This window comes from Flagellimonas abyssi (assembly GCF_019457905.1).
In the GTDB taxonomy this organism is placed as follows: Bacteria; Bacteroidota; Bacteroidia; order Flavobacteriales; family Flavobacteriaceae; genus Flagellimonas; species Flagellimonas abyssi.
The window spans coordinates 1-57,671 of sequence record NZ_JAHZSV010000017.1 but is presented as its reverse complement, the minus strand read 5'-3'; the positions used below and the strand labels follow the sequence as shown (position 1 = coordinate 57,671).

General features: G+C 41.4%; 52 protein-coding genes, 5 tRNA genes and 1 pseudogene (1 of these 58 running past the window's edge). 38 read left to right on the top strand and 20 right to left on the bottom strand.

The window, feature by feature from the left end; genetic code table 11:
* The 6 genes from K1F36_RS12825 to K1F36_RS12800 all read right to left on the bottom strand — a co-directional run.
* Nucleotides 1-1,671, bottom strand: partial view of a M14 family metallopeptidase gene (locus K1F36_RS12825; protein ID WP_220114176.1) — the 5' portion only. It extends 102 nt beyond the left edge of the window; 1,671 of the gene's 1,773 nt are visible here — the first part of the coding sequence; its start codon is at nucleotides 1,669-1,671; the stop codon falls past the left edge of the window.
* Between the two features lie 69 nt (nucleotides 1,672-1,740).
* Nucleotides 1,741-2,154, bottom strand: coding sequence for a response regulator (locus tag K1F36_RS12820; RefSeq protein WP_258539060.1), 414 nt, complete (start codon nucleotides 2,152-2,154; stop codon nucleotides 1,741-1,743).
* A complete protein-coding gene (locus K1F36_RS12815; protein ID WP_220114175.1) occupies nucleotides 2,141-3,799 on the bottom strand; it encodes a PAS domain-containing sensor histidine kinase in 1,659 nt (552 codons plus the stop codon). Before K1F36_RS12815 ends, K1F36_RS12820 begins: the two co-directional genes overlap by 14 nt.
* The gene (locus K1F36_RS12810; RefSeq protein WP_220114174.1) at nucleotides 3,756-3,968 is read right to left on the bottom strand and encodes a hypothetical protein; all 213 of its coding nucleotides are present in this window, start codon (nucleotides 3,966-3,968) and stop codon (nucleotides 3,756-3,758) included. Before K1F36_RS12810 ends, K1F36_RS12815 begins: the two co-directional genes overlap by 44 nt.
* A 197-nt stretch (nucleotides 3,969-4,165) precedes the next feature.
* The gene (gene coaD, locus K1F36_RS12805) at nucleotides 4,166-4,621 is read right to left on the bottom strand and encodes a pantetheine-phosphate adenylyltransferase (protein ID WP_207033423.1); all 456 of its coding nucleotides are present in this window, start codon (nucleotides 4,619-4,621) and stop codon (nucleotides 4,166-4,168) included.
* Between the two features lie 33 nt (nucleotides 4,622-4,654).
* Nucleotides 4,655-5,629, bottom strand: a complete 975-nt coding sequence (locus K1F36_RS12800) for a D-alanine--D-alanine ligase (protein WP_220114173.1) — start codon at nucleotides 5,627-5,629, stop codon at nucleotides 4,655-4,657.
* Between the two features lie 79 nt (nucleotides 5,630-5,708).
* On the opposite strand from K1F36_RS12800, the gene K1F36_RS12795 reads away from it, so the two are divergent.
* From K1F36_RS12795 to K1F36_RS12765, 7 genes are all read left to right on the top strand, one after another.
* Nucleotides 5,709-6,296: a PASTA domain-containing protein gene (locus K1F36_RS12795; protein WP_220114172.1), complete on the top strand. Its 588-nt coding sequence runs from the start codon at nucleotides 5,709-5,711 to the stop codon at nucleotides 6,294-6,296.
* A gap of 2 nt (nucleotides 6,297-6,298) precedes the next feature.
* The gene (locus K1F36_RS12790; RefSeq protein WP_220114171.1) at nucleotides 6,299-7,345 is read left to right on the top strand and encodes an RluA family pseudouridine synthase; all 1,047 of its coding nucleotides are present in this window, start codon (nucleotides 6,299-6,301) and stop codon (nucleotides 7,343-7,345) included.
* Nucleotides 7,346-7,433: 88 nt separating this feature from the next.
* Complete coding sequence (gene yaaA, locus K1F36_RS12785; RefSeq protein WP_220114170.1) at nucleotides 7,434-8,195, top strand: peroxide stress protein YaaA; 762 nt, start codon at nucleotides 7,434-7,436, stop codon at nucleotides 8,193-8,195.
* A gap of 173 nt (nucleotides 8,196-8,368) precedes the next feature.
* A complete protein-coding gene (locus K1F36_RS12780) occupies nucleotides 8,369-10,915 on the top strand; it encodes a phosphoenolpyruvate carboxylase (RefSeq protein WP_220114169.1) in 2,547 nt (848 codons plus the stop codon).
* Nucleotides 10,916-11,018: 103 nt separating this feature from the next.
* On the top strand, nucleotides 11,019-12,758 hold the full coding sequence (locus K1F36_RS12775; RefSeq protein ID WP_220114168.1) for a RagB/SusD family nutrient uptake outer membrane protein: 1,740 nt from the start codon (nucleotides 11,019-11,021) through the stop codon (nucleotides 12,756-12,758).
* 8 nt (nucleotides 12,759-12,766) lie between these two features.
* Nucleotides 12,767-13,456, top strand: a complete 690-nt coding sequence (locus tag K1F36_RS12770; protein ID WP_220114167.1) for a uracil-DNA glycosylase family protein — start codon at nucleotides 12,767-12,769, stop codon at nucleotides 13,454-13,456.
* An 84-nt stretch (nucleotides 13,457-13,540) separates the two neighbouring features.
* Entirely contained in the window at nucleotides 13,541-13,723 is a 183-nt protein-coding gene (locus tag K1F36_RS12765; RefSeq protein ID WP_220114166.1) for a hypothetical protein, read from the top strand.
* A gap of 56 nt (nucleotides 13,724-13,779) precedes the next feature.
* Here K1F36_RS12765 and K1F36_RS12760 read toward each other — a convergent pair whose 3' ends face one another.
* The 12 genes from K1F36_RS12760 to K1F36_RS12705 form a co-directional block, all read right to left on the bottom strand.
* The gene (locus K1F36_RS12760; RefSeq protein WP_220114165.1) at nucleotides 13,780-15,276 is read right to left on the bottom strand and encodes a M20/M25/M40 family metallo-hydrolase; all 1,497 of its coding nucleotides are present in this window, start codon (nucleotides 15,274-15,276) and stop codon (nucleotides 13,780-13,782) included.
* A 34-nt stretch (nucleotides 15,277-15,310) separates the two neighbouring features.
* Complete coding sequence (gene trpA, locus K1F36_RS12755) at nucleotides 15,311-16,093, bottom strand: tryptophan synthase subunit alpha (RefSeq protein WP_220114164.1); 783 nt, start codon at nucleotides 16,091-16,093, stop codon at nucleotides 15,311-15,313.
* Nucleotides 16,090-17,274 (bottom strand): tryptophan synthase subunit beta, encoded by a 1,185-nt coding sequence (trpB, locus tag K1F36_RS12750; RefSeq protein ID WP_220114163.1) that lies wholly within the window; start codon nucleotides 17,272-17,274, stop codon nucleotides 16,090-16,092. The genes trpA and trpB overlap by 4 nt, the downstream gene beginning before the upstream one ends.
* Nucleotides 17,275-17,288: 14 nt before the next feature.
* Complete coding sequence (locus K1F36_RS12745) at nucleotides 17,289-17,939, bottom strand: phosphoribosylanthranilate isomerase (RefSeq protein ID WP_220114162.1); 651 nt, start codon at nucleotides 17,937-17,939, stop codon at nucleotides 17,289-17,291.
* Nucleotides 17,936-18,721, bottom strand: coding sequence for an indole-3-glycerol phosphate synthase TrpC (gene trpC, locus K1F36_RS12740; protein WP_220114161.1), 786 nt, complete (start codon nucleotides 18,719-18,721; stop codon nucleotides 17,936-17,938). The genes K1F36_RS12745 and trpC overlap by 4 nt, the downstream gene beginning before the upstream one ends.
* 52 nt (nucleotides 18,722-18,773) lie before the next feature.
* Nucleotides 18,774-19,139, bottom strand: coding sequence for a four helix bundle protein (locus K1F36_RS12735; protein WP_220114160.1), 366 nt, complete (start codon nucleotides 19,137-19,139; stop codon nucleotides 18,774-18,776).
* A 57-nt stretch (nucleotides 19,140-19,196) separates the two neighbouring features.
* Complete coding sequence (gene trpD / locus K1F36_RS12730) at nucleotides 19,197-20,189, bottom strand: anthranilate phosphoribosyltransferase (RefSeq protein ID WP_220114159.1); 993 nt, start codon at nucleotides 20,187-20,189, stop codon at nucleotides 19,197-19,199.
* An 8-nt stretch (nucleotides 20,190-20,197) separates the two neighbouring features.
* Nucleotides 20,198-20,767, bottom strand: a complete 570-nt coding sequence (locus tag K1F36_RS12725) for an anthranilate synthase component II (RefSeq protein ID WP_220114158.1) — start codon at nucleotides 20,765-20,767, stop codon at nucleotides 20,198-20,200.
* Nucleotides 20,768-20,769: 2 nt separating this feature from the next.
* Nucleotides 20,770-22,167, bottom strand: coding sequence for an anthranilate synthase component I family protein (locus K1F36_RS12720; protein ID WP_220114157.1), 1,398 nt, complete (start codon nucleotides 22,165-22,167; stop codon nucleotides 20,770-20,772).
* 244 nt (nucleotides 22,168-22,411) lie between these two features.
* The gene (locus tag K1F36_RS12715; protein ID WP_207033391.1) at nucleotides 22,412-22,981 is read right to left on the bottom strand and encodes a YceI family protein; all 570 of its coding nucleotides are present in this window, start codon (nucleotides 22,979-22,981) and stop codon (nucleotides 22,412-22,414) included.
* Between the two features lie 40 nt (nucleotides 22,982-23,021).
* Nucleotides 23,022-23,654: an NAD(P)H-dependent oxidoreductase gene (locus K1F36_RS12710; RefSeq protein ID WP_220114156.1), complete on the bottom strand. Its 633-nt coding sequence runs from the start codon at nucleotides 23,652-23,654 to the stop codon at nucleotides 23,022-23,024.
* Between the two features lie 7 nt (nucleotides 23,655-23,661).
* Nucleotides 23,662-24,108, bottom strand: a complete 447-nt coding sequence (locus K1F36_RS12705; RefSeq protein ID WP_220114155.1) for a MarR family winged helix-turn-helix transcriptional regulator — start codon at nucleotides 24,106-24,108, stop codon at nucleotides 23,662-23,664.
* A gap of 134 nt (nucleotides 24,109-24,242) precedes the next feature.
* Between K1F36_RS12705 and K1F36_RS12700 the strand changes: the two genes are divergently transcribed.
* The 27 genes from K1F36_RS12700 to K1F36_RS12570 all read left to right on the top strand — a co-directional run bounded on the left by K1F36_RS12700 (nucleotide 24,243) and on the right by K1F36_RS12570 (nucleotide 47,808).
* On the top strand, nucleotides 24,243-24,797 hold the full coding sequence (locus K1F36_RS12700; protein ID WP_220114154.1) for a TlpA disulfide reductase family protein: 555 nt from the start codon (nucleotides 24,243-24,245) through the stop codon (nucleotides 24,795-24,797).
* 6 nt (nucleotides 24,798-24,803) lie between these two features.
* Entirely contained in the window at nucleotides 24,804-25,436 is a 633-nt protein-coding gene (locus K1F36_RS12695) for a thioredoxin family protein (RefSeq protein ID WP_220114153.1), read from the top strand.
* A gap of 84 nt (nucleotides 25,437-25,520) precedes the next feature.
* The gene (locus K1F36_RS12690) at nucleotides 25,521-25,832 is read left to right on the top strand and encodes a rhodanese-like domain-containing protein (protein ID WP_108247130.1); all 312 of its coding nucleotides are present in this window, start codon (nucleotides 25,521-25,523) and stop codon (nucleotides 25,830-25,832) included.
* A gap of 21 nt (nucleotides 25,833-25,853) precedes the next feature.
* The gene (locus K1F36_RS12685) at nucleotides 25,854-27,134 is read left to right on the top strand and encodes a DUF2851 family protein (protein WP_220114152.1); all 1,281 of its coding nucleotides are present in this window, start codon (nucleotides 25,854-25,856) and stop codon (nucleotides 27,132-27,134) included.
* 8 nt (nucleotides 27,135-27,142) lie between these two features.
* Nucleotides 27,143-27,370 carry a PspC domain-containing protein gene (locus K1F36_RS12680; protein WP_100817497.1) on the top strand — a complete coding sequence of 76 codons (228 nt, stop codon included), beginning with the start codon at nucleotides 27,143-27,145 and terminating at the stop codon, nucleotides 27,368-27,370.
* 2 nt (nucleotides 27,371-27,372) lie between these two features.
* Nucleotides 27,373-28,380: a potassium channel family protein gene (locus K1F36_RS12675; RefSeq protein WP_220114151.1), complete on the top strand. Its 1,008-nt coding sequence runs from the start codon at nucleotides 27,373-27,375 to the stop codon at nucleotides 28,378-28,380.
* Between the two features lie 85 nt (nucleotides 28,381-28,465).
* Complete coding sequence (locus K1F36_RS12670; protein WP_220114150.1) at nucleotides 28,466-30,529, top strand: amino acid carrier protein; 2,064 nt, start codon at nucleotides 28,466-28,468, stop codon at nucleotides 30,527-30,529.
* A gap of 15 nt (nucleotides 30,530-30,544) precedes the next feature.
* Nucleotides 30,545-31,399: a ComEA family DNA-binding protein gene (locus K1F36_RS12665; RefSeq protein WP_220114149.1), complete on the top strand. Its 855-nt coding sequence runs from the start codon at nucleotides 30,545-30,547 to the stop codon at nucleotides 31,397-31,399.
* Nucleotides 31,400-31,409: 10 nt separating this feature from the next.
* Nucleotides 31,410-32,576 carry an acyl-CoA dehydrogenase family protein gene (locus tag K1F36_RS12660; RefSeq protein ID WP_220114148.1) on the top strand — a complete coding sequence of 389 codons (1,167 nt, stop codon included), beginning with the start codon at nucleotides 31,410-31,412 and terminating at the stop codon, nucleotides 32,574-32,576.
* A gap of 95 nt (nucleotides 32,577-32,671) precedes the next feature.
* Nucleotides 32,672-32,866: a 30S ribosomal protein S21 gene (rpsU, locus tag K1F36_RS12655; protein WP_090299076.1), complete on the top strand. Its 195-nt coding sequence runs from the start codon at nucleotides 32,672-32,674 to the stop codon at nucleotides 32,864-32,866.
* 98 nt (nucleotides 32,867-32,964) lie between these two features.
* Complete coding sequence (locus K1F36_RS12650; RefSeq protein WP_220114147.1) at nucleotides 32,965-33,855, top strand: tyrosine-type recombinase/integrase; 891 nt, start codon at nucleotides 32,965-32,967, stop codon at nucleotides 33,853-33,855.
* A 53-nt stretch (nucleotides 33,856-33,908) separates the two neighbouring features.
* On the top strand, nucleotides 33,909-34,211 hold the full coding sequence (hpf, locus tag K1F36_RS12645; RefSeq protein ID WP_108247123.1) for a ribosome hibernation-promoting factor, HPF/YfiA family: 303 nt from the start codon (nucleotides 33,909-33,911) through the stop codon (nucleotides 34,209-34,211).
* A gap of 101 nt (nucleotides 34,212-34,312) precedes the next feature.
* Nucleotides 34,313-34,386, top strand: a tRNA-Thr gene (locus tag K1F36_RS12640).
* Between the two features lie 23 nt (nucleotides 34,387-34,409).
* Nucleotides 34,410-34,492 (top strand) — tRNA-Tyr (locus tag K1F36_RS12635).
* A gap of 80 nt (nucleotides 34,493-34,572) precedes the next feature.
* A tRNA-Gly gene (locus tag K1F36_RS12630) sits at nucleotides 34,573-34,648 on the top strand.
* Between the two features lie 94 nt (nucleotides 34,649-34,742).
* Nucleotides 34,743-34,814, top strand: a tRNA-Thr gene (locus K1F36_RS12625).
* 48 nt (nucleotides 34,815-34,862) lie between these two features.
* Nucleotides 34,863-36,050: an elongation factor Tu gene (tuf, locus tag K1F36_RS12620; RefSeq protein WP_108247122.1), complete on the top strand. Its 1,188-nt coding sequence runs from the start codon at nucleotides 34,863-34,865 to the stop codon at nucleotides 36,048-36,050.
* 71 nt (nucleotides 36,051-36,121) lie between these two features.
* Nucleotides 36,122-36,194, top strand: a tRNA-Trp gene (locus K1F36_RS12615).
* Between the two features lie 21 nt (nucleotides 36,195-36,215).
* On the top strand, nucleotides 36,216-36,404 hold the full coding sequence (gene secE / locus K1F36_RS12610; RefSeq protein WP_220114146.1) for a preprotein translocase subunit SecE: 189 nt from the start codon (nucleotides 36,216-36,218) through the stop codon (nucleotides 36,402-36,404).
* 12 nt (nucleotides 36,405-36,416) lie between these two features.
* Nucleotides 36,417-36,968, top strand: coding sequence for a transcription termination/antitermination protein NusG (gene nusG / locus K1F36_RS12605; protein ID WP_108247120.1), 552 nt, complete (start codon nucleotides 36,417-36,419; stop codon nucleotides 36,966-36,968).
* 67 nt (nucleotides 36,969-37,035) lie between these two features.
* On the top strand, nucleotides 37,036-37,473 hold the full coding sequence (gene rplK, locus K1F36_RS12600; protein ID WP_108247119.1) for a 50S ribosomal protein L11: 438 nt from the start codon (nucleotides 37,036-37,038) through the stop codon (nucleotides 37,471-37,473).
* A 20-nt stretch (nucleotides 37,474-37,493) separates the two neighbouring features.
* Nucleotides 37,494-38,186, top strand: a complete 693-nt coding sequence (rplA, locus tag K1F36_RS12595) for a 50S ribosomal protein L1 (RefSeq protein ID WP_207033368.1) — start codon at nucleotides 37,494-37,496, stop codon at nucleotides 38,184-38,186.
* Between the two features lie 24 nt (nucleotides 38,187-38,210).
* Nucleotides 38,211-38,729, top strand: a complete 519-nt coding sequence (rplJ, locus tag K1F36_RS12590; RefSeq protein WP_108247117.1) for a 50S ribosomal protein L10 — start codon at nucleotides 38,211-38,213, stop codon at nucleotides 38,727-38,729.
* Between the two features lie 55 nt (nucleotides 38,730-38,784).
* Nucleotides 38,785-39,165 (top strand): 50S ribosomal protein L7/L12, encoded by a 381-nt coding sequence (rplL, locus tag K1F36_RS12585; RefSeq protein WP_207033363.1) that lies wholly within the window; start codon nucleotides 38,785-38,787, stop codon nucleotides 39,163-39,165.
* Between the two features lie 127 nt (nucleotides 39,166-39,292).
* Entirely contained in the window at nucleotides 39,293-43,102 is a 3,810-nt protein-coding gene (rpoB, locus tag K1F36_RS12580; RefSeq protein ID WP_220114145.1) for a DNA-directed RNA polymerase subunit beta, read from the top strand.
* 40 nt (nucleotides 43,103-43,142) lie between these two features.
* Nucleotides 43,143-47,441 carry a DNA-directed RNA polymerase subunit beta' gene (gene rpoC / locus K1F36_RS12575; protein ID WP_220114144.1) on the top strand — a complete coding sequence of 1,433 codons (4,299 nt, stop codon included), beginning with the start codon at nucleotides 43,143-43,145 and terminating at the stop codon, nucleotides 47,439-47,441.
* Between the two features lie 55 nt (nucleotides 47,442-47,496).
* On the top strand, nucleotides 47,497-47,808 hold the full coding sequence (locus K1F36_RS12570) for a DUF3467 domain-containing protein (RefSeq protein WP_207033357.1): 312 nt from the start codon (nucleotides 47,497-47,499) through the stop codon (nucleotides 47,806-47,808).
* A gap of 32 nt (nucleotides 47,809-47,840) precedes the next feature.
* Here K1F36_RS12570 and K1F36_RS12565 read toward each other — a convergent pair whose 3' ends face one another.
* Nucleotides 47,841-48,272, bottom strand: a complete 432-nt coding sequence (locus tag K1F36_RS12565) for a hypothetical protein (RefSeq protein ID WP_220114143.1) — start codon at nucleotides 48,270-48,272, stop codon at nucleotides 47,841-47,843.
* Between the two features lie 104 nt (nucleotides 48,273-48,376).
* The gene (locus K1F36_RS12560; protein ID WP_108247111.1) at nucleotides 48,377-49,966 is read right to left on the bottom strand and encodes a peptide chain release factor 3; all 1,590 of its coding nucleotides are present in this window, start codon (nucleotides 49,964-49,966) and stop codon (nucleotides 48,377-48,379) included.
* Between the two features lie 399 nt (nucleotides 49,967-50,365).
* On the opposite strand from K1F36_RS12560, the gene K1F36_RS12555 reads away from it, so the two are divergent.
* The 4 genes and pseudogenes from K1F36_RS12555 to K1F36_RS20315 all read left to right on the top strand — a co-directional run.
* Nucleotides 50,366-53,587, top strand: a complete 3,222-nt coding sequence (locus K1F36_RS12555) for a T9SS type B sorting domain-containing protein (protein WP_220114142.1) — start codon at nucleotides 50,366-50,368, stop codon at nucleotides 53,585-53,587.
* 14 nt (nucleotides 53,588-53,601) lie between these two features.
* Entirely contained in the window at nucleotides 53,602-54,549 is a 948-nt protein-coding gene (locus tag K1F36_RS12550) for a PorP/SprF family type IX secretion system membrane protein (RefSeq protein ID WP_220114141.1), read from the top strand.
* 11 nt (nucleotides 54,550-54,560) lie between these two features.
* Nucleotides 54,561-56,510 carry an OmpA family protein gene (locus tag K1F36_RS12545; protein ID WP_220114140.1) on the top strand — a complete coding sequence of 650 codons (1,950 nt, stop codon included), beginning with the start codon at nucleotides 54,561-54,563 and terminating at the stop codon, nucleotides 56,508-56,510.
* A gap of 398 nt (nucleotides 56,511-56,908) precedes the next feature.
* Nucleotides 56,909-57,671 (top strand): annotated as a pseudogene (locus tag K1F36_RS20315) (hypothetical protein); the annotation flags it as partial.

Genomic DNA, 57,671 nt, shown 5'->3' with positions numbered 1-57,671 from the left:
ATTGAGCTGTGCATACCAGTTATTGGCAAAGTTGAGCTCGGCTTCTTTTTTTGTCTCGAATTCCTGTAGCAGCAAAGAATCCTGTTGAAGCATTTTAATGGCCACATCCTCAAAAACGTATGGGGAAAAACCTTCCTTGCGTTGTAAAACGGTATCAAAAAAGTTCCAATTAAAGAATGAATCGGCGCCTTGTGGCTCCAATGTTTCCATAAGGTATCTAATTCCTGGCTGACGGGTAGGTATCAATAGGTCACCTTCTCTAAAATGGACTTTTTTAGTGTGTTTTGTGACTTTGGTATTCGAATGGAGATAGTGTCCTTCGTATGGGGCATTTCGTGTATCGTAATCCTCAATGGTGTACCCTTCCACCAAAAGTGTGGTGTCTTTTTTGATGGCCGTATATTGAATTTTATTGGCATCCAATCGCTCTATCACTCGTTTCCAGCTTTTCTTGACAATATAGGCGGCAGGAACGGTAACCGTATCCACCGGATAAAAATAATCTTGATAGGTGGTCTCTTTGGTAAACGGTTTGTCCCTGTTGTATTTCAATCGCGGAAGTCCGGTTACTTCACTGGTAAGTTGTTCCACCTCAAATCCCTTAAAGTCAAGGGTGCTCGTTTTTGTGGTGTCCACTTGCCAGTTGAAATAATACTCGGAAAGTTCGAGATTCTTTTCCAAGGTCTCTTTTCGTAATGTTTTAATTTTGTCGTGCTCTTTCTCTACTACCTCTATCAAACTCTGCATTAGGGCATAGGTTCCCTCAACTCGCTGTTTATAGGGTTTCAGCATATGGGTTTCCACCATCAGTCCCAAGGTGCTCCAAAGGGTGGTATAGCCTGTGGAATATCTTGGATGATCCATAAATTGACTGAAGCCCATCTCGGGCGGCACATTGAAAACATTTACATAAGGCGTAATGTCCCATTCTTTTTCGGCCAAAGAATTTTCAAGATTTGGCATTAGGGTTCCGTGAAGATATTCCCCCATTTCACCACCTAGCTTGTTGTGCTGGGTGAAAAGGTGGGTCAAAGTATACTGATAATCGGCTCCATTGCTCACATGGTTGTCTATAAAGACATCTGGTTTTACCATATGGAATATTTGGGCGAAGGTCCGGGCATTTTCGGTATCCATTTTAATGAAATCCCTGTTAAGGTCGTAGTTACGTGCATTGCCCCTGAAACCATACTCCAAGGGGCCGTTTTGGTTTGCCCTGGTTGTGGAATTTCTGTTCAGCGCACCGCCGACGTTATATATGGGTATGGTTACCAGTACGGTGTTCTCTGGCATTTTTAGTTTGCCCGTCGCCAGATCACGGTATAGCATCATTGTTGCATCAATGCCATCGCTTTCACCGGGGTGTATGCCATTGTTTATTAAGATAATGGATTTTTCCTTGCGGATATTTTCATAATTAAAATCCCCATCCGGATTAAAGGTTACGGTATGCAGCGGGATTCCACTATCTGTTTTTCCTGTGGTGTGTATGTTTATCTGCGGAAATTCGCGTGCAAGGCCCATGTAATAATCAATGGTTTGCCTGTATGTTGCAGTTTCTAAGCCACCCGAAGCTTCGTAATGTGTTTGGTACGAGGATTTTTCTCCTTGTGTTTCGGACTCACAGGATATAAAAAGGAATACGGCCGCTAAAAAAAATAAATGTTTCAAAATACTTCGGGAACTTTAAGTTGCACTTAATGTTGTGCTTATCAGTGCCAAAAATACAGAATATTATAATTAGGAGGCCATATCCATTAATCCAAGATCGGTTGCCTCGATTTTGAAAATGGGTTTGTTCTTAAAATTGAGTATATACGGGCACCTGTCCTTAAAACTGCTCCATTTTTGATGGTCCAGTGGGTCTATGGAAGAAGTGATCATGTTAATGATGATATGCTCTTTTAAGTCTAAGATAATAAGTTCGTCCAAGAAGTCCCATCCATCCATAATGGGCATGTTGATGTCCAGAAATATAACATCGGGAATTGTTTTATTGGATTCATGCCTTTCTAACAGTGCGTCATAGGCTTCTTTACCATTCTGAAATATTTGGACATCATCACATTTGGTAACGGACTTTAGCATTTTTTTTATACCAAATACTGTTATGGGATCATCGTCCACTATAAAAATACAACTAACTTTCTTCATTAAAATACACATTAAATGTAGTGCCTCTATCAACATCACTTTGCACTGTTATACTTCCGCCCATGGCCTCTATTTGGTTTTTTACAAGATAAAGACCAAAGCCTTTGGAGTCTTCTTTGTTATGGAATGTCTTGTACATGCCAAAAATTTTGTCACCGTATTTTTCCAAATCAATCCCAAGACCATTGTCGGATATGCTCAGTAGTACACCTTCTTTTGATTTTACCGCATTGATTATGATCAATGGTTTTCGAATGGGACTCCTATATTTTACGGCATTGGAGATTAGGTTTAGAATAATACTGTCCAGATAGGCAGGTACACATTCTACTTTGATATCTTCGGCTACATGATTGATTATCTGCGAATCATATTTGTTCAAAAAGGCAGAAAAATTCTGTAAAACCTTCACAATGTTTTGTTTGAGGAACAATGGTTTTTTGGTTACAGATGTATTGGTGTTCACATCTACCACTTGATTAAGGTTTTCCAAGGTCTCCAATAAATTGTCTGATGCTTGCGAGAGCATTTTGGTGATTCGTTCTCTCTCTGTCGGGTCGTTTTCTGACTTTAAAAATTCCAAGAGCATGGAAAAGTTTGCGGAGTGCGATCGTAGGTTATGGGATACAATGTGAGCAAAATCTATTAATTTTTGATTCTGCATCGAGGTTATTTTGATAAGATCTCGTAATTCGCCTTCCTTCTTTTTGATGGAGGAAATATCCAAGCTCATACCAATAAGACCACACACTTTACCATCCAGATCAAAATAAGGTATTTTGGAGGTCAGAAAATGGGTTGTTTTGCCATTATGGGTAATAGCGGTCTCTTTGCCAATAATAGGAGTAAGGTGCTTCATGACCTGTATATCCTCTTCCCTTGATATTTTTGCCGTATCCTCATTATATATGTCGAAATCATTTTTGCCGATGATTTCCTCCTTACTCTTGTTGATATAATGGGACTCTCCTTTGTTGATCAGGATTTTTCTGGACTCAAGGTCTTTCACATAAACGTTCAATGGTAAGCTATCAACAAGTGTGCTGAGCAATTGTTGATGCTCCTTGACCTTGTTTTCGGCCATCACCTCGTCATGAATATCCCGTATTGTTCCAAAAACCTTAACGGTATTACCGTTTTCTACATAAGGTTTACCGGTAATCCGTACCCATCTTTCTTCACCGTTAAATGTTATGATCATCAAATTGGTGTCGTAGGATTGCTGGTTTTCAATCGCTTTGTGAAAGAGCATTGAAACCTTGTTTCTGCTATAACCCGGTTTAAAAAATTCAATGGCCTCGGCCGTGGTAGGCTCAAAACAATCGGGAACATGATGGATACGCTTGGTTTCTTTGCACCATGTGAGTTGTTCTGTCGCTATTTCAAATTCCCACCAACCTGTTTTGGATACTTCTACCTTGGTCTCCAAAATGTTCTGCAACCACTCGACTTGATGCTCTTTTTCCACTTCGGCCGTAATGTTGTCCGTTTGGATTATGGTCCCGATTACGTTTTCCTTCTCGTCGAACCAAGGGGCGAAATAACTCTTGAAATGGCCAGTGCCGTTATGGTTTGATATTTTGTGCCTAAGAGAGAAGGATTTATTTTCCTTTAATTTTTTTTTTGAGATCTGGGATGCCAGCATATAATGGAAACACTTTGGTATGGTGGTCGCTGTTCTGTGGAGGCAATCCAAAGATGTCTAGCCACGAAGAGGAGGCATCCACCAAAATACCTTTTTTGCACAGAAGTGCTGTTGCTTTGGGCAACTGTTTCAATAAGTAAAATTGGTCAACTCTTCTTACTGCTTTCAAAACTCGGGGTTGTTTAAAAAACGTTAGTGCTTACTCAGAAATTTCCGACTAAGCTATAATTATTTGGTCGATACAACGCATATTATGTTGCGAAAGCAATCATTAATGTTGTATCCAAAGGGTTGGCCATGGTTTCTATAAATATAGAAAGAAAGAATTTACCTACAAATTAAATTCGATGAACGGAAAGTAGATCGTTATTTTACTACAACGGTCTCTGGCACCAAGCCTGTATAGTCCCCTCCATTCCTTATTACATCTCGAACTATTGATGAGCTGATGTAAGATTTTCCAGAGGATGTCAATAGAAATACTGTTTCAATCTCCGATAACTTTCTATTGGTGTGTGCAATGGCTTTTTCAAATTCAAAATCGGCAGGGTTGCGCAACCCTCTAAGAATAAAAGTGGCATCTATTTTTTTGCAAAAATCCACGGTCATGCCCTTGTAGGTGGTCACTTTTATTTTTGGTTCGTCGGCAAATGCCTTTTGAATAAAACTTACACGTTCTTCCAATGAGAACATATAATTTTTGTCGGCATTTATCCCTATGGCAATCACCAATTCATCAAAAAGGGTCACACCTCTCTTAATAATGTCGTAATGCCCTAAAGTAAGCGGGTCAAAAGAACCAGGGAACAATGCACGTCTCATGTTGTGGAATAAAGTTTCCTAAAAATACAGTTTCTATCGCAAAGCTTCAACAATTGCAGTGTCAAATAACTCCTCCAAAGTGATTCCTGCCGTTTTAGCTTGTTGGGGCAATAGGCTTTCCTCCGTAAGTCCGGGGGTTGTGTTTATTTCGAGAAGATGTGGCTCATCTCCAATGAAAATAAATTCACTTCGGGTGTATCCTTTAAGTCCGAGCGTTTTATAAATAAATTCTGCCAGCTGCCTTACGTTGGATTCTTGCTTTTCCGAAATCCTTGCGGGTGTGATTTCTTGTGATTTACCTAGATATTTGGCCTCAAAATCAAAAAAATCGTTTTCTGAGATGATCTCGGTGGCGGGGAGGACGGTTACCTTATTATTGAATGTGATAACCCCGATCGATACTTCGGTACCATCCAAAAAGGATTCTATAATGATTTGTGAATCTTCCTTGAACGCACTTTCTATGGCATCTGCCAATGCTGCCTTATCGTAAACTTTTGATACCCCGTAGCTACTGCCCGCGCGGTTCGCTTTTACAAAACATGGTAGGCCCACTTTATCCACAATGGAGTCTTCATCAATACTTTGTCCCTTATTTAAAAAATACGAGGTTGCACACGGAACATTGTAAGGTTTTAGTGCACTCAATAGATCTCGCTTATTAAAGGTCAGTGCTGCCTCATAATGGTTGCAAGATGTTTGCGGTATTCCAAGAAGCTCAAAATAGGCCTGCATAAGCCCATCTTCACCTGGGGTGCCGTGAATCGCATTGAATACACAGTCAAATTGAATTTTTTTACCATGTATCTCAACACTGAAATCGGACCTTTCAATAGGATGCTCCTGCTCCAATTCATCCAAATAATACCATTTATTTTTAGTGATGACAATTCGGTAAGGATTATATTTTTCTCTGTCCAAATATTTGTGCACCACATTTCCACTCTTGATGGAAATATTGTACTCACTGGAATAGCCGCCCATAATGATGGCAATGTTCTTTTTCATTGTCTTGTAAAATAACGCGAAGCCAAAATAAAGAAAAAAGGGTTGGCTTTCCTATATTTGTTCCGATAAGGTGAACTACATGAAAAATTTTCTCAACTTTTTAAAAAGCAAGACTTTTTTGATCCAACTCGGATTGGCGGTCGTTGCTATTCTGGTGTTGGTCTTTATTTCTTTACAATGGCTTAAGAGCACCACAAACCACGGTGAGTTTGTTGAGGTACCCGACTTTTCCAAAATGTCGGTGTCGGAGATGCGCAAGGCAGTTGAGGATGCTGGACTTAGATATCAAGTGTTGGATTCTTCGGAATATAATCCCGACTATCCCCGTTTTTCCATACTGGACCAAAACCCTCCTGCAGGCAACAAGGTAAAATCCAACCGGAAAATATATTTTACCGTAAATCCCTCGGGTTATAAAAAGGTAAGTGTACCGGATATTATCCAAGTAACCCAACGTAATGCCGCCTCTATGTTGAGGGCAGTAGGTTTGGATGTGGAGCGTGTGACATATATCGATGAGCTTGGTAAGGACATGGTATACAATATGAAGTTCAAAGGAAAATATTTAAAGCCCGGAGATAAATTACCCAAGACTTCAAAAATTGAATTGATTTGTGGTAACGGTACCATTCCGGGCAGTGCAAGGGTACAGGCAGAATCCAACTAAAGATGGATATTTCGGATAATCAAGAAGATTTTTCCCAGGACGAGCTTTCGCAGGACGATCTCTATGAGCATCACAGTTTTGTGGCCTCAAAAGGTCAGGAACCACTGCGCGTGGATAAATTCTTGATGAACTTTATTGAGAACGCTACGCGGAACAAAATCCAGCAGGCTGCCAAAAAAGGCCATATATGGGTCAATGGTTCCATCGTTAAGCAAAATTATAAAGTAAAGGCAGGAGACGAGGTCAAGGTGATGTTCGAGCATCCACCCTATGAATTTTTATTGACACCGGAGAACATCCCCTTGGATATTGTTTACGAGGATGAGGTGCTTTTGGTGGTGAACAAACCCGCGGGCATGGTAGTGCATCCCGGACACGGAAATTATTCGGGAACATTGATCAATGCCTTGGTCTATCATTTCGAGAACCTTCCCAACAATAGTTCCGATAGGCCGGGACTTGTTCATCGCATCGATAAGGACACCTCTGGTCTATTGGTAATTGCCAAAACAGAGTCGGCCATGACACATTTGGCGCAACAGTTTTTTGAGAAAACCAGCGAACGGGAATATATTGCTCTGGTTTGGGGCAATGTAGAGGAAGACGAAGGCACAATTGAAGGCCATATCGCCCGCAATCCAAAAAATCGTTTACAGATGATGGTTTTTCCAGATGGAAGTGATGGCAAAGAAGCAGTTACCCATTACAAAGTAATAGAGCGTTTAGGGTACGTAACATTGGTCTCTTGCAAGTTGGAAACCGGTAGGACCCATCAAATTCGGGTACACATGAAATATATTGGACATACCCTGTTCAATGATGAGCGCTACGGTGGTGATAAAATTTTAAAGGGGACAACCTTTACCAAATACAAGCAGTTTGTTGATAATGCCTTTAAGGAACTGCCCAGACAGGCCTTACATGCCAAAACCCTAGGTTTTGAACATCCCGTTACCGGTGAGTTTATGCGATTTGATTCCGAACTTCCAGAGGATATGGTGAACGGAATCGAAAAATGGCGTGGCTATGCCAAACATCACGAATCATAGTTTTCTTCAATCTTAAGATTGAAAACACCATTGGAATCCTTTTCCAAAAAACTAAAATCATCGCTATTTTTACAAAAATTAGAAGAAGATGAAAATTGTGATATCTCCTGCAAAGTCGTTGGATTATGATACGGCATTGCCCACATCAAAATATACCCAGCCCCAATTTTTGGAGCAAGCGGAAAAACTTAATTCCGTACTCAAAAAGAAAAAGCCCAAGGCCTTGATGGATTTAATGTCCATTTCCGATAAGCTGGCGGACCTGAATTGGGAGCGCAATCAAAAATTTGATACACCTTTTACTACGGAAAATGCAAGACCATCGGTGTATGCTTTTAATGGAGATGTGTACCAGGGATTGGATGCATATACTATCCCCGAGGATAAGCTGGACCGATTGCAGGATACTTTACGAATTCTGTCCGGTCTGTATGGTGTTTTAAGGCCTTTGGATTTGATGCAGCCCTACCGCTTGGAAATGGGAACGCAATTAAAAGTAGGCCGTAAAAAGAACTTGTACGAATTCTGGAAGAAGGACATTGTAAACTTTCTGAACAGCGAGCTTAAGGATGATGAACTTTTTATAAATTTGGCCAGCAACGAATATTTTAGCGCTGTGGATTCCAAACAATTAAAAGTTCCTGTAATTGCCCCGGTCTTCAAGGATTGGAAAAACGATAAATTGAAAGTAATCAGTTTTTTTGCCAAAAAAGCCCGTGGTTCCATGGTGCGTTATATATTGGATACCGGAGCGGAGACCTTGGACGATATCAAGAATTTTGACTACGATGGATATCTCTACAGCGAAGAACACACGGTCAAGAAAAACGAACCCGTTTTCATTCGATAAAAACTTTGGTAAAATCCGAAGTATTCTTTAAGTTATAATCGATAAGGTATGTTGTTACGTTTGAAGTGCACATGCCTTAAATTGTGATACACTTAAATTTAACCCAGAGGTTACACTTTATTCACGACCTTTGAGTGTTTGACTATTTTTTAACACTAACATAAAACAGATACATGCAGCAAAGTAAACGGTTAGAAGAGTTTAAAAAATCGGTAACCAATAAGTTCAACATCTATAATAGCCTTTTCTTGAGCTTGCCATACAAGAATGTGGAAAACGTAGGGATTCTTATTCCACTTTTGTTGGATCAATGCGAAAAAGGATTAAAGGCTGGCAAAGATCCCCAAGAAATTTTGGAAGTGTTCTTCTCCAACTTTGTGGATATTCAGGACGAGAGGGAGCGTTTGGATTTTATGTTCAGGATCGTGCAGTACGTGGAGCGCCAAGTGGTGCTTTATGATAGTGTGGAGGATTCCGCATTTCCCAAACTACAGGAATATAGTAGTTCTTTGACCATACCCGATTATTTTGAGTTGGTGAACCGTACCAAAAACTGGGACAAGGTTTCCAAAAAACTTTCCACCTTTAGTGCACGCATTGTATTAACCGCCCACCCAACGCAATTTTATACACCAGCGGTTTTGGATATTATTGCCGAACTCCGCTCGTTGATAGATGAGGACAGGATACATGATATTGATGTAACTCTACAACAATTGGGCTTGACATCCTTGATTAATGCAAAAAAGCCAACACCTTTGGATGAGGCGAAAAACATTATTTATATTCTTCGTAACACCTATTACGATGCTGTCGGTGAACTGTATCAATATGTAAAAAGCAATATCCGTGATGAAAAGTTCGAGAACTATAATTTGATGAAACTTGGTTTTTGGCCAGGCGGGGATCGTGACGGAAACCCTTTTGTAACAGCCGATATCACCAAAGAGGTGGCCGATGAATTACGGTTGACCCTAATGAAGTGTTACTATAACGAATTGAAGAATCTTCGAAAAAAACTCACATTCAAGAGTATGCAAGAAGAGCTCAATGCATTGAGCACAAAACTTTATCATGCCATGTTCGATTCCAATGCACCAATTTCGTACGAAGGAATCATTGAGCATTTAAGTGCGGTTAGGAATCAATTGATAGATAACTATCATGGGCTGTATTTAGACGAATTAGATAGGTTTATTGATAAAGTACATATTTTCAAAACACATTTCGCCACTTTGGATATCCGTCAAGATCACAGCAAGCATACCTTGGTAGTGGAGTCCGTATTGAAAAAGAATGGAGTCATCAAAGAAAGCTTGGACGAGCTCAAGGAAAAGGAGTTGGTTAAGCTGTTGTTGGAGAAGGATTTTAAACTAAAGGCAGAGGATTTTGATGATGATATTGTGAAGGACACTATTGTTAATATCCAAAACCTGAAAGCGATCCAAGAGAAGAATGGTGAAGACGGTTGCAACCGATACATCATCAGTAACTCGGAGGATATTTTCTCCGTATTGTTCGTGTTCGGATTGTTCAGATGGTGCGGATGGAACGAGAAGGATATCACTTTCGATATTGTTCCGTTGTTCGAAACCATGAAAGGTATGGATGCTTCCGAAGAAGTGATGCAGACCCTGTTCGATATTCCAAAATACAGACAGCACCTAGAACGAAGAAGAGATATACATACCATAATGCTCGGCTTCTCCGACGGAACCAAGGACGGAGGTTACCTAAAGGCCAACTGGTCCATTTTAAAGACCAAGGAAACTTTGAGCAAGGTGTGCAAAAAAAACGGTATCGCAGCCATATTCTTTGATGGTAGGGGAGGACCACCCGCCCGTGGTGGAGGTAAAACCCATAGATTTTATGCGGCACAGACCAAGGATGTGGCCAATCACGAGATTCAGTTAACTATCCAAGGGCAGACCATTACCAGTACCTACGGTACCAAAGAGCAGTTTATGCACAACTCCGAGCAGTTATTGACAGCAGGATTGAGCAATAATCTATTTGGAAAGGAACTTACCATTTCCGCCTCGCAAAGGAAGTTGATAGAGGAGCTTTCCGAACTTAGTTTTGATAAATACGATGCCCTAAAACAGCATGATAAGTTTATCCCGTATTTGGAAAATAGAAGTACGTTAAAATATTATACCAAAGCCAACATAGGAAGTAGGCCCGGTAAACGCGGTAGCGCAAAACAGTTGACATTATCTGACCTACGGGCAATTTCTTTTGTGGGATCATGGAGCCAATTAAAGCAGAATGTACCTGGGTACTTCGGACTTGGGTCGGCCATACAAAAGTTGAAAGATGAAGGAAGGCTGAACGAGGTGAAGAAACTATACAAAGAGGTTCCTTTCTTTAAGGCATTGATGTTGAACAGTATGATGTCCTTGGCGAAGACCAATTTTGACTTGACCAGTTACATGAAAGATGATCCTGAATTCGGTGACTTCTGGAAGATACTTTTTGAAGAATATCAGTTGTCCAAGAAAATGCTTTTGCAGATTTCCGGACTTAAGATTTTGATGGAAGACGAAGCTGTATCGAGGGAATCCGTAAAAATCAGGGAAAAGATTGTATTGCCGTTATTGGTGATTCAACAAAATGCTTTGTACCACATCACGCAAAATTCAGAGTATAAGGAATTGTACGAGAAAATTGTGACCCGCTCTTTATACGGAAACATTAATGCGAGTAGGAATTCGGCTTAACCAAGTTGAATTCTAGTAGTTTAAGGTTTAATTGCAGAGATTCTTTATTTTGGAAACAATATAATCTCTACCAAAAGGGTATTCAACAACAAAACAACCTCTTATGGGAAGAATCTTTTGCTATTTGTCAATTGTATTTGTATTCATTTCATTTTCTTGTTCTGACAATCAAGGAGATGAATTTGAATCAGAGCAACTAGGTAGTTTGGAAGTAAAAGCAGTCTATGAAAGTGGCACCGCCATCCCCGATGTTACGGTTTTCACAGTTCCCAAAACCGTCGAGAAAATAACCAATGAGATGGGGAAAGTTGTTTTCAACGATATACCGGTTGGAAATTATGAGGTTAATTTAACCCCATCATTTTCAGATGTTGGTGTGACAATCCAAGTAACGGTGAAAGAAAATCAGGTTGAGGTAGTCGAGGCCATAATGGGACCTGACCCAATTTCAGAAACTCCTGTTGACTTTGATATTCTTTTGAAGAATATATATGACCAAATAAAAACAGAGTTTTTATTTGATGCCAATGGTTACTCCCACTATTGGGGAGATATAGGAACGAATATGGCCAGAATAAACCCCAATTCGATGGGCAGATTTGGTGATTTGGATCAGTATTATTTTCAACCAAGTGATTATGTAATAAATGAAGTTTGGTCTGAACATTACAGGGTGATTAGACTTACAAATATTGGTTTGGATGAAATAAAAGGGTTGGATCAGGCCTTGGAAGAGGAAGTCGGTGCCGTTAGATTTGAATCTGAGTTTCGTTTTTTACGCGCACTTTTATATTTCAACTTGGTTAAGCTTTACGGAAATCCTATTTTGGTGACGACAGCCGAGTTTAATTCGAATAATGCACCACCACATGTACAGGGTAGAGAAGATGTATTTGATCAAATTGTAGATGACCTAATATTTGCACAGCAGAATTTATCCTCTGGCTTGGCCAAAGAAAGGGCGTCAAAGGAAGCGGCAACAGCCTTGCTTGGAAAAGTGTATCTAACAATGGCTGGCTTTCCGATGTACCAAACAGATAAATATGCCCTTGCCTTAGAAGAATTGGAGAAGATTGTTGGAGGTTATACATTGGAAGAGAACTATGAAGATGTTTTTTCAATTGAGAATGAAAGCACAAACACCGAGGTTATTTTTAGTATCGCTTTTGATGGCTCCGGAAATTATAGTGTGCCTTGGGGACCGCAGGGCATTTCCTTTAATGACCGTTTGTTGCTGGTTCCTGGCTTTATAAACTCGTTTTTTGAGGAAGGTGACGAGCCCGTCGAACCTGTAATTTTCCCTTTGGAGACAGGTGATTCAAGGTTTTATCAAAATATTGCTACGTTTTCGTATGCAAATGGAAACATGATGGATGAAACCTTAGTGGAAAATTGGCGGCCATATAAATTTATCAAAGAAGTTGAGGAACCTAGTGTGATGAATCAAGAATCTTTTGATTATCCATATTTGAGAATGGCAGACGTGCATCTAATGATTGCTGAGGCCGAAAATATGTTGAATGGTCCTACAACTAAGGCATATAATGCTTTGAATTTGGTAAGAAGAAGGGCTTATGGCGATTTGAACCATGATGCTCAAAATGGATTGAGCCAAGAAGAGTTTTCAAATCTTATTTTAAATGAAAGGCGTTTGGAGTTTTGCTTTGAAGGACAGTTTAAGGACGACCTTATTAGAATGAATGCTCTGGAAGCAGAAATATTAAATTACAATCAAGATTATCCAGAGTTGGCAAGAGACTTTCAAAGCCATGAATATATATGGCCAATACCACAATCCGAAACAAATTTTAACCCGAATGTTGTTCAAAATGAAGGATATTAAATAGAATTTTGAGTTCAGCACTTTTCAAACATACACACCCCTATAAACCCTTTTTGTTGGAGGAGGCCACCAAGTTGATTGTGGGTACCCTGCCACCGCCCCGTTTTACCAAAGGAGAGTTAAAACCTCAGGATGTAGATTTCTGTTATGGCAGTTGCAATGGTCAGTTGTGGCCTATCTTAGATAGAATATTCAATTTGGGACTGGTTTATGAAACTACCCAAGAAGCAGTTGAACAACGTAAACAATTCCTCATCAAACATAAAATCGGTGTATGTGATATAGTGGAGAGTGCCGAGCGTGAAAAAATCGATGCCTCCGATTTGGGCATGCAGAATGTTGTCCTTCGGGATATGATAGGGTATTTACAGCAGTACCCAAATATTGGAACCCTCTTGTTCACTGGCGGAAACAGTAAAAATGGACCGGAGTTCTTTTTTCGGAGACAGTTAAAGGAAAACGGACTCAAGTTAAAAGTTATCTCCAATACGGTGCCCAGGATTCATCATTTAGAGCTACCGTTTAACTTTAATGGAGTTAAGAAGACAAGAACTGTCAGAACTGTTTCGCTCATCGCCCCATCTGGCGCAGCCAATCGTGCCGTAGGTGGTTTACAGGCCTATAAAGACCTCAAAAGTAAAAATCCCGAATTCAATACAGTAGACTTTAGGGTAATGCAATACAGCGAATTTTTCTAAAAATTCGTTGACCTGTCTCAACATTTACGTCCATTTTTACGTTTTACCCGTAGATATATGGTTCTATAAACTAAAAATTGAATTATGAAATCAATTAGTAAAATTGTAGGAGTTGTATTTGCCATCCTAATGTTTAGTTCTTGTTCCGCGCATAGAAGCGCAGGTCAAAGTGCCACGGCTCCAGGGCAAGTAAAAAAGATTACAGGTGCAAAAAGTGCAAAAGCCTATGCTCCTGGACAACAAAAGAAAAAAGGCAATAAGCACTGATTATTTCTCAGCATAACCCCAAAAAAAGCTCCGATTTTCGGGGCTTTTTTTATGTCTTATTCCATGGGAGTGGATAAAATACTGTAAAAGGATTTTATGCCATACGCCAATTGGCCAATTTTGATGTTCTCGTTAGGACTGTGTTGGTTATTGTCAGGATTGACAACAGGTACAATAAAGGCAGGAATTTTTAATTCATTGATGAAGGGAGCGATAGGAACCGTACCCCCCATGGTTCTAATTTGAATAACTTCCTCCCCAAAACTTTGGTTCAGGGTTTTTACAATAAATTCGCCATAGGGATTGTCCAAATTGGTACGGAAGGCATCTGTAACACTGCCCTCTCCAACAGTTATTATTTTATCGAATTGCATCCGCTCTTCTTTGGATGGAACATGGTCCAATACTTTGTATCCCTGTTTGGCGATATGATCTTTGACCAATTTTTTCAATCTGGAGCCGTCGCTTTCTACGACCAACCTCAAATCCAACTCGGCTGTGGCACTTTCGGGAACAATGGTTCGTGCTTTGTCACCAACCCAACCAGATTCCAAACCGCGAATATTCAAAGATGGATATTGAAGGGCCTCCTGATAATAACCGCCTACCTTTTCCGCAGTTTTAAATTGAAGCTTTTCTGCAATGGCAGAATCGTCATCGGGAACGCTCTTTAAAATTGAATCGGTTTTCCCATCTATAGAAATACCATCGTAATAACCGGGAATAATTACTCTTCCTTGGTCATCCTTCATAGTGGCCAATAACTTGGACAATTGAAAACCTGGATTTGGCGCATAATTGCCGTAATGGCCGCTGTGCTGAGGTTTTATGGGGCCATAGGTTGTCAATGTCAATGTAGTGATGCCACGACATCCATATACAACGGTTGGCTTTTCAGAAGCATGTACCGGCCCGTCCACAATCATTAAAAAGTCCGATTCCAGAAGTTCACGGTATTGTTTTACCGCGGCGGGTAATGGTTTGCTGCTTTTTTCTTCTTCACTGTCCAGGATTACCTTAATGTTGAACGGGATTTCAATACCATCATTTTTAAGAAGATCAACGGCATTGAGAAGCATTACAATAGGCGATTTATCATCCGAGGTCGACCTGCCGAACAAACGCCAGTCATAGTTGATGTCATCATCCAGCTCATCAAAAGAAATTGTTTCGAACCCACTGTCATTGGGTTTTTTGAGAACTACCTGATAAGGGTCCGGCTGATTCCATTTGCTAGGGTCTACGGATTGTCCGTCAAAATGCATATAAATGAGCACCGTTGGTTTATTGGCGTTCATGGGCATGGCCGCAAAGAATAAAGGCAATCCTTCCGTGTCCAGCACTGCGGTATTGAATCCTCTATCCCCGAATTTTCGCTTGAGCCACATAATGTTACGGTCAATATCGGCGGCATCCAGGGCATCGTTAGGAATAGCGATAAATTCGCGGACCTCGTTGATGGCATCGGCCACTTGCGATTTTACGGCCACATCATCTTGGGCAAAAAGAGAAAAAGTAAGCGACAGGAAAACTAAAGAAAATGTTTTTTTCATGAAAGTGCTCGTCTGGGTTTTTAAAAGCCGAAATTTAACGAATTTGCTTCACAAAGTCACCAATACCGGCGACCCCGTTTGCTGTTAAATGTTTGATGAAAGCTGAACCGATTATGGCTCCTTTTGCTTTTTTTGTCGCTTGTTCAAAAGTTTCCGCGTTGCTTATTCCAAACCCTACAATTTGAGGGTTGCTCAACTTCATATTGGCAATTCGGTCAAAATAGTCCAACTGCTCAGCGCCAAAACCTTGTTTGGCACCTGTAGTGCTTGCCGAACTTACCATGTAAATAAAACCTTCCGAAGCATCGTCAATGGCTTTGATGCGCTCATCGCTGGTTTGGGGAGTGATCAAGAAAATGTTGATCAGACCATGTTTTTTGAATATGGGTTCGTACTCTTCTTGGTACACATCCAAAGGCAGGTCGGGCAATATCAACCCATCAATTCCAATTTCTTCACATTTTGCGCAGAATGCTTCCACACCGTATTGGAGTACCGGATTGAAATAACCCATTAAGATCAACGGGATGGATACGGTTTTACGGATATCCTTGAGCTGTTCGAAGAGCAAGGCGGTGTTCATTCCGTTCTTGAGTGCTGCAGTGGAGCTTTCCTGAATGGTGGGGCCATCTGCCAACGGGTCGCTAAAGGGCAATCCTATCTCAATGAGGTCTACACCGCTTTTTTCGAGATCCTGTATGATTTTTACGGTGTCATCCAAGTTGGGATAACCTGCTGAAAAGTATATGGAAAGGATTTTTCCTGCTCGTCCGGCAGACGGGCTGTCCTCCTGTAGTTTTTGTTTGATTCTGTTCATAGTTTGAAATAATCAATATAGTTCTGTAAATCTTTATCGCCACGGCCTGATAGGTTCACGACCACGACATCATCGGGATTGAATTTTCTGTCCTCAAAAATGGCCAGGGCATGTGATGATTCAATTGCAGGGATTATCCCTTCCAGTTTGCATAGTTCCAATCCTGCTTTCATGGCGTCGTCATCTGTAATAGAAATAAATTCACCTCGGCCGGAAGCGAACAGGTGTGCATGCATGGGGCCAACACCCGGATAATCCAGACCTGCGGAAATGGAATAGGGCTCTGTTATTTGCCCGTCTTGGGTCTGCATCAACAATGTTTTGCTGCCATGAATGATTCCTATTTTGCCCAAGGCGGATGTAGCGGCACTTTCTCCGGAGTCAATGCCCTTTCCTGCAGCCTCTACTGCGATGATTCCGACTTCGGGAGTGTCCAAATAATGATAATAGGCACCTGCGGCATTACTACCGCCACCCACGCAGGCAACCACAAAATCTGGGTTTTTCCTACCTTCTTTTTCTTGGAGCTGATTTTTGATTTCTTCCGAAATCACTGACTGAAAACGCGCCACCATGTCCGGATAGGGGTGTGGGCCCACTACCGAACCAATAATGTAATGCGTGTCGACTGGATTATTGATCCAATCGCGAATAGCTTCGTTTGTGGCATCTTTTAAAGTTTTGCTTCCAGAAGTGGCGGGTCTCACCTCTGCTCCAAGCATTTTCATACGGGCAACGTTGGGAGCTTGTCGGGCAATATCAATTTCACCCATGTACACCACACATTGAATGCCCATCAAGGCACAAACAGTAGCTGTTGCCACGCCATGCTGTCCGGCCCCGGTTTCTGCAATGATTCTGTTCTTGCCCAATTTTTTGGCCATGAGTATTTGGCCTATGGTATTGTTGACTTTGTGTGCACCAGTATGGCATAGATCTTCTCTTTTTAGATAGATCTTGGTATTGTATTTTTCGGAAAGCCGCTTGGCAAAATAGAGAGGAGTTGGACGGCCTACGTAATCCTTCAATAATTGATGGAACTCATCCTTAAATGAAGGTTCTTCCATAATGTTGAGATAATTTTGGCGAAGTTCTTCACAATTGGGATAGAGCATCTCTGGGATAAAAGCCCCTCCAAACTCACCATAATACCCCCGTTCATCGGCATGATAGCTTTTCATTGGTGTTCAGTTTATTAGTTGCGAATGCTGTTGAGCGATTCGATAAATGTTTTTAAATCTTCTATACTCTTAAGCCCTGGCGCTGATTCGAATTTACTGTTCACATCAACGGCATAACAATTTTTTGAGGCCGGACTGCTTAAAAACTCCTGTAGATCTTGGATGGATTCCAATCCGATGCCACCACTTAAAAAGTAAGGCTTTTGGGACGGATACTTTTCAAGAACGGACCAATCAAATGTATAGCCATTGCCACCGGGCAGTTTCCCCTTGGTATCAAAAAGATAAAAATCACAGACTTCTTCGTAGTCCTTCAAAATGGAAAAATCAAAATCATCTTTAATGGAAAACACTTTGATGATGTCTAGATTTCTCGACGGCGCTCGAAATGACAGAAAGCTATTTTTTAATTGTTGACAGTACTTGGCACTTTCCTTTCCATGGAGCTGTATGGCATCCAATTGATGTTGGGACACTTTTTCCAAAACATATTCTTGGTCGGTATCGACGAATACACCTACTTTTTTAATTTGACTGGGAATCTTTGGCATGTCACCAGAAAAATAACGGGCCGATGGTTCCCAAAAAATAAACCCTAAATAATCAGGTCGCAATTGAGCGACTTTTGATGGATTATGGTTCATGCCGCAAACCTTTAGCTTCATTGTTCCAGTCTTTTTATGAATTCCGCTGCGTTTTTACCGGGGTCGTCCGTTTTCATAAAATTCTCGCCTATCAAAAATCCTTGATAGCTAAATTCCTTTAAATCCCTAATGGCCTCAACGGAACTTATACCGCTTTCTGAAACCTTTACAAAATCATCTGGGATTTGTTGTGATAATGTTCTGCTGATATCCAAGTCTACCTCGAAAGATTTTAGGTTACGGTTGTTCACGCCCAGCATATCCAAACTTGGCATCAACGATTTTTCGAGTTCTTCTTGATTGTGTACTTCCAAGAGCACGTCCAATCCCAGTCCCTTTGCCAGTTCGGATAGCGTTTTTATTTCGTCCCTTCTCAAAATTGCCGCAATCAATAAAATAACATCAGCTCCATAGGCCTTGGCCTCTACGATTTGATATTCATCTATGATGAATTCCTTACGCAAGATGGGCATATTGGTGGACGCTCTTGCCAACAGTAGATCATCAATGGAACCGCCAAAATATTTACCATCCGTTAGTACTGACATGCCACATGCGCCTGCCTCGGAATACCCCTTTGCTACGTCTTGTACACTCAAACTTTGATTGATAACGGATTTTGAAGGCGAACGTCTTTTATGTTCCGCGATTATGCCTGAGTTGCTTTTGCGCAATACTTCGGCAAGTGAAATGGATGTACGCTCCATCATCACCGAAGCTTCCAATTGGGCCTGTGTGATGAGCGATTTTTTTAAATCGACTTCTATGCGTTTGTTTGCTACTATTTTATCTAAAATGTTCATATTTTATTTTGAAGCCCGAAGTCGGTAGTCCGAAGTCGGTAACTTTTTATAATTATTTGATGTTTTTTTTAAAAGCGACCAACATGTTCATTGAATTGAAAGCTTCAATATAAAGCTCATCAAATCTTTCGCTTGAAATATAATTTTTTCTATTCGCTTTGTGTAAGCAGGTAACAACTTCACTTAAAGACCTAATTGCATAACCAACGAATTTTTTAAATTCAGGATTTGTCTGTCCTATAGAATCTTCTGAAATGTTTAATGCTATTGAATCCACAGCTCGTCTTATCTGTGAGCTGAGATTGTAAACCTCGTTTTTTGGGAAGAGTTTCGTTATGTTATTTATGGCTTCTCCAAAATCCATGGCACACTGCCAAACAATTATCTTTTCAAACTTGAATTTTGACTCTATTATCACTGTTGATTTATTTCTAGTCTCATTAAACTTCGGACCTCAGTCTTCCGACTCCTGACTTTAATTAGATAAAGATTGCAATTTTTTGAGTGATGCCAACCCTTTGCCGCCGAGTAATGACTCTTTAGCTTTTTCAAAACCTTCTTTTGGGGTGATGCCTTTTACCGTTGCAATGGCTATTCCTGCATTGGCACAGACCACGTTGTTTTGGGCCTCGGTACCTTTTCCTTGCAAAATATTCATAAATATTTGGGCGGATTCCGCAATGTCGCTACCTCCGATAATGTCCTCTTGCGAAACCTTTTCCACGCCAAAATCCGAAGGCGTTAGCATTGCCTCTGTATGATTTGATATGGTCTTGGTATCGCCTGTCAAGGAGATTTCATCATATCCGTCCAAAGCATTTAAAATGGTGAATTTCTTATCTGTATTCTGATACAGATACCCATACATCCTTGCCAATTCCAAATTATAGACCCCTACCATTTGGTTTTTGGGGAATGCTGGGTTTACCATTGGTCCTAACATATTAAAGAATGTTTTTACCGCTAATTCCCTTCTGATAGGTGCCACGTTTTTCATTGCGGGGTGAAACAGCGGGGCGTGCAACACGCAAATACCTGCTTCGTCGATGGTTTTTTTGAGGAAATCGGCATCGTTGCTGAATTTGATTCCCAAGAATTCCATAACATTGCTACTGCCACATTTGGAGGAAACCCCATAGTTTCCGTGTTTGGTCACGTGTATTCCGGCTCCGGCCGTCACAAAAGACGCCAGTGTGGAAATATTGAAGGTGTCCTTGCCATCTCCACCGGTCCCACAAAGGTCGATTGGATCATAATCGGCAAGATCTACTGCCAAACAGAGTTCCAAAAGGGCATCACGAAAGCCTTCCAATTCTTCAATAGTTACACTGCGCATCATGTACACTGTTAGGAATGCAGCAATTTGGGAGGTGTTATAATCTCCTTTGGCAATATTTACCAGAATCTGTTTTGCTTCTTCCTTTGGAAGAATTTCGTGATTGATAAGTTTATTTAAAGTCGCTTTCATTTTCAAATCTATTTACTTTCCAACCAATTTTTGAGCATTTGTTTTCCTTCCGGTGTCAACACTGATTCTGGATGGAACTGCACTGCGGTAACATCGTATTCTTTATGTCGGAGCGACATCACTTGTCCATTTTCATCTAGGGCAGTAGTTTCCAATACTTCTGGGAGATTGGGGTCCACCACCCAGGAATGATATCTGCCAACCTGAAGCGTTTTGGACATATTCTTATAAATCGGATCATCTTTAGTAACCGTGATAGTGGTATCAACGCCATGATATACTTGGTCAAGGTTCACTAGTGTTCCGCCGAATACCTCACCAATGGCCTGTAGCCCCAGACATACCCCAAAGATTTTTTTTGTTGGTGCATACTTTTTGATGATTTCCTTTAAAAGTCCTGCTTCATCAGGAATTCCGGGGCCTGGGGAAAGCACAATGTATTCAAATGGTTCAACTTCGTCCAAAGTGAGTTGGTCGTTCCGTTTTACGGTTACCTCGCAATCCAAATCTTCTAAATAGTGTACCAAATTGTAGGTGAAACTATCGTAATTGTCAATCATTAAAATCTTTCTTCCCATGGTTAGATTGTTTCGGCAATTTCCAGTGCTTTTTTCAACGCACCCAATTTATTGTAGGTTTCTTGTAGCTCATCATCCGGGTTGGAGGCGGCCACCAGACCAGCTCCTGCTTGATAGTACAATTCGTGGTTTTTGCTCAGGAACGTGCGGATCATGATGGCGTGGTTAAAATTACCTTCAAAATCCATGAACCCGATTGCTCCACCGTAATACGAGCGGCTCGTTTTTTCATATTTCTCGATCAACTGCATGGCCATATGTTTGGGCGCTCCGCTCAAGGTACCCGCGGGGAAGGTATCCGCTACTACCTTCATGGTGGTACTTTCCTTTTTCTTTTGTCCGGTTACTTTGGAGACCAAGTGAATTACGTGCGAGAAATATTGTACTTCTCGATAGGTTTCCACATTTACGGTGTTTCCGTTTCGGCTCAAATCGTTTCGGGCAAGATCCACGAGCATTACGTGTTCGCTGTTTTCCTTTTCGTCCTGTGCCAGTTTTTTGGCCAGTTCTGCATCTTTTTCATCGTTTCCGGTACGTTTGTAGGTTCCGGCTATAGGGTGTATTTCTGCCTTTCCTTCTTTTACAATAAGTTGCGCTTCTGGCGAGCTACCGAATATTTTAAAGTTTCCATAATCAAAATAGAAGAGGTAAGGGGAGGGGTTGATGGAACGTAGTGCCCTGTACACGTTGAATTCATCTCCCTTGAATTTTTGCTTAAACCTTCTTGAAAGTACCAATTGGAACACATCTCCCCGTTGACAGTGTTTTTTTGCCAGTTCTACCTGTTCTTTGTAATCCTCGTCCTTTAAATTGGATTCTGGTTCACCTTCTTTGTTGAAGTTGTAGGAAGAAAATGTGCGGACATTAAATAGTTGCTCTATTTCATCCACATTGCTTTCGGAATCATAACAGTGGGCGAACAAATAGGCCTCATTTTTAAAATGATTGATGGCAATGATATTTTGGTACACCGCATAGTAAATGTCCGGAATGTCCACGGAATCCTCCTTTTTCGAAATTTTCACATCTTCAAAATATCTAACGGCGTCGTAGGCCATATATCCGAATAGGCCGTTATAGATAAATTTAAAGCCGTTTTGGGTGGTCTTGAACTGCTTACTGAAATTATGGATAACCTGTGTTACATCGGTTTCGGCAGTAATATCTGTCACCTTTTTGGAGCCATCGGGAAAACTCTCCGTTATGATTTCGTTTGCTATCTTAATGGAGGCGATAGGGTTACAGCAGATATATGAGAAACTATTGTCGTTTGCATGGTAATCGCTACTTTCCAATAGAATGCTGTTCGGGAATTTGTCCCTGACCTTTAGGTAAACGCTCACGGGGGTAATGGTATCCGCGAGGATTTTTTTGTAATGTGTGGTTAGCGTGTAACTCATTTTGGTACTTATATAAATTAAAAAAGGCCTGTCGTGATGACAAGCCTCTTGTATGATTATAATGGGGACTTAGCTCACGAAGTTCGACGTAAGTTAATCCACCACCAATTATTTGATATTCTGTTAATCATTGCATCAAATATAGGAAGGAATTTTTAACGGCACAACAATGTTTTGTTTAAAATAAAAAATCCCGTCCTAGAAATATCTTGGACGGGATTTTCACACACTAAACAGGAGTTGATTACATCTGTAGGTCAACTACCAAATCAAACTCGTCGTAGATCAATTTGTCCTTGGCGGTACCAATGATTCCCGATCCGTATTTTACGTCGTATTTGGTTCTGTCAACCTTCAAGGAAGCGGTTGCTTTATCCCCATACACGGAAACTTCAAAAGTAACAGGCTCTGTAGTTCCTTTTATGGTAAGATCACCAGTTACGTCGTAAGAATTTTTTCCAGTAGACTTTACTTTAGTGAAAACCAATTTGGCGGTAGGGTGATTGGCAGTACCAAAAAAGTCATCGGATTTAAGGTGTCCGTCCAATTGACCTTTGTAATCACCTTCCAAATCGGTTGTGTTGATGCTGGTCATATCCACAACAAACTCTCCGCCTACCAACTTTTCACCATCAAATTCCAAAGCCCCGGATTTTAGGCTAATAGTACCTTCGTGCGAACCTCCTACTTTGTAGCCTTTCCAGGTTACTTGGCTTTCAGAAGTTTTTACTTCTTTGGTTTCTTTGATAGGGTTTGCATTTGCTGAGGTACCTAATACGGTTACCAACGTTAAGCTTAGAATTGTCTTTTTCATGATTGTTTTAATTTCTATTTAATTGTTAAGGGTTCAATAATTATATTAGAGTAAATAATTCTTCTGTTGATTTTCTAACCTTGGCGTAGTGTTGGGTTTCGTCCTCTTCGGAACGGTATCCTATGGCCAATACTACTGCAGCGTTGAGGTTTTTATCCTCAAGCCCCAAAATTTCATTGTATTTTTCGGATTCAAAACCTTCCATGGGACAGGTGTCAATTTTTAATTCCGCAGCGGCCTGCATCAAATTTCCGAAGGCAATGTAAGCCTGTTTGGCAGTCCAACTATCTTTGGTTTCAAGAGGCAGGTCTATCAACTTGGACTTCATAAATTCGGCATATCCCCTCAATCCTTCTTCGGGGATATTTCTGGTTTGGCTCACGTTGGCCACGTAATCATCTACCAATTCTTCGCCAAAGTCCGTTGCGTTTGCAAAAACGATGATATGCGATGCATCCGTAATTTGAGACTGATTCCAAGATGCCGGTTTTAACTGCTCTTTTGTTTCTTGGTTTGAAATTACCAATATATGATAGGGTTGCAGCCCGTAGGAAGAGGCGCTTAAGCGTGTAGCCTCTATCAGTGTTTCCAGGTCTTCCTCCGATACCTTTTTCGTGGCATCAAATTTCTTGGTGGCGTAGCGCCAAGTTCTATGTTCAATTACTGTACTCATACTTTCTTTAAAATTTATCTAGTAAGTCATTTAGTTTCTCTAAATCGTTCTGATTGAAATTCTTGTAGATCGTTTTGTGTGCTTCAAGTAGAGCTTCGTCCATCTGTTCCAAAGCCTTGAGGCCTTCATCCGTAATCAAAATCTCAACTTTTCTTCGATTGGATGGGCATACATAACGGTTTACAAACCCCTTGTTCAAAAGCTTATCCACTAATCTTGTTGTATTGCTCATTTTGGTGACCATTCTTTCATTCAATGTAGATAGATTGGCAGGTTTGCCCTGTTGTCCACGTAAAATGCGCAGCACATTGAATTGTTGCAGGGATACCTCAAAAGGTTTGAGCGCTGAATGCATAGTTTCAATAACCTTGTTATGAACAAGCTGCATATGAATCAGAGTTCTTGGTTCCAATGGAATCTTTTTTGAGGTTTTTATAATTTCTTCAACATTCATGTACAAACAATATTTGTATATACAAATGTATATTGATTTAGGCCTTCAATCCAAATTTATGATAGATAATTTTTTGTTAAAGACTGGAAAAATGGCATGTGTAGTGCGTATTTTTAAATTGTAAAATTCAGGTAATGAATAGGTTATTGTTGGTTTTGTTGGTGATGTCAATTTTTTTCGGGTGCGCTGAAAAGAAGAAAGCGGATAATGGCAAATCCGAGATTGTTGAGAATGAAATGGTTGTGAAGGATGGTGATGAGCAGAATGATATTCCCTTTCCCATATATGATTTTGATGGTTTTGAACCATTGCTACATAATAATGATGGCAAGACCTATGTTATAAATTTCTGGGCAACATGGTGCAAACCTTGTATAGAGGAGATGCCTCATTTTGAGCGAATCAATTCCGAATATGGTGAGAAAAATGTAGAGGTGGTTTTGGTGAGTTTGGATATGCCCAATATGTGGAAGAGCCGTTTGGAACCCTATGTGGAGAAAAATAAAATACAATCCCAAGTGGTGATACTGGACGACCCCAAACAAAATGATTGGATACCCAAAGTCTCCGAGGAGTGGGGCGGAGGTATTCCAGCTACCTTGATATATAATAAGGAAAAACGAACTTTTTACGAGCGTGGTTTCACGTACGAGGAACTTAATAATGAGTTGAAAACATTCATAAACTGATGAGCTATGAAAAAAATCAGAATTTTAGGATGGTCCGCATTACTATTGATCTTTGTGGCATCTTTTGCCGTAGGGTTCAAAGTGGCGGCCGAACATAATTTGAATGATGGGTACGAAATCGGTGATCTGGCCGACGACTTCTCATTGAAAAATGTGGATGGGAACATGGTATCGCTGTCGGATTATGGTAGTGCCAAAGGTTTTTTGGTGATCTTTACCTGTAATACTTGCCCCTATGCCCAGGCCTATGAGGATAGAATAATTGCCTTGGATGCCAAATACAAACCTCAAGGTGTGCCCGTTATTGCCATTAATCCGAACGATCCAAGCGTTAAATCAGGCGATAGTTTTGCCAAAATGAAAGAGCGTGCCGATAAAAAAGGTTTCACTTTTCCGTACCTCTTGGACGAGGGCCAAAAAGTCTACCCGCAATATGGAGCTACGCGTACCCCACATGTTTTTCTTTTGGAGAAAACGACAATAGGGAATGTGGTTAGGTATATAGGGACTATCGACGACAATTATCAGGATGCATCACAAGTGGAGGAACCCTTTGTGGAAAATGCCGTGAACGCAATGTTGGCAGGAAATGAAATCAATCCAAAAACAACAAAAGCCATTGGATGTGGGATAAAATAGACCCTGTTCAAAATAAAGAATTTGTAAATCCGGAGTAATAATGCTTCGGATTTTTATTTTTGTATCAATCTAAATAGAAAAATAATGTCAGATCTATCACAAGAAGAATGGGCGGAACAATTGGAAAATGATAACAACGCCTTTATTTTGGATGTACGCACCCCGGAAGAAGTTGAAGAAGGGTATATCCCAGGTTCAACGAACATCGATATATATTTAGGACAAGAATTTGTCGATGAACTGGAAAAATTGGACAAGTCCAAAAACTATTACGTTTACTGCAGGTCTGGAAACCGTAGCGGTCAGGCCTGTGCCATAATGAACAGTCTCGGGTTCGAAAATGCCTATAATCTGGAGGGCGGTTTTATGAACTGGGACGGCGATGTAGAAGAGTAGACCTCCATTTATCCCAAATCAATGCGAGAAGACCTACTTTATTTTATTTGGAAGCACAACAAGCTTCCAACGGAAAACCTGCGTACGGGTAACGGTGAACCTATTCTGGTCAAGGCTCTGGGGACCCAAAACAGTTTGGCCGGCCCGGATTTTTTCAATGCCAAGGTCGAAATCGACGGGCAGCTCTGGGCCGGGAATGTGGAAATGCACATCAAATCCTCCGATTGGTATGTGCACCATCACGAAACAGATGAAAATTACAACAATGTCATTCTCCATGTGGTATGGGAGGATGACATTGCTGTTTTTAGGAAAGATGGTTCTCAAATTCCCACCTTGGAAGTAAAGCGCTACGTGTCCGGCAAGTTGTTGGAGGGTTATCGGAACTTAATGGACAATTCCCGGATTAACTTTATCAACTGTGAGAGGGACCTGAAAGATGTTGACCCTTTTTTGATTGACAACTGGTTGCATCGTTTGTACATTGAGCGACTGGAGCATAAATCCCAATTGATAATTGAACTTTTACAGACATCCAAGAATGATTGGGAAGCAGTGTTGTTTATACTCTTGGCCAAGAATTTTGGCTCCAAGGTAAATGGGCAATATTTTTTAGACCGTGCGCGACAACTGGATTTTTCAATCGTTAGGAAAACCATCAACGAGCCCTTGCAGTTGGAAGCGTTGCTCTTTGGACATTTTGGTCTTTTGAGGATGGAGGAATGTTCGGACTCCTATTATGTGCAGCTTCAAAAGGAGTATGATTACCTGCTTCGTAAATTTGATATGGAAGAGTCACAATCAAAACCAGAATTTTTTGGATTGCGGCCGATGAATTTTCCAACTGTTCGAATTTCGCAATTGGTCAACCTGTGTTTGAAAAACCACAACCTTTTTTCCAGATTGATGGAGTCGAATTCCTTGGAATCTATTTATCAAGTGTTTGAAATTGGTGCTGGAAAATATTGGCAAGACCATTATACCTTTGGTAAGGCTTCTAAAAAGAGTACAAAAAAACTGTCCAAAAAGTTTATCGACCTTGTTGTCATCAATACGTTGGTGCCCATCAAATTCTGTTATGCCAAACATACTGGGAGGGATTGGAACGATGAGTTGATTTCATTAATGTCCGAATTGGGGAGAGAGGACAATTCCATCATCAAAAATTTTGACAAAATGGGACCGAAAACCCAAAATGCATTGGAGAGTCAAGCAAAATTAGAATTATATACAAATTACTGCGTTAAAAATAAATGTATGCAATGCGTGATCGGTACACAATTATTAAATAGAAATACATAATTTTGGCTATGTCTTTGTTCTATAACACCCTTTATTACTTTCAAAAAAGAGGATTCGAGGTTTGTGGCCGGATTGCTGAGCGTTTGGGCATACGGGCCCGCGTGGTGCGTACCAGTTTTATTTATTTAACTTTTGTTACCCTGGGCTTTGGATTTGCGCTATACCTGTTCATAGCTTTTTGGCTTAGAATCAAAGACTTGATCTATACCAAAAGAACATCTGTATTTGACCTGTAGACATGATTAGACTGATGCGCTCCAAAATAGTATTGGCCCTATCCTTAATGGTAGTGGTGTTGCTGTTCGGGGTTATCGGTTACAAAATGCTGTCCGATTTTACTTGGATAGAGGCCATTTATATGACCATTATCACCGTGACCACCGTTGGATTTTCGGAGGTACGGCCATTGGACGCCAATGCAAAGATTTTTACCGTATTTTTAATTGTTACCAGTGTATTTATTTTCGGTTTCGCCATATCGGTGGTTACCGAGTACATTTTGGGAAGAAACTCATTGGAACTGCTAAAAAAGAAAAGAGTGAAGAAACAGATAGATGATCTAACGAACCATGTTGTGGTCTGTGGCTTCGGCAGGAACGGCATGCAAGCAGCAGAAAAATTGATAGCCTACAACAAGCCTTTTGTTGTTATAGAAAAGGACAAAGAAATTATCGAGCGACATGAGGAAGAGATTTTGTTCGTGGAAGGCGATGCCAATGAGGATGATGTACTGCTTCAGGCGGGAATAGACAGGGCGCAGTATTTGATTACGGCAGTTCCGGACGATGCGGCCAACCTGTTTATTGTGCTTTCTGCTCGCCAACTCAATAAGAACCTTTTTATTATAAGTAGGGCTTCGCAAATCACTTCCGTGAAAAAATTGGAATTTGCGGGGGCCAATAAGGTCATTATGCCCGATAAAATAGGAGGGGACCATATGGCCTCCTTGGTGGTAATGCCCGATTTGATCACATTTCTAGATCAGCTTTCCATAGAAGGGGAGCATACTACAAACCTGGAAGAGGTGAGTATAGAGGATTTTACCAATCAAATGGACTGTCATTCCCTTCGCGATTTAGATCTTAGAAGAAAGACAGGCTGTACCATTATAGGTTACATAGATCCCAATGGAACTTATGTTATCAACCCAGAGGCGGACTTGGTGTTGCAACCAAAAAGTAAGGTGATAGTGTTGGGGAGACCTGAGCAAATAAGGAAATTAAATCAAATGTTTCAGATCGGTTAGTTAAAAAAACTTAAAATTTGATAGCGTTGATTTTTTTTTGGATATTGTTGCCTTTATCATACCAAAAACTAACTAATCTCAATATATGAAGTATTTTCTTTTTCTATTGTCTTTTTGTGCATTGACCACTGGTTTTTCACAGGAATTGACTGTAGTAGGTAAGACCTACAATGTTTCCAATAATATTAATGATGGAGCCATAGAGCTTGAAGTTGATGGAGGAACGGAGCCCTACACCTACAAGTGGAGCAATCAGGAAACACCACTTACATCCAAATCTGCAAAGGGATTGGTGGAAGGTATACCTTATAGCGTAACGGTAACCGATGCAGCAGGTAATTCCGTTACCAAAGAATTTAAGGTAGAGACAGAATCGATAACAGAAGTTTTTAATGGAACCATGACCCCGGCAGTAAGCGCATTGGGGTCTGTTCTTTTTTGGGACCCTTTTGCCGCCATCGGAATCTATGATCCAGTTGCCTATGCCGATGTAAAGTTGATAGGAATACCCGATTGGAGCAACGAGACCCAAGATAAGTTCATCTTAAAACAGTGGCTCAAGGGCGATAAGGCCAGTGTTACGGCTGGTGAAGACATCGCTGTCATTACCAGTGATAAGCGCGGGGATATTACAATTAAATCTTCTGCGAAAGGTAAATTACAACATAAGGTCAAAGAAGGAAACGTAATCTATAACTCTGAAAACCAAGAACACGTAATCGAACAAGGAGCTCATTATTTTGCTGAGGTGGAATATGATGAGCCTATTGCAATGATTCATCCCAATGGTGACCCTATAATAAAAGGTATTCCTTTTATTGTAATCTGGTTGGTATTGGGCGCACTGTTCTTTACGATTAGAATGGGCTTCATCAACATTCGTGGGTTTAGACATTCCATCGATTTGGCCAAAGGAAAATATGATGACCCGGATGCGCCAGGGCAAGTTACCCACTTTCAAGCATTGGCCACTGCAGTTTCCGGTACTGTTGGTCTCGGAAATATAGCAGGTGTTGCCGTAGCAGTATCGTTAGGAGGCGCAGGTGCAACTTTCTGGATGATAGTTTGTGGTCTTTTGGGTATGTCTTCAAAATTTGTAGAATGTACCCTCGGTGTAAAATATCGTGATATCCTTCCTGATGGCCGTGTGTTTGGGGGCCCTATGAATTACCTTCGTTATGGTCTTGAAAAAAGAAACCTGAAAGGGTTTGGTAAAGTATTGGCCGGTGTATTTGCCGTACTTGCCGTTGGAGCCTCATTTGGCGGTGGAAATATGTTCCAAGCAAACCAGTCCTTTGAACAATTGGCAGGACAGTTTCCAGTATTGGCCGGTAACGGATTCTGGTTTGGAGTGGTTACAGCAATCTTGGTAGGTGTTGTTATCATTGGAGGTATAAGCAGTATTGCCAAGGTAACAGGTAAAATCGTACCTATTATGGCATCTATATATATAGTAGCTGCCTTGGCTGTCATTATAATGAACATACAGAATATTGGCCCGGCATTCTCTGCTATTGTTGATGGAGCATTTAGCCCTTCAGCACTTAAAGGAGGTATACTCGGAGTTCTGGTCATTGGTTTCCAGCGTGCGGCCTTCTCCAATGAGGCTGGTGTAGGTTCTGCAGCTATTGCGCACAGTGCCGCAAAAACCAACCACCCACCATCCGAAGGTTTTGTTGCCTTGCTTGAGCCATTTATTGATACCGTAGTGGTATGTACCCTTACCGCTTTGGTGTTGATTTTTACAGGAATGCACGAAGTGGAAGGAATGGCTGGTGCCCAGTTGACTTCTGATGCTTTTGGTAGCCAAATCTCTTGGTTCCCATACATACTGGCTTTGGCCGTGTTCCTTTTTGCATTCTCAACCATGATTTCGTGGTCTTACTATGGAATGAGAGCTTGGACGTATCTTTTTGGAAAGAGCAAGCGTTCCGAAATGATTTATAAAATGTTGTTCTTGGTATTCGTAGTGGTAGGTGCTTCCGTTAGTTTGGGAGCTGTACTGGACTTTTCGGATATGATGATCTTGGCCATGTCCTTCCCGAACATCATTGGACTATATATAATGTCTGGTGAGGTGCGTAAAGATTTGGATGGATACTTGGCAAAATTGAAAGCAGGACAGCTATTTAAAAAATTGAAGAGCTAAAAGCATCTTTATAATATGAAAAAGCAATCCCACTTCAGGTTCAATAAACAGGAACGAAGTGGGATTTTCTTTTTGTTGTTGATCGTGGTCGTGCTTCAATGCGGGTATTATTATGTGAAGGCAAATCCAACTAATTTAAAAAGTGATTTTGCCCTCAATGCTGTCGAGCAAACCAAGATAGACAGTCTTAAAAAGGAGCGATTTGATAAATCCCAAAAAATATATCCCTTCAATCCAAATTATTTAGCCGATTATAAGGGCTACGCTCTGGGATTGTCTCCATCTGAATTGGATAGGTTGTTCGCTTTTAGGGATAAAGGAAAATTTGTGAATTCGGACAAGGAGTTCCAAATAGTTACCCAGATATCCGATTCACTTTTAAGTAAAATCTCGCCCTATTTCAAATTTCCAGAATGGGCAGGAAAAAATCAAACGGTAAAGAAGGCAACTTCAAAGCCTGCGACCAAAACCAATATCAAAGACTTGAATGCAGCGACGGCTGAAGAATTGAGACAAGTCTACGGTATCGGGGAAACATTATCCAAACGAATTATAAAATTCAGGGATAGGTTGGGTGGTTTTTTGGTTAGTGAACAATTATATGATGTTTACGGGCTTGAATCAGAGGTCGTGGAGAAAGCCTTGCTCAAGTTTCAAGTGTTTGAAAAACCTGAGGTAGGCAAAATCAATGTGAACAAGGCCAATGCAAAAGAATTATCCCGATTGGTCTATATAAATGGTTCATTGGCATCCAACATTGTGGAATATAGAGATAAAAATGGTTTATTTGCATCTTTACAGGAATTGAGTCAAGTAGACGGATTCCCTACAGAAAAGCTAGATAGAATAGCTTTATATTTGTCTTTATAAAATAGGTGCTATGAACGAAATGTACTTCACGGAAGAGCATAACTTATTCCGCGAAAGTTTGAAGGATTTTTTACAGAAAGAAGTTGTTCCCCATATAGAGGAATGGGAGGAATCCGGAAAAATTGATAAATCTATATGGCCCAAGTTCGGTGAAATGGGCTTTTTTGGATTGATGACTCCAGAAGCCTATTCGGGATTGAACCTAGACCTTTTTTATACCGTTATTTTTCTGGAAGAATTACAAAAAATCAATTCGGGAGGTTTTGCTGCCGCCATGTGGGCGCACCAGTATCTCGCGATGACCTATTTGAACAAATTGGCCAATGATGGGCAGAAAAAAGCTTATCTGGAACCCAGTGTGCTTGGCAGTAAGATTGGCTGTTTAGGAGTGTCCGAGCCCTTTGGGGGGAGTGATGTCGCCGCTATGCGAACCACTGCCGAAAAGAAAGGAGACGTATATATTGTAAATGGGTCCAAGACATTTATTACCAATGGTGTTTACGGGGACTATATTATACTCGCGGCAAAAACTGATAAGGATGCCGGCCATAAAGGTATCAGTATGTTTGTGATGGATAGGCATGCGAAAGGCGTGTCGGCGAGTAAGTTGAACAAATTGGGCTGGCGTGCATCCGATACCGCTGAGCTGGCCTTTGACAATGTTGAGGTTCCTGCTTCAAATTTGTTGGGTACCGAAAACGAAGGCTTTGGTTATATTATGGAAGCCTTTGCTTTGGAGCGATTGGTGATGGGGGTCAATGCGCATGCGCGTGCAGAGTTTGCTCTTGATTATGCCCTGCAATACATGTCCGAACGTGAGGCGTTCGGTAGAAGTATAGACCAATTCCAGGCATTGCGCCACCGATTGGTGGATCTGTATTCGGATATGTTGGTGTGCAAGCAGTTCAATTATGCCACCGTAGCGCAAATGGAAAAAGGTGTCTATGTGGTGAAGGAAGCGACTATATCCAAATTGAAATCGACAAAAATGGCCGATGAGGTCATTTATAACTGTCTACAGTTTTTGGGCGGTTACGGATATATAGAAGATTATCCTATGGCACGTTTGATGCGTGATAGTAGATTGGGGCCAATTGGCGGGGGTACATCGGAGATTTTAAAGGAAATTTTGGCGAAGATTATTGTGGATAAAAAGGAATACAAAAAGCGTTCATAATAGCCTTTCTTCAAAAAAATAAAATATTTCTTTACCCATTGAATATCATTTGTATATTTGCAGACCAAAATTTTAAAGAAAGGAGGTTGTAGCCCATGTTAATTATACCAGTTAAAGAAGGAGAAAACATCGATAGAGCTTTAAAGCGTTTCAAACGTAAGTTTGACAGAACAGGTACCATGCGTCAGTTAAGATCAAGACAGCAGTTTACCAAGCCTTCTGTAGAGCGTAGAGCGCAAATTCAAAAAGCACAGTACATTCAAGGTCTTAGGGATCAAGAAGAAGTATAGGGCTATCGCTTTTACAAAATATATGAATCCCGCTCCAATATTGGAGCGGGATTTTTCGTTTTATATCCATGGGCAGTCTAAATTGCTACCTTTGATATATGTCCGTAACCGCTTTTATATCTTATTTAAGGTTGGAGAAGAATTACTCCGATCATACCGTAAGGGCATATCAAAAGGATATTGAAACCTTTGCTCAATTCTGCTCGGAGAACCATGGGGAGGAAGATATTGTGAAGATTTCCTATCCATTAATCAGGAACTGGATAGTAGAGCTATCCGACCATGGCATATCCAATAGGTCCATCAACAGAAAAATATCTTCTCTACAGGCTTATTACAAATTTTTATTGAAGATCGGTGATATTGCCGTTTCACCTTTAGTAAAGCATAGGGCTCTCAAAACAAGTAAAAAAGTAGAGGTGCCTTTTTCCGAGAACGAAATGGAAACGATTCTATCTGAAATACCTTTTGCAGATGATTTTGAGGGCGTACGGGATAAACTGATCATAGAATTATTGTACACCACAGGAATACGTAGAGCGGAATTGGTAAACTTGAAAATCAACGATGTGGATTTTTTGTCCCAGGTCATCAAAGTGCTGGGCAAGCGCAACAAGGAGCGTATCATTCCCATGCTACCATCAACCATAGAACGAATTAAAAGCTATTTAATCAAGCGTTCGGAGCTTGAAAATGTGACGGATTCGTCTTTCTTGATTTTAACAAAAGAAGGTCTTAAAATTTATGAAACACTTGTTTATCGAACCATAAATAAGTATTTTAGTTTAGTGTCCCCTAAGGTGAAAAAGAGCCCTCATATATTAAGGCACACCTTTGCAACACACTTGCTGAATAGGGGGGCGGATTTAAATTCCGTAAAGGAATTACTGGGCCATTCAAGTTTGGCATCAACACAGGTGTATACGCACAATAGTATTGCCGAACTTAAAAAAGTGCATCAAAAGGCCCACCCAAGAAACAAGAAATAAAATTCTTGTATTGTTTAACTTCACTGTCTTTGACAGTACTAAAACTTCGTCTTATGAAAGTAAACGCACAATCGGTAAATTTTACAGCTGATGGTAAACTCATCGACTTTGTCCAAAAGCGAATGGACAAGTTGGAATTGTTTTATGACAAGGTCATCGAATCGGATGTTTATTTAAAAGTGGAAAACACAAGTGCAAAGGAGAATAAGATCGTGGAAATCATGGTGTTCGTCCCCCGCGACAAAATCATGGTGAAAAAGCAATGTAAGTCTTTTGAAGAGGCCGTGGATTCGGCCTGTAGTTCCTTGGAAAGACAGTTGGTGAAGAAGAAGGAGAAGTTAAGGGCGAATGCTTGATGAAAATTTTTCAAATTTTATTTTGAATTAAAATATAAATATATACATTTGCAGTCCGTTAGAAATAGCGGGCTTTTTTAGTGAGAAAAAAGCGGTGAAATGCCGATATAGCTCAGCTGGCTAGAGCAGCTGATTTGTAATCAGCAGGTCGTGGGTTCGAGTCCCTCTATCGGCTCGTAAGTTACTGAAAATAAGGCGGGGGGGATACTCAAGCGGCCAACGAGGACAGACTGTAAATCTGTTGGTTTTTACCTTCGCAGGTTCGAATCCTGCTCCCCCCACAAAGATTGTTCGTCGGAACAATCGGGATAGAAGGTTTTTTGAAATATTGGAATCTTTGGATGAAAATCCAGAAAAAAATGCGGGAGTAGCTCAGTTGGTAGAGCGTCAGCCTTCCAAGCTGAATGTCGCCGGTTCGAACCCGGTCTCCCGCTCCATATAAACTTGAATCTTTTAGATGCAAGTGTAAAAAGGTTGAAGTTTTGACGAGCTAAGCTTGTAACTTTAAACTCTAAACCTGATAACCCATAGGCCGGTGTAGCTCAGGGGTAGAGCGTTTCCTTGGTAAGGAAGAGGTCACGGGTTCAATTCCCGTCATTGGCTCAAAACGATTTGTACACTAATATAAACTAAGATTAAAATTATTTTAAAATGGCAAAGGAAACTTTTGATCGTTCCAAACCCCACTTAAATATTGGTACCATTGGACACGTGGATCACGGTAAAACAACATTGACTGCTGCTATTACCACTGTATTGGCGAACGCTGGTTTGTCCGAGCTTAGAAGCTTTGACTCCATCGATAACGCGCCAGAAGAAAAAGAAAGAGGTATTACTATCAACACTTCACACGTTGAGTACCAAACTGCTAACCGTCACTACGCTCACGTTGACTGTCCTGGTCACGCGGATTACGTAAAGAACATGGTTACTGGTGCTGCTCAGATGGACGGTGCTATTTTGGTGGTTGCTGCAACTGATGGTCCTATGCCACAGACTCGTGAGCACATCCTTTTGGGTCGTCAGGTAGGTATTCCACGTATCGTTGTTTTCTTGAACAAAGTTGACATGGTGGATGATGAGGAGCTATTGGAGCTTGTTGAAATGGAAGTAAGGGAATTGCTTTCTTTCTATGAATATGATGGTGACAACGGACCTGTAATCTCTGGTTCTGCACTAGGTGCTTTGAACGGTGAGCAAAAATGGGTTGACACTGTAATGGAATTGATGGAAGCTGTTGATAGCTGGATCGAGGAGCCAACTCGTGAGGTGGATAAAGACTTCCTTATGCCAATCGAAGATGTATTCACTATTACTGGTCGTGGTACTGTTGCTACCGGTCGTATCGAAACAGGTGTTGCCAACACTGGTGACGCTGTAGATATCATTGGTATGGGTGCTGAGAAATTGTCTTCTACCATTACTGGTGTTGAGATGTTCCGTAAGATTTTGGATAGAGGTGAAGCTGGAGATAACGTTGGTCTTCTTTTGAGAGGTATCGAGAAATCTGATATCAAAAGAGGTATGGTAATCTGTAAGCCAGGTTCTGTTAAGCCGCACGCTAAATTCAAAGCTGAGGTTTATATCTTGAAAAAAGAAGAAGGTGGACGTCACACTCCATTCCACAACAACTACCGTCCACAGTTCTACGTTCGTACAACTGACGTAACAGGTAACATTAACCTTCCTGATGGTGTTGAGATGGTAATGCCAGGTGATAACTTGACAATTACTGTGGATTTGATTCAGCCAATCGCATTGAGCGTTGGTCTACGTTTCGCTATCCGTGAGGGTGGTAGAACAGTAGGTGCCGGTCAGGTTACTGAGATTCTAGATTAAATTCATTTTAATATAAAATTGCACTCAAGGGTGTTCCGATTTACTCGGGATACCTTTCAGTGTAATTATAAACGGGTGTAGCTCAGTTGGTAGAGCACTGGTCTCCAAAACCAGGTGTCGGGAGTTCGAGTCTCTCCTCCCGTGCAAGCAAAATATTTTAAAATTATGGTCACTTACATAAAGGAATCATTAGAAGAGCTTAAGAACAATGTTACTTGGTTGGAAAGAAGTAAAGCTTCCAATTTGATGGTTATTGTAGCGGTTTTTTCCATTTTATTTGCTTTGGCGACTTGGGGAGTGGATTCCTTGTTCAGTAAGCTGATCACATTGTATTTTGAAAAATTAATAGGGTAAAGATCGTTCGATATGTCTGAGGTTCTGGAGAAAAAATGGTATGTAGTAAGAGCGGTCAGTGGTCAAGAGAACAAGATCAAGGGCTATATAGAGAGCGAGGTCGAGCGCGCTGGATTTGGTGACTACCTCGAAGAAGTTCTTGTGCCTACCGAAAAAGTTGTTCAGATACGTAATGGAAAGAAAATCAATAAAGAAAGAGTTTACTTTCCAGGATATATTATGATAAAGGCCAATCTTGGAGGAGAAATGGTTCACATCATCCGATCCATAACCAATGTGATTGGTTTCTTGGGCGAGGTGAAAGGTGGTGATCCAGTACCGTTGAGAAAGTCAGAAGTCAACCGTATGCTTGGTAAGGTAGATGAGTTGGCTGTGAATACGGATAACGTTTCTATTCCATTTGTATTGGGTGAAACAGTAAAGGTTATTGATGGACCTTTTAATGGTTTTAACGGAACTGTTGAAAAAATCAATGAAGAAAAGCGTAAGCTGGAGGTTATGGTGAAGATTTTTGGTAGAAAAACTCCACTGGAACTTAGCTATATGCAAGTAGAAAAAGTATAACAAGAGCTGTTACATATATAAAGCTGTGTTGCTTCCAATTGACACACTTTGAATTTAATTAGAAACAATGGCAAAAGAAGTAGATAAGGTAGTTAAATTACAAGTTAGGGGAGGTGCTGCGAACCCATCGCCACCGGTTGGACCCGCCTTAGGTGCTGCTGGTGTTAACATCATGGAGTTCTGTAAGCAGTTTAATGCTCGTACGCAGGACAAACAAGGTAAAGTATTACCTGTTGTTATCACCGTTTACAAAGACAAATCTTTCGAGTTTGTTGTAAAAACACCACCTGCGGCAGTTCAATTGATGGAAGTGGCTAAGATTAAAAAAGGATCTGGCGAACCTAACAGGGTTAAGAATGGTTCAGTAACCTGGGATCAAGTAAAAGCGATCGCCGAAGATAAAATGGTGGATTTAAACGCTTTTACCGTGGAATCTGCAATGAGTATGGTTGCGGGTACTGCAAGATCTATGGGTCTGAAAATAGCAGGACAAAGACCTTTTTAAAATCTGAAAGCAAGTAAGAAATGGCAAGATTGACTAAAAAGCAAAAAGAGGCTCAAGCCAAGATAGACAAGAACAAGCTCTATACTTTGGAAGAAGCATCAGCTTTAGTAAAAGAAATAACCAATGTAAAATTTGATGCTTCCATTGATTTGGCAGTTCGTTTGGGCGTAGATCCAAGAAAAGCCAATCAAATGGTGCGTGGCGTTGTAACCCTTCCTCACGGAACAGGTAAAGACGTTAAAGTTTTGGCATTGGTGACTCCAGACAAAGAAGCAGAAGCTAAAGAAGCAGGTGCGGACTTTGTTGGGTTGGACGAATATTTGGATAAAATCAAAAACGGTTGGACAGATGTTGATGTTATCATCACTATGCCAAGCGTTATGGGTAAACTAGGTCCATTGGGACGAGTGTTGGGACCGAGAGGTTTAATGCCCAATCCAAAGACCGGAACAGTAACTATGGATGTGGCAAAAGCGGTATCCGATGTTAAAGCCGGTAAGATTGACTTTAAAGTGGACAAAACAGGTATCGTGCACGCTGCTATCGGGAAAGCATCTTTCTCTGCAGATAAAATTGCAGGAAATGCTAGGGAATTGATCGATACATTGATCAAGTTGAAGCCCTCCGCAGCAAAAGGTGTGTACATGAAGAGTATTTACTTGTCAAGTACCATGAGTCCTAGTGTTCAATTAGATCCAAAAGCAGTTCAATAAACTGGTAGTTCAATTTTTATAACTATGACAAGAGAAGAAAAAGCAACGGTAATAAAAGACTTGACTGCACAGTTGGCTGATAATCCAAACATTTATTTGGCGGATATATCAGGATTGAACGCCGTGGACACCTCTAACTTAAGAAGAGCGTGTTTCAAGGCTAACATTAAGCTTGCGGTCGTAAAGAACACATTGCTCGCAAAAGCAATGGAAGCTTCTGATAAGGAATTCGGTGAACTTCCCGAAGTTTTGAAAGGAAATACATCTTTGATGTTGTCCGAAACAGGGAACGCACCTGCGAAACTTATCAAGAACTTTAGAAAAAAATCAGATAAACCATTGTTGAAAGGTGCCTTTATCGAAGAGGCTGTTTACATTGGCGATAACAACCTTGATGCACTTGTAAACATCAAGTCCAAAGAGGAAGTTATCGGGGATATCATTGGATTGTTACAATCTCCGGCCAAAAACGTTATTTCTGGACTTAAGTCTGGTGGCGGTAAATTGGCAGGTATCCTTAAGACTTTGTCTGAGAAAGAATAATTCGCGCACAATAAACTAAGTATATTTTTAAACATTTTTATTAAACGATAGAAAAATGGCAGATTTAAAAGATTTTGCAGAACAGTTGGTAAACCTTACAGTAAAAGAGGTAAATGAGTTGGCCGACATTTTAAAAGAAGAATACGGTATCGAGCCTGCTGCTGCTGCAGTAGCTGTTGCCGCTGGTGGTGGAGCCGCAGAAGGTGGTGAGGCTGCCGAAGAAAAATCAGAATTTGATGTAATCCTTACTGCTGCTGGTGGATCTAAATTGGCAGTTGTTAAATTGGTGAAAGAATTGACAGGTCTTGGTCTTAAAGAGGCTAAAGATATCGTTGATAGCGCACCAAAAGCTGTTAAAGAAGGTATTTCTAAAGACGAAGCAGAAGGTATCAAAAAATCATTGGAAGAAGCTGGAGCAGAAGTTGAGCTTAAATAATCGCTTTTCCCATTAGAACTTGGTTAAGGTCTTTCCATTTTTGGTTAGACCTTAGCCTATTTATATAAGGAGTGTATAAAGCCGTACACCAACCCACTTAGTAATCACGATCAAAATTTGTCCATAGATGTTCACAAACACTATTGAAAGAGTTAATTTCGCATCCGCTAAGAACATACCGGAATACCCGGATTTCTTGGACATTCAGATAAAATCGTTCCAAGACTTTTTCCAGCTTGAAACTAAATCTGACGAAAGAGGAAACGAAGGTCTCTACAACACCTTCATGGAGAATTTTCCAATCACCGATACCAGAAATCAGTTTGTACTTGAGTTTTTGGATTACTTCATTGATCCGCCAAGATACTCCATCCAAGAATGTATCGAGCGGGGACTTACCTATAGCGTACCGTTAAAGGCACGTCTAAAACTATACTGTACCGATCCAGAGCACGAAGATTTTGAAACCATTGTACAGGATGTGTATTTGGGAACTATCCCATACATGACTCCAAGTGGAACTTTTGTGATCAACGGAGCGGAACGTGTTGTAGTATCTCAGTTGCACAGGTCTCCAGGGGTTTTCTTTGGACAATCTTTTCACGCAAACGGGACAAAATTGTATTCGGCAAGGGTAATTCCTTTCAAAGGTTCCTGGATCGAATTCGCCACCGATATCAACTCGGTGATGTATGCCTATATCGATAGGAAGAAAAAATTACCGGTAACCACTTTGTTTCGTGCCATTGGCTTCGAGAGGGACAAGGATATTTTGGAAATCTTCGACCTTTCGGAAGAAGTTAAGGTTTCCAAATCCGGACTTAAAAAAGTATTGGGCCGTAAATTGGCCGCTAGGGTGTTGAACACATGGCATGAGGATTTCGTGGACGAGGATACAGGAGAAGTGGTTTCCATCGAAAGAAACGAAATTGTATTAGATCGTGATACCATTTTGGAAAAAGAGCATATCGATGAGATCATTGATGCCGATGTGAAGACTATATTGCTTCACAAGGAAAACAATGCGCAATCCGATTACGCCATTATCCATAACACCTTGCAAAAGGATCCTACCAACTCCGAAAAAGAAGCGGTAGAACATATCTACAGACAATTGCGTAATGCCGAGCCGCCAGATGAAGAGACGGCGCGTGGTATTATCGATAAATTGTTCTTCTCCGACCAACGTTACAACTTAGGTGAAGTAGGTCGTTACAGAATGAACAAAAAATTGGGATTGGATATCGGAATGGACAAACAGGTTTTGACCAAGGAAGATATCATCACCATCATTAAATATTTGATCGAGTTGATCAACTCCAAGGCGGAGATCGATGATATCGATCACTTGTCCAACCGTCGTGTTAGAACCGTTGGGGAACAATTGTCCCAGCAGTTCGGCGTAGGTTTGGCACGTATGGCACGTACCATCCGTGAGCGTATGAACGTTCGTGACAACGAAGTGTTTACCCCGATAGATTTGATCAACGCCAAGACATTGTCTTCCGTGATCAACTCGTTCTTCGGAACCAACCAGTTGTCCCAGTTCATGGACCAGACCAACCCGTTGGCCGAGATTACACACAAAAGAAGATTGTCCGCATTGGGGCCAGGTGGTCTTTCCCGTGAAAGAGCAGGTTTCGAGGTGCGTGACGTTCACTATACACACTACGGAAGATTGTGTCCGATCGAGACACCTGAAGGTCCGAACATTGGTTTGATCTCTTCATTGTCCGTATTCGCCAAAGTGAACAATATGGGCTTCTTGGAAACTCCTTACCGTAAAGTAGAGAATGGTAAGGTGGATACCAAAAACCACATTTACCTAAGTGCAGAGGAAGAAGAAGGAATGAAGATTGCACAAGCCAACATTCCATTGGCAGATGATGGTACCATTGAAAGAGAAAAGGTAATTGCACGTGAAGAAGGAGATTTCCCGGTCGTGGATCCAACAGAGGTAAAATATACCGACGTTGCGCCGAACCAGATCGCTTCCATTTCCGCATCGTTGATTCCATTCTTGGAGCACGATGATGCGAACCGTGCTTTGATGGGGTCCAACATGATGCGCCAAGCAGTTCCATTGTTGCGACCAGATTCTCCAATCGTGGGTACAGGTTTGGAAAGACAGGTGGCCACGGATTCCCGAGTATTGATCAATGCCGAGGGAGATGGTGTAGTGGAATATGTGGATGCACAGAAAATTACCATTAGGTACGATAGAACTGATGAAGAGCGATTGGTAAGCTTTGATGAAGATTCTAAAACGTACCAATTGGTGAAGTTTAGAAAAACAAACCAAGGAACCAGTATCAACTTGAAGCCCATCGTGAGAAAAGGCGACAAGGTGAAAAAAGGTCAGGTGCTTTGTGAGGGTTATGCTACAGAAAAAGGTGAATTGGCCTTGGGTAGAAACATGAAGGTAGCCTTTATGCCTTGGAAAGGATATAACTTTGAGGATGCGATCGTAATCTCTGAAAAAGTGGTGCGCGAGGATATTTTTACCTCCATACACGTTGATGAGTATTCGTTGGAAGTAAGGGACACCAAATTGGGAGCAGAGGAATTGACAAACGATATTCCGAACGTATCCGAAGAGGCAACCAAGGATTTGGACGAATACGGTATGATCCGTATCGGTGCAGAAGTGAAGCCCGGTGATATTTTGATCGGTAAGATTACTCCTAAAGGAGAATCCGACCCAACGCCAGAGGAAAAATTGTTGCGTGCCATCTTTGGTGATAAGGCTGGTGACGTTAAGGATGCTTCATTAAAGGCATCACCATCTTTGAGAGGTGTTGTGATCGATAAGAAATTGTTCTCACGTTCCATCAAGGACAAGAGAAAGCGTTCTGAAGATAAAGAGGCCATTTCAAGATTGGAGATGGACTACGAAGTGAAGTTCCAACAACTAAAGGATGAATTGATCGAGAAGTTGTTCGGATTGATCAGTGGAAAAACATCGCAAGGCGTAATCAACGATTTGGGTGAAGAAGTACTTCCAAAAGGAAAGAAATACACTATCAAAATGTTGAACGCTGTTGACGATTTCGCTCACTTGGTAGGTGGTAGCTGGACAACCGACGATGATACCAATGCATTGGTGGCCGATTTGCTGCACAACTATAAAATCAAGTTGAACGATATTCAAGGTAACCTAAGAAGGGACAAGTTCACCATTTCCGTAGGAGATGAACTTCCTGCAGGTATCATGAAGTTGGCCAAAGTTTACATCGCCAAAAAGCGGAAGCTCAAAGTAGGTGATAAAATGGCAGGTCGTCACGGTAACAAAGGTATCGTGGCCCGTATCGTTCGTCAAGAAGATATGCCGTTCTTGGAAGACGGAACCCCGGTGGACATCGTATTGAACCCACTTGGTGTGCCTTCAAGGATGAACATTGGTCAGATCTACGAAACCGTATTGGGATGGGCCGGATTAAAGTTGGGTCAAAAATATGCGACTCCGATTTTCGACGGTGCCTCATTGGATGAAATCAATAAGATTACCGATGAAGCAGGTGTACCAAGATTTGGGCACACCTACCTATATGATGGTGGAACAGGTCAACGTTTTGATCAACGTGCAACCGTAGGAGTGATCTACATGTTGAAACTAGGTCACATGGTAGACGATAAGATGCACGCAAGATCTATTGGACCATACTCCTTGATCACGCAGCAACCATTGGGCGGTAAAGCTCAGTTTGGTGGTCAGCGTTTTGGAGAGATGGAAGTATGGGCATTGGAAGCCTACGGCGCATCATCTACCCTTAGGGAGATATTGACCGTTAAGTCCGATGATGTGATCGGAAGGGCCAAGACCTATGAGACCATCGTAAAAGGTGAGACCATGCCAGAACCTGGGTTGCCAGAATCTTTCAACGTATTGATGCACGAACTTAAAGGTTTGGGCTTGGATATCCGTTTGGAAGAGTAGAATACTATATTATATTTAATTATATCATCACCATATTGTTATGGCTAGAATAAAAGATAATAACGCACAAAAAAGGTTCAACAAGATTTCTATCGGATTGGCCTCTCCAGAGTCGATTTTGGCAGAGTCCCGAGGAGAAGTTTTGAAACCTGAAACCATTAACTATAGAACGCACAAACCAGAACGTGATGGATTGTTCTGCGAGCGTATTTTTGGTCCTGTAAAGGATTATGAGTGTGCCTGTGGTAAATACAAGAGAATCCGTTACCGTGGAATCGTTTGTGACCGTTGTGGTGTTGAAGTAACGGAGAAGAAGGTACGTAGGGACCGCGTAGGACACATTAACCTTGTGGTTCCTGTAGCGCATATCTGGTACTTCCGTTCGTTGCCGAACAAAATAGGATACCTTTTGGGATTGCCTTCCAAAAAGTTGGATATGATCATTTACTACGAAAGGTATGTGGTTATCCAGCCAGGTATTGCCAAAGGTCCAGAAGGTGAAGAGATCCACAAAATGGATTTCTTGACCGAGGAGGAGTACTTGAACATTTTGGAATCCATTCCTACCGAGAACCAATACTTGGAGGATACCGATCCCAACAAGTTCATTGCCAAAATGGGTGCGGAGTGTTTGATCGACATCTTGTCCAGAATCGATTTGGAACAATTGTCTTACGAGCTTCGTCACAAGGCAAATACAGAGACTTCAAAACAACGTAAGACCGAAGCCTTGAAGCGTCTTCAAGTAGTTGAGGCGTTGCGTGAGTCTCAAGGAAACAGGGAAAACAACCCTGAGTGGATGATCATGAAGGTGATTCCTGTAATTCCACCAGAATTGCGTCCTTTGGTGCCGTTGGACGGTGGTCGTTTTGCGACTTCTGACTTGAACGACCTGTATCGTAGGGTAATTATCCGTAACAACCGTTTGAAGCGTTTGATGGAAATCAAGGCACCAGAAGTGATCTTGAGGAACGAAAAACGTATGCTTCAGGAAGCGGTGGATTCCCTTTTCGATAACACAAGAAAAGCATCTGCGGTAAAAACAGAATCAAACAGACCATTGAAGTCCCTTTCAGATTCATTGAAAGGTAAACAAGGTCGTTTCCGTCAAAACCTTTTGGGTAAACGTGTGGATTACTCCGCTCGTTCCGTAATCGTCGTTGGACCGGAATTGAAATTGTACGAATGTGGTCTTCCCAAAGATATGGCGGCCGAGCTATACAAGCCTTTCATCATCCGTAAGTTGATTGAAAGAGGTATTGTAAAGACCGTTAAATCTGCGAAAAAGATTATAGACAAGAAGGAGCCCGTAGTATGGGACATTCTTGAAAACGTCCTTAAAGGACACCCGGTATTATTGAACCGTGCCCCTACATTGCACAGATTGGGTATCCAAGCGTTCCAGCCTAAACTTATTGAAGGAAAGGCGATTCGTTTGCACCCATTGGCATGTACCGCATTTAACGCGGATTTTGATGGGGATCAGATGGCAGTTCACTTGCCATTGGGGCCAGAGGCCATTTTGGAAGCGCAATTATTGATGTTGGCTTCACAGAACATCCTTAACCCAGCCAACGGTTCTCCGATTACCGTACCATCTCAGGATATGGTCTTGGGATTGTACTATATGACGAAGCATAAAAAATCTACTCCAGAGGAACCTGTAATGGGTGAAGGTTTGACCTTCTATTCTTCTGAAGAGGTAGAGATTGCTTTCAACGAGAAAAAAGTTTCGCTTAATGCCGGAATCAAGGTAAGGGCCAAAGACTTTAACGAAGAAGGTGAATTGGTCAATCAAATTATTGAAACCACGGTAGGTCGTGTATTGTTCAACACGGAAGTGCCAGAGCAAGCAGGATTCATCAACCAAGTATTGAACAAGAAGGCCCTTAGAAATATTATCGGGGACATTCTTGCGGTAACCGATGTGCCTACAACGGCTGACTTCTTGGATAAAATCAAGGCCATGGGATACGATTTCGCTTTTAAAGGTGGATTGTCCTTTAGTTTGGGTGATATTATCATCCCTGCAGAAAAGCAGGATATGATCGGCGAAGCCAACGAGCAGGTCGATGGTATTATGATGAACTATAACATGGGTCTTATCACCAACAACGAACGTTACAACCAAGTAATTGACGTTTGGACCTCTACGAACGCTATGTTGACCGAATTGGCCATGAAGCGTATCCGTGAGGACAAACAAGGATTCAACTCTGTGTATATGATGTTGGATTCTGGTGCGAGGGGTTCCAAAGAACAGATTCGTCAGTTAACCGGTATGCGTGGTTTGATGGCCAAGCCTAAAAAATCTACCGCTGGTGGTGGTGAGATTATCGAAAACCCGATTCTTTCCAACTTTAAGGAAGGGCTATCGATTTTGGAATACTTTATCTCTACCCACGGTGCGCGTAAAGGTCTTGCGGATACCGCTTTGAAAACAGCGGATGCGGGTTACTTGACTCGACGTTTGGTGGATGTTTCACAAGATGTTATCGTGAACAGCGAAGATTGTGAAACCTTAAGAGGTATTGAGGTAGAGCCATTGAAGAAAAACGAGGAGATTGTTGAAAGCCTAGGTGAGAGAATCTTGGGTAGGGTATCGTTGCACGATGTGTACAACCCATTGACCGAAGAGCTTGTGCTGAGAGCAGGACAAGAAATCAATGAGGCCGATGTTAGAAGGGTAGAGGCAGCTCCAATCGAAAAGGTAGAAGTAAGGTCTCCGTTAACATGTGAGGCTGCACAAGGTATCTGTGCCAAATGTTATGGGCGTAACCTTGCTACCAATAAAATGGTGCAAAGAGGTGAGGCTGTTGGTGTTGTTGCCGCACAGTCCATCGGTGAGCCTGGTACACAGTTGACATTGCGTACCTTCCACGTAGGGGGTATTGCAGGTAACATATCCGAGGACAACAAATTGGAGTCCAAGTTTGATGGTGTTGCCGAAATCGAAGACTTGCGTGTAGTTGAAGGTGAGGGCAGTGATGGTAAAAAGACCAACATTGTTATCTCCAGAACTTCTGAAGTTAAGATCGTAGATCAGAAAACAGGAATCACTTTAAGTACAAATAACATTCCTTATGGTTCTCAATTGTTCATTAAGGACGGTGAGAAGATTACCAAGGGAACTGTGATTTGTGAATGGGATCCATATAACGGTGTCATCGTTTCTGAGTTCTCAGGACAGATAGCCTACGAGAATATTGAGCAAGGGATTACTTATCAGGTTGAAATCGATGAACAGACCGGTTTCCAAGAAAAGGTAATTTCTGAATCAAGAAACAAAAAGTTGATTCCAACTTTGTTGATACAGAACAGCAAAGGTGAAACCCTTAGATCATACAACTTACCAGTTGGTTCTCACTTGATGATTAATGACGGTGAGAAAGTGAAAGAAGGAAAAACATTGGTTAAAATCCCACGTAAATCTGCCAAGGCAGGGGATATTACCGGAGGTCTTCCAAGGGTGACCGAGCTTTTCGAAGCACGTAATCCATCCAACCCAGCTGTTGTATCGGAGATTGACGGTGTAGTTTCCTTCGGTAAGATCAAGCGTGGTAACCGTGAGATTATCATCGAGTCCAAGACAGGCGATATCAAGAAGTACTTGGTTAAATTGTCCAACCAGATATTGGTACAGGAGAATGACTACGTACGTGCGGGTATGCCATTGTCCGATGGTTCTATTACACCGGAAGACATCTTGGCGATCAAAGGACCATCAGCAGTGCAACAGTACTTGGTGAACGAGGTACAAGAAGTATACCGTTTGCAGGGTGTGAAGATCAACGATAAGCACTTTGAGGTTGTTGTAAGACAAATGATGCGTAAAGTAAAAATCCAAGATCCGGGAGATACTATTTTCTTGGAAAATCAATTGGTGCACAAAGATGACTTTATCAACGAGAATGACGAGATTTTCGGTAAAAAAGTTGTTGAGGATGCCGGTGATTCCGATAGGTTGAAACCAGGACAGATTTTGACCGTACGTGAACTAAGGGATGAAAACTCTATTCTTAGAAGAGAGGACAAGACCTTGGTATCCGCAAGAGATGCAGTGGCCGCAACGGCTACACCAATCTTGCAAGGTATTACAAGAGCTTCGTTGCAGACAAAATCATTTATCTCCGCAGCATCGTTCCAGGAAACCACCAAAGTATTGAACGAAGCCGCGGTAAGTGGTAAGATAGATACCTTGGAAGGATTGAAGGAAAACGTAATTGTAGGACATAAGATTCCAGCCGGTACCGGTATGAGGGATTATGATAGCATCATTGTAGGTTCCAAAGAGGAATACGATGAGATTATGGCCCGAAAAGAGGAATTTAAATTCTAAATAAACCAAACCCTGGCCTTATAGGTCGGGGTTTTTCTTTTTAAGACAAGTATTTATGGCCGAAGAAAAGAAAAATCAGAAACAGATAAATATTGAGTTGGACGAGAAAACGGCAGAAGGAATCTATTCCAATCTTGCCATCATCAACCACTCCGTCTCTGAATTTGTGGTAGACTTTATTAGCTTGATGCCGGGCGCTCCAAAAGCCAAGGTAAAGAGCAGGATAATATTGACCCCACAACATGCCAAAAAGTTGCTCAAGGCATTGAACGATAACGTTAGCCGCTTTGAACAGGCGCACGGAACCATTCAAGACTATGAGCAACCAGCGATTCCACTAAATTTTGGACCCACTGGTGAAGCATAAAAAAAGGCCCTGAAATATTTCAGGGCCTTTTTTTATTTCAACCATCCCTTTTGGATTCCTTTTTTCGAAAAGAATATTAGGTAAATTCCAATGATTATAACAATCAACGGCATTGTATAGGTAGATGGTCCAAAAGCCTCTACGGCATTTGATATGAACAGCCAGTGGATAAACTGTGCGACAGCAGCAATCAGTGAGATAACAAAAAATGTTCTGGCCCACTTCTTACGCAGTAAAAGTCCGATGCTAGCCAATGTGCCTGAAAAAACAGCGATAGCAAAAGCGGCCGTTGCCCAAGCCGGGATGCCTTCAAAAGCTATGCGTTGTGCTTGGTCCATAGCTTCTAATAGAGCTACTTGATTAAATGCTTGATTGAGATAGTTCATAACGCCTACCAAATTCCATAAAAGAGCTATTATGCTCACCACCCAGAACCAAACAGGTGGTTTTTCCGAAGTAGTCATAATCTGATTATTTAATTGGTTACATTAATCAATGTACGAAAAAAATAGATTCGAACTATGTAATCAATTAATAATCAATTATGTAAATGATTTGGCTTAGGGGGTTACTCAAATTCCGAAGTATAGTGTAATTTCACCGAAGGGTACTTTTGCTGTGTCATTTGAAGTGAAAACGGAGAATCTGCCAAAAATACCAACTGACCTTTTTTGTCTGTGGCCAAAAACTTTTGCTTTACCCTTTTAAATTCTTGAAACTCTTCGTTTTTTTCATCTTTAGGCTCTACCCAACAGGCTTTGTGCACGGGGAAATTTTCGTAGGTACACTTGGCCCCATATTCATGCTCAAGTCGATATTGAATTACCTCGTATTGCAACGCACCCACAGTTCCGATGATTTTTCGGCCGTTTAACTCCAATGTGAACAATTGAGCAACCCCTTCGTCCATTAACTGGTCGATACCTTTATACAATTGCTTCGCTTTCATGGGGTCCGCATTATTGATGTACCTGAAATGTTCCGGTGAGAAACTCGGAATTCCCTTGTAGTGTAACTCTTCACCGCTGGTCAAGGTGTCACCGATTTTGAAGTTCCCAGTATCATGAAGCCCTACAATGTCACCGGGATAGGAAATATCTACGATTTCTTTTTTCTCAGCAAAAAAAGCATTGGGACTGGAAAATTTAAGCTTTTTACCTTGACGTACATGCAAGTAAGGAGTGTTTCGTTCGAAAGTACCGGATACTATCTTTACAAAGGCAAGACGGTCACGGTGTTTGGGGTCCATATTGGCATGTATCTTAAATACAAAACCCGAAAAGTCCTTTTCGTTGGCCTTTACCAAACGCTCTTCGGCCTTCTTTGGTCTTGGGGAGGGAGCGATGTTCACAAAGCAATCCAATAGCTCCCGAACTCCAAAATTGTTCAGTGCTGAACCAAAAAATACCGGCTGCAATTCGCCTTTCAAATAGGCATCTTGGTCAAAATCGGGATAAACCCCTTCTACCAACTCTAAATTACCTCGTAATTCATCAGCGGCATTTGTACCGATCAATTTCTCAAGTTCTGGATTGTCCAAGTTATCAAAAGCGATGGTCTCCTCTATATTCTTTTTACTATTACCACTAAATAGGTTGATGTTTTTCTCATAAATGTTGTAGATGCCCTTAAAATCGTATCCCATTCCAATAGGAAAACTCAGCGGGGTTACCGTTAACCCTAACTTTTGCTCCACTTCGTCCAAAAGGTCGAACGCATCTTTACCTTCGCGATCCAATTTGTTGATAAAAACAATCATGGGGATGTTGCGCATACGGCAAACCTCAACCAATTTTTCCGTCTGTTCCTCGACACCTTTGGCTACATCGATTACAACGATAACACTGTCAACAGCGGTCAAGGTTCGGAAGGTATCCTCGGCAAAATCCTTGTGTCCAGGGGTGTCTAGAATATTTATTTTTTTGTCCTTATAAATAAAGGCCAGTACAGAAGTTGCAACAGAAATTCCCCTTTGGCGTTCGATTTCCATAAAATCACTGGTGGCGGATTTTTTGATCTTATTACTTTTTACCGCACCGGCTTCTTGAATGGCACCACCGAACAACAAAAGTTTTTCGGTCAGTGTAGTTTTACCTGCATCGGGGTGGGATATAATGCCAAAAGTTCTACGTTTCGCTATTTCCTTTTCAAAATCCATCAACAAAAATTTCGGCAAAAATACGGGATTTAAATCTTTTGCCACTCATTTTTAGAATGATTAGGCATTGTTGATATCATTGGAAAAAAATCAAAGATTTTAAGCTTCTAGATCCAAAAAGAAAAGTATTTTTCGCCCGCTTTTGAAACACTGACCGGTTCACTCAGCACTTATCTGTTTACTTAGAGTGCAGATAAGGTAACTTAATGATAAGGAAATTGCCTTTTATCGATTAAAATAGGAGGTGAAACACAAATGGGCTAATTATGTGACCTGTTTATATCAATATGTGTCGAACGGACAGAGTTATTGAAGTAACTAAGAAAACCCCAATTTTCTTACAATTATAGGATTATACTTACAAGTGCCATGGTGATTAGTTGATCAAAACTATCATGTATGGAGAACTTTACTTTTGTAAGACTAAAGAAGCATTTAGTCCTTAAATCCACCACTACTTTGTGGTGTTTAGTTTTTGGATTTACCTCATCTTTTGGTTTTGCCCCTTTACATAATCATAATTTGGATGTGGTAACCAAGACCACATCATATTCCGATGTTCCTTTTTCGGATATTTCCAACTTATGGAATCCGTTGGCGAATGCGTTGTCGGCACAGGATTGTGACGGCGATGGTGTTACATGCGAACAGGAGAAAAAAGATGGTACTGATTATAATGACCCTTGCGATTTTATTTTGGAACACCAAGACTGTGCTCCTTCCGAAGCATGGAAAAAGGACGACTGTGACGGTGATGGTGTGACCAATGGAAAGGAAAAAGAAGACGGTACGGACCCCTTGGATCCTTGTGATTTTATATTGGCACATCAGAATTGCTCTATTACCGATGCATGGAAGAAGGACGACTGCGACGGTGATGGTGTGAGCAACGGAAAAGAAAAAGAAGACGGTACGGACCCCTTGGATCCTTGTGATTTTATATTGGCACATCAGAATTGCTCTATTACCGATGCATGGAAGAAGGACGACTGCGACGGTGATGGTGTGAGCAACGGAAAAGAAAAAGAAGACGGTACGGACCCCTTGGATCCTTGTGATTTTATATTGGAACAGCAGAATTGCTCTATTACCGATGCTTGGAAGAAGGACGACTGCGACGGGGATGGTGTGAGCAACGGAAAAGTAATAGAAGACGGTACGGACCCCTTGGATCCTGGTGATTTTATATTGGAACAGCAGAATTGCTCTATTACCGATGCTTGGAAGAAGGACGACTGCGACGGGGATGGTGTGAGCAACGGAAAAGTAATAGAAGACGGTACGGACCCCTTGGATCCTGGTGATTTTATATTGGAACACCAGGATTGTTCCATTTCCGATGCATGGAAAAAGGACGACTGTGATGGCGATGGTGTAAGCAATGGAAAAGAAAAAGAGGACGGTACGGACCCCTTGGATCCTTGTGACTTTATATTGGAACACCAGGATTGTTCCATTTCCGATGCATGGAAAAAGGACGACTGTGATGGCGATGGTGTAAGCAATGGAAAAGAAAAAGAGGACGGTACGGACCCCTTGGATCCTTGTGACTTTATATTGGAACACCAGGATTGTTCCATTTCCGATGCATGGAAAAAGGACGACTGTGATGGCGATGGTGTAAGCAATGGAAAAGAAAAAGAGGATGGAACGGACCCATTGGATCCTTGTGACTTTATATTGGAACACCAGGATTGCTCGCCATCCGAAGAATGGAAGAAAGCAGATTGTGATGGAGATGGGGTTACCAACGAAGACGAAAAGAAAGATGGTACAGATCCTCTAGATCCTTGTGATTACAACCCGGAGAGTGTTACTTTACCTCAAACCGGCGATTATCTGGAAGCCGACTGTGATGGCGATGGGGTTACCAACGAAGATGAAAAGGAGGATGGTACCGATCCATTGGATGCGTGTGATTTTCTTATTGAAAGTCAAACAGTAGCTCCTGACTCCGCATGGAACAGTTCAGATTGCGATGGAGATGGCGTTACCAATGAAGATGAGAAGAAAGATGGTACCGACCCATTGGACCCTTGCGATTACAGACCTGAAAGCGTGACATTACAGCAGACAGCGGATTGGGATGCATTGGATTGTGATGGTGATGGAAACCCAAATGAAACTGACCCAGACCCGTTGAAGGCCAATGCCAATGATGATTATGGTTCTACCCCTGCCTTGACAGAGGTGGCAATTAATATTCTGGAAAATGATGACTACCTGCCAAACAACGCCGCTAACAATGTAGGTGAGACCAGTCTATCGCAAATTGGTGGTGATGCCGAGGGAACTATAAGTTTCAATAACGATACGGGCTTTGTAAACTATACGCCAGCACTGTCTGAGTCGAATTCAACGGTTACGATAGTTTATCAAGTTTGTAATGTGTTGCCGGACCCTAGCGTTTGTGCATCAGCAACCATTTATATAGAGGTTGGGGCGAACACTATTGATGCGGTCGAAGATACCTATTCTACTACATTGGGTGAAGATGAAGTAATCGACGGTAGCGATGTACTTTTAAATGATACCTTGAACGGTTCATCTATTACAATTGCCGATGTACTTCTGACTTCCACGCCAACAGAAGAACTTAGGGTCAACGACGATGGAAGCGTAAGTGTACTTCCCGGTACCCAAGAAGGGGTCTACACCATAACTTATACGATTTGTGATATAATGGATGTGGATAATTGCGATACCGCAACCGTAACGATAACCGTGACCGAAGGAATGGGTGGTAACGTAATAGATGCCGTGGATGATACCTATACTGCAACTTTAGGGGATGAGGATATAGATGGTAGCGATGTGCTTTTAAATGATACCTTGAACGGTTTGCCTGTTACCCTGGCCGATGTACTTCTGACTTCCACGCCAACAGATGAACTTAGGGTGAACGATGATGGAAGTGTAAGCGTACTTTCGGGCACACAGGAAGGAACCTACACCATAACTTATACCATTTGTGATATCATGGATGTAGATAATTGTGATACCGCAACGGTTACTGTAGAAGTAATACAGGGAGAAGATAATGTAATCGATGCCGTAGATGACAATTATAATGCAGGTGCCTCGGGAGGGGTTATTACAGGTAGCGATGTGTTGTTGAATGATACCCTGAATGACGAGTTTGTATCGTTGAACGATGTAATATTGACCTCTACACCAACTAACCAACTTATGATCAATGACAATGGTACCGTTACGGTGGCAACAGGGACCCAACCAGGTACCTATACCATTGAATACACCATCTGCGAAGTAGGCAATCCAGATAATTGTGATACGGCAACGGTCACGGTAGAAGTGGAGGCCATAGAGGTAAATCAAATGTTGACGCCGAATGGAGATTTAAAAAATGACTTTTTATTCATCAGAGGGGTCGAGTACATCAAATCAAGTACAATAAAGATTTTCAATCGCTGGGGGACTGAGGTATTCGTGGGCAACAACTACGATAATGTCAGCAATGTGTTTGACGGACGAGTTCGCGGTAAATCAGCACTTAGTGTAAACGATTATCTTCCAGCTGGAATTTATTTCTACATATTTAATTACGAGACCGAACAAGGAAGTTTCACGGACTCAGAATACATTTACTTGAGCAGATAACAATATTGGATAGCATGATAAAGAAACATTTTTTAACCACCTTATTGTTCATTGGAGTTTTGTCCACGGGTCTATTTGCTCAGCAAGATGCCCAGTACACACAATACATGTACAATACCTTGAGTGTAAACCCAGCCTACGCGGGATCTAGAGGACAGCTTAGTTTTGCAGGCCTCTACCGTTCTCAATGGGTAGGTTTGGACGGAGCTCCGGAAACCTTTACGCTCAATCTTCATTCGCCCATAAGGAACAGTAGATTGGGCTATGGTATTTCCATAGTAAACGATAATATTGGGGACGGCGTGGTGCAAGAGACTTATTTGGATGCCGTGGTATCCTATACCATCGATGTATCAATGGACGCCAAATTATCGTTCGGATTAAAAGCCGGAGGAAACATGTTGAATTTGGATTTTAATGGATTAAGGAATTTTGACCAAGAGGTTGTCAATCAAAATAACATCGACAACAAATTCACCCCAAATTTTGGTTTGGGAGTGTATTACCACACCGATAAATTTTATGCCGGGATTTCAGCGCCCAACGTGCTTGAATCGGAATATTTTGATAACGACAATTCTGGTGAGGGCGTCAACTTTTTGTCCGCAGAACGTATGAACATCTATCTTATAACAGGATATGTTTTTGATATTGGACCAGACTTGCAATTTAAACCAGCTCTGCTTACAAAAGCCGTGAGTGGGGCGCCATTACAGGTAGATCTATCCGCGAGTTTCTTGTTTGCGGAAAAGTTCAGTTTTGGAGCCGCTTATCGTTGGGATGCCGCAGTAAGTGGTTTGGTTGGTTTTCAAGTAACCGACCAGATAATGTTGGGATTGGCCTATGATCGCGAAGTGACCGAGTTGGGCGGGACACAGTTCAACGATGGGTCTTTTGAAGTGTTCCTGAGGCTGGAATTGTTGAAATCCTTCCAGAGAACCATATCACCAAGATTCTTTTAATATAGTTTATAATGCCGAAAAGAATACTCATATTATTGATCATCGTTTGCGGATTTTGGACAAAAGTAACCGCCCAGCAGGATAGTATTCCCGATAAGCAAATAAAAAGGGTTATGGAAAGGGCCGATGAGCGGTACAACCAATATTCCTTTAGCCCTGCAATTGATATTTATAAAAAAGTGTTGGATAAAGGATACGCTTCGCCCGATTTGTTGAAAAGACTGGGAAATTCCTACTATTTCAACGCCAAGTACCAAGAAGCGGCGGATACTTATGCAAAGCTCAACACTACATATCCCGATGAAATGTCCGTTGAAGATGTTTTCCGATATGCACAGAGTTTGAAATCAATCGGGAATTATGATCAAGCTGGCCAACTCATGGAATCGTTTAGGGAAATGACCTCTACCATGTCGGATTTTGATGAAGATTACATGACCAAAATTGAGAAAAACTCAGGTCGGTACACTGTTAAAACATTCCCGTACAATAGTAAATACTCGGATTTTGCCCCCGCCTACTACGAAAAAGGCCTCATTTTTGCTTCTGACCGTGACACAGGAAACTTTGCTAGATATCGGCACACTTGGAATGCGAGGGACTTTTTGGATTTATACAAAGTAAACGCAGATAGTGTTTCCAATAATAATGTGGTAAAGTTGGGAGGAGACGTCAATACCCGATTGCACGAGTCCACATCCGTAGTTACCAAAGATGGTAGTACCATGTACTTTACACGGAACAATTTTTTCGATGGTAGAAAAAAGAAAGATGAGGAAGGTATTATCCGATTGAAGATATACAGCGCAGAAAACATAGATGGTGAATGGCTCAATATAACGGAACTCCCGTTTAATAGCGATTCCTATTCAGTGGCCCACCCCATGCTAAGTCCCGATGGTAAAAAATTATACTTTGTCTCCGATATGCCGGGAAGTTTGGGCGAGTCCGATATTTTTGTGACCGAGATTATAGGTGATGGCACCTATGGGCCCATCAAGAACTTGGGAAGCAACATCAACACTATAGCTCGTGAAACTTTTCCCTTTATTGACAAGGATGGTGTACTTTATTTTTCTTCCGACGGCCATCAAGGATTGGGAGGATTGGATGTTTTCGCGACAAAAATAGCATACAACGATTATACACAACCAGTAGTAAACGTTGGTAAGCCGGTCAACACACCGAAGGATGATTTTTCATACATTTTCGATTCAGAGAGCAAAACAGGGTATTTCGCATCCAACAGGGATGGAGGCATGGGAGATGATGACATCTATGAGTTTGTGGAAAACGAACCATTGGTCTTGGATTGTATCCAAGAAATCACAGGAACCGTAAGAGATCGTATTTCAAATGAGGTCTTGGCGGGCGCTACTGTTAAGATTATAGATGAGGAAAACAACGAAGTATCATCAACCATAACAGATTCCGATGGTAATTATATACTCATGCTGGATTGTTCCAAAGGAAATTTTGTGAGAGCATCCAGGGACGGTTACGTTCCTTCGGAAGAATATCTACCTATTTCCGATGGAAAACCACGTATTGTTGATTTTTACCTAGAGCGTGACCTGGTTACAGGAGGCTTTGGGGACGATCTGGCAAAACTGTTGCAGCTGAGTACCATATACTTCGATTTAAATAAATATAACATAAGGCCGGATGCCGAGATAGAAATTCAAAAGGTTATCGTTGCCATGGAAAAATATCCGAGCCTTAAGATTAAGGTCAATTCACACACCGATAGTCGAGGAGTTGATGCTTATAACCTTTGGTTATCGCAAAAAAGGGCAGAAGCAACGGTGGATTATATGATTTCGAAAGGTATCTCCGCCAATAGACTCCAAGGCGAAGGTTACGGAGAGACCCGTTTGGTAAACGATTGTGCAAATGGAGTACAATGTTCCGAAGAACAACACCAACTAAATAGAAGGTCCGAGTTTATTATTTTTGAATAACCCCTTCCAAGTCAATAGCGATAAATATATGAACGGCTCCAAAAATGGAGCCGTTTTTTTAGTTGTGAACGAAACTGGTTAGCAACATCACCATGCCCATTTATTAGATTTGTCACCAAGATTTCGTAAGATTCAACCTACGTAAACAACTGTCTTTTTGGGCTTTCATCGACAAGCTGTCTTAATAAAAACTAAAAACCATACTAGGGTAACCTCAAGATTTGTGAACTAGACAGTTCTATTTCATCGGTTCACAACAATTATTTTTCAACCCTAAAAGCGAGGGTAATTTTGTACGTGGTTTAATTCGGTGAGTTGGATTATGATAAAAACCGATTGATCCAAATAGAAGCAAATCAACAAACTACAGTATTACAATCTTCAATAATAGTAACCTCATGAAAAAGAGCATTCTAGCCCTATTGTTCCTTCTTTTTACAGGAATTGCCTTTTCACAGACTACCGTTACCCTTCAGGATCAATGCAACTGCGAAGTCCTTAGAGGTACCGATGTATCCAGTCCAGGAGCTACAACTCCAACTGGTGCTGATTTGGGTGATATCTATGTCAACACCAATACCGGTACCATTTATTTTTGGGATGGGAACTCTTGGGAATTGACTTTTTTGGATACCAATACGGTAAATTCAAAAATGGAGGTCATGGGAACAGACTTAGTGCTTACTGATTCTGATAATAATATAGTTTCAATTCCTCTTTCTGATATTGCAGCAGGAGGCGCTGTGGGGCCACAGGGCCCCGTTGGTGAGCAAGGCCCGATAGGGAATCAAGGTCCTCAAGGAATACAAGGAGAACAAGGTCACATTGGAGAACTAGGTCCCATTGGGGAACAGGGCCCCGTTGGTGAGCAAGGCCCGATAGGGAATCAAGGTCCTCAAGGAATACAAGGAGAACAAGGTCACATTGGAGAACTAGGTCCCATTGGGGAACAGGGCCCCGTTGGTGAGCAAGGCCCGATAGGGAATCAAGGTCCTCAAGGAATACAAGGAGAACAAGGTCACATTGGAGAACTAGGTCCCATTGGGGAACAGGGCCCCGTTGGTGAGCAAGGCCCGATAGGGAATCAAGGTCCTCAAGGGATACAGGGAGAGCAAGGTCTGGTTGGAGAACAAGGTCCCATTGGGGAACAGGGCCCCGTTG

Excerpts from the sequence above, each read along its gene's own strand:
- K1F36_RS12690 (WP_108247130.1), top strand. The coding sequence starts at position 25,521 with ATGTCAGATCTATCACAAGAAGAATGGGCGGAACAATTGGAAAATGAT.
- K1F36_RS12710 (WP_220114156.1), bottom strand. The coding sequence starts at position 23,654 with ATGAGTACAGTAATTGAACATAGAACTTGGCGCTACGCCACCAAGAAA.
- rpoB (WP_220114145.1), top strand. The coding sequence starts at position 39,293 with ATGTTCACAAACACTATTGAAAGAGTTAATTTCGCATCCGCTAAGAAC.
- K1F36_RS12665 (WP_220114149.1), top strand. The coding sequence starts at position 30,545 with ATGAAAAAGCAATCCCACTTCAGGTTCAATAAACAGGAACGAAGTGGG.
- rplL (WP_207033363.1), top strand. The coding sequence starts at position 38,785 with ATGGCAGATTTAAAAGATTTTGCAGAACAGTTGGTAAACCTTACAGTA.
- trpD (WP_220114159.1), bottom strand. The coding sequence starts at position 20,189 with ATGAAAGCGACTTTAAATAAACTTATCAATCACGAAATTCTTCCAAAG.
- K1F36_RS12695 (WP_220114153.1), top strand. The coding sequence starts at position 24,804 with ATGAAAAAAATCAGAATTTTAGGATGGTCCGCATTACTATTGATCTTT.
- K1F36_RS12560 (WP_108247111.1), bottom strand. The coding sequence starts at position 49,966 with ATGGATTTTGAAAAGGAAATAGCGAAACGTAGAACTTTTGGCATTATA.
- K1F36_RS12705 (WP_220114155.1), bottom strand. The coding sequence starts at position 24,108 with ATGAATGTTGAAGAAATTATAAAAACCTCAAAAAAGATTCCATTGGAA.
- rplK (WP_108247119.1), top strand. The coding sequence starts at position 37,036 with ATGGCAAAAGAAGTAGATAAGGTAGTTAAATTACAAGTTAGGGGAGGT.
- K1F36_RS12555 (WP_220114142.1), top strand. The coding sequence starts at position 50,366 with ATGGAGAACTTTACTTTTGTAAGACTAAAGAAGCATTTAGTCCTTAAA.
- secE (WP_220114146.1), top strand. The coding sequence starts at position 36,216 with ATGGTCACTTACATAAAGGAATCATTAGAAGAGCTTAAGAACAATGTT.
- K1F36_RS12550 (WP_220114141.1), top strand. The coding sequence starts at position 53,602 with ATGATAAAGAAACATTTTTTAACCACCTTATTGTTCATTGGAGTTTTG.
- K1F36_RS12570 (WP_207033357.1), top strand. The coding sequence starts at position 47,497 with ATGGCCGAAGAAAAGAAAAATCAGAAACAGATAAATATTGAGTTGGAC.
- K1F36_RS12545 (WP_220114140.1), top strand. The coding sequence starts at position 54,561 with ATGCCGAAAAGAATACTCATATTATTGATCATCGTTTGCGGATTTTGG.
- K1F36_RS12775 (WP_220114168.1), top strand. The coding sequence starts at position 11,019 with ATGGGAAGAATCTTTTGCTATTTGTCAATTGTATTTGTATTCATTTCA.
- tuf (WP_108247122.1), top strand. The coding sequence starts at position 34,863 with ATGGCAAAGGAAACTTTTGATCGTTCCAAACCCCACTTAAATATTGGT.
- K1F36_RS12780 (WP_220114169.1), top strand. The coding sequence starts at position 8,369 with ATGCAGCAAAGTAAACGGTTAGAAGAGTTTAAAAAATCGGTAACCAAT.
- K1F36_RS12725 (WP_220114158.1), bottom strand. The coding sequence starts at position 20,767 with ATGGGAAGAAAGATTTTAATGATTGACAATTACGATAGTTTCACCTAC.
- coaD (WP_207033423.1), bottom strand. The coding sequence starts at position 4,621 with ATGAGACGTGCATTGTTCCCTGGTTCTTTTGACCCGCTTACTTTAGGG.
- rpsU (WP_090299076.1), top strand. The coding sequence starts at position 32,672 with ATGTTAATTATACCAGTTAAAGAAGGAGAAAACATCGATAGAGCTTTA.
- K1F36_RS12815 (WP_220114175.1), bottom strand. The coding sequence starts at position 3,799 with ATGCTGGCATCCCAGATCTCAAAAAAAAAATTAAAGGAAAATAAATCC.
- K1F36_RS12680 (WP_100817497.1), top strand. The coding sequence starts at position 27,143 with ATGTCTTTGTTCTATAACACCCTTTATTACTTTCAAAAAAGAGGATTC.
- K1F36_RS12790 (WP_220114171.1), top strand. The coding sequence starts at position 6,299 with ATGGATATTTCGGATAATCAAGAAGATTTTTCCCAGGACGAGCTTTCG.
- nusG (WP_108247120.1), top strand. The coding sequence starts at position 36,417 with ATGTCTGAGGTTCTGGAGAAAAAATGGTATGTAGTAAGAGCGGTCAGT.
- K1F36_RS12820 (WP_258539060.1), bottom strand. The coding sequence starts at position 2,154 with ATGAAGAAAGTTAGTTGTATTTTTATAGTGGACGATGATCCCATAACA.
- K1F36_RS12800 (WP_220114173.1), bottom strand. The coding sequence starts at position 5,629 with ATGAAAAAGAACATTGCCATCATTATGGGCGGCTATTCCAGTGAGTAC.
- trpB (WP_220114163.1), bottom strand. The coding sequence starts at position 17,274 with ATGAAAAGCTATCATGCCGATGAACGGGGGTATTATGGTGAGTTTGGA.
- K1F36_RS12685 (WP_220114152.1), top strand. The coding sequence starts at position 25,854 with ATGCGAGAAGACCTACTTTATTTTATTTGGAAGCACAACAAGCTTCCA.
- K1F36_RS12795 (WP_220114172.1), top strand. The coding sequence starts at position 5,709 with ATGAAAAATTTTCTCAACTTTTTAAAAAGCAAGACTTTTTTGATCCAA.
- K1F36_RS12700 (WP_220114154.1), top strand. The coding sequence starts at position 24,243 with ATGAATAGGTTATTGTTGGTTTTGTTGGTGATGTCAATTTTTTTCGGG.
- K1F36_RS12650 (WP_220114147.1), top strand. The coding sequence starts at position 32,965 with ATGTCCGTAACCGCTTTTATATCTTATTTAAGGTTGGAGAAGAATTAC.
- K1F36_RS12675 (WP_220114151.1), top strand. The coding sequence starts at position 27,373 with ATGATTAGACTGATGCGCTCCAAAATAGTATTGGCCCTATCCTTAATG.
- K1F36_RS12745 (WP_220114162.1), bottom strand. The coding sequence starts at position 17,939 with ATGAAGCTAAAGGTTTGCGGCATGAACCATAATCCATCAAAAGTCGCT.
- K1F36_RS12765 (WP_220114166.1), top strand. The coding sequence starts at position 13,541 with ATGAAATCAATTAGTAAAATTGTAGGAGTTGTATTTGCCATCCTAATG.
- K1F36_RS12670 (WP_220114150.1), top strand. The coding sequence starts at position 28,466 with ATGAAGTATTTTCTTTTTCTATTGTCTTTTTGTGCATTGACCACTGGT.
- rplA (WP_207033368.1), top strand. The coding sequence starts at position 37,494 with ATGGCAAGATTGACTAAAAAGCAAAAAGAGGCTCAAGCCAAGATAGAC.
- K1F36_RS12565 (WP_220114143.1), bottom strand. The coding sequence starts at position 48,272 with ATGACTACTTCGGAAAAACCACCTGTTTGGTTCTGGGTGGTGAGCATA.
- yaaA (WP_220114170.1), top strand. The coding sequence starts at position 7,434 with ATGAAAATTGTGATATCTCCTGCAAAGTCGTTGGATTATGATACGGCA.
- K1F36_RS12660 (WP_220114148.1), top strand. The coding sequence starts at position 31,410 with ATGAACGAAATGTACTTCACGGAAGAGCATAACTTATTCCGCGAAAGT.
- K1F36_RS12760 (WP_220114165.1), bottom strand. The coding sequence starts at position 15,276 with ATGAAAAAAACATTTTCTTTAGTTTTCCTGTCGCTTACTTTTTCTCTT.
- hpf (WP_108247123.1), top strand. The coding sequence starts at position 33,909 with ATGAAAGTAAACGCACAATCGGTAAATTTTACAGCTGATGGTAAACTC.
- trpC (WP_220114161.1), bottom strand. The coding sequence starts at position 18,721 with ATGAACATTTTAGATAAAATAGTAGCAAACAAACGCATAGAAGTCGAT.
- trpA (WP_220114164.1), bottom strand. The coding sequence starts at position 16,093 with ATGAACAGAATCAAACAAAAACTACAGGAGGACAGCCCGTCTGCCGGA.
- K1F36_RS12715 (WP_207033391.1), bottom strand. The coding sequence starts at position 22,981 with ATGAAAAAGACAATTCTAAGCTTAACGTTGGTAACCGTATTAGGTACC.
- K1F36_RS12720 (WP_220114157.1), bottom strand. The coding sequence starts at position 22,167 with ATGAGTTACACGCTAACCACACATTACAAAAAAATCCTCGCGGATACC.
- rplJ (WP_108247117.1), top strand. The coding sequence starts at position 38,211 with ATGACAAGAGAAGAAAAAGCAACGGTAATAAAAGACTTGACTGCACAG.
- rpoC (WP_220114144.1), top strand. The coding sequence starts at position 43,143 with ATGGCTAGAATAAAAGATAATAACGCACAAAAAAGGTTCAACAAGATT.